Origin of the sequence: Leucothrix pacifica (assembly GCF_003172875.1) — a bacterium.
GTDB lineage: Bacteria > Pseudomonadota > Gammaproteobacteria > Thiotrichales > Thiotrichaceae > Leucothrix > Leucothrix pacifica.
On the sequence record NZ_QGKM01000069.1, the window covers coordinates 1 to 57036 of the forward strand.

Sequence of the window (57036 nt, forward strand, 5' to 3'; positions counted from 1 at the left end):
CCCAACTGAGGATTTTAGGTTCATGCCTGATATGTCGGCTTTCAGAATTAAGTCTGCCATCATTGGTGTGTTGATGAGCACCTCTACGGCTGGGAAGCGGCCTTTGCCATCTTTCTTGCGGGTTAAGCGCTGAGAGATTATGGATTTCAGATTCAGCGATAAATCCATTAACAGCTGTTCACGACGCTCTTCAGGGAAGAAGTTGATAATACGGTCAATAGCTTGGTTGGTGCTGTTAGCGTGTAGCGTGGTCATACAAAGATGACCGGTTTCAGCATAGGCAATTGCATATTCCATGGATTCACGATCACGAATCTCACCCAGGAGAATCACGTCAGGCGCCTGACGTAGGGTATTCTTCATGGCGATTTCGTAGTTTTCGGTATCCAGACCAACCTCACGCTGAGTGATCAGGCAGTTTTTGTGATCGTGAGTAAATTCAATCGGATCTTCAATGGTGATGATGTGGCCATAGGTTGCCTCATTACGCAGATCAATCATCGATGCTAGTGTTGTGGATTTACCTGAACCTGTCGCACCAACCATAATCACTAAGCCACGGGTGGTCATGGAAATATCCTTAAGCACCGGTGGCATATGTAGAGATTTCAGACTTGGGATATCACTGGGAATATGTCGCAGCACCATCCCGGAGCAACCACGCTGTGTAAAGGCGTTGACACGGAAGCGATCAGAGCCGGGTAGGGAGATAGAAAAGTTTCCTTCCAAATGCTCTTCGAAGTTACGCATTTGTTTGTCGTTCATAATAGAACGAACCAACATACGAGACTGGTCTTCGGTGAGTGGCTGGTTGGATAATGGTTTCATCTGGCCATTCACTTTTACGCTCGGAGAGGCCCCCGCTGTTACGAAGAGATCAGATCCCTTTTGCTTAAGCACACTACGAAGTAGGTTGTGCACATAAGCCATAGCACTTTCTTTATCCATATTCTTGCCCCTTGAGGGTATTTATTCTTGTTGTTCGCTGATGTTTGAGTGATTAAGCAATAGAAGCGGCGCTGTCTGCTTTAGAAGCGGCAACCTCGCGTGAGATCAAACCCTGTGACATCAGTTTTTGTAATGACTGATCCAGCGTCTGCATACCTTCCCCGGAACTGGTTTGCAGGGTGGACTTCATTTGTGCGATCTTGTTTTCACGGATCATCGAGCGAATCGCACGAGTACCAATCAGGATTTCATGGGCTGCCACACGTCCGCCGCCAGTCTTCTTCAAAAGCGTTTGTGAAATGATTGCCTGCAATGATTCTGAAATCATCGAGCGAACCATGTCTTTTTCAGCCGCCGGGAATACATCAACAATACGGTCAATGGTCTTGGGTGCGCTGGTGGTGTGTAGTGTGCCGAATACCAAGTGGCCGGTTTCTGCTGCAGTCAGCGCAAGGCGAATAGTTTCCAGATCACGCAATTCTCCAACCAGGATGGTATCGGGATCTTCACGAAGCGCGGAGCGCAGAGAGGCCTCAAAACTTTTTGTGTCGCGATGCACTTCTCGCTGATTCACCAGACATTTTTTACTCTCGTGAACAAATTCAATCGGATCTTCAAGCGTCAGAATATGCCCGTAATCATTCTTGTTCTTATAATCAATCATGGCAGCAAGGGTGGTTGATTTTCCAGAACCCGTAGGGCCGGTAACCAGTACCAAACCGCGCGGTTTATCAGTAATCTTTTTAAAAATCGCCGGTGCGTTCAGGTCTTCCAGGCTGAGTATCTTGCTGGGAATGGTTCGAAATACCGCTGCTGCACCACGGTTTTGGTTGAAGGCATTCACACGAAAGCGAGCGACACCGGGGATTTCGAAAGAAAAGTCAGTCTCCCACTTTTCCTCAAAGTCCTTGCGTTGTTTGTCATTCATGATGTCATACACCATGCTATGAACATCTTTGTGCTCCAGCGATGGTAGGTTGACGCGACGCATGTCACCATCCACACGAATAATCGGTGGCTGCCCTGCGGAAATATGCAGGTCAGAGGCGTTATTCTTTACCGAAAAGGCCAGCAGTTGTGTAATATCCATGATTAGATTTTTATTATTATTTAAATACAAAATTGACCGTATCATAAATGTCCAAAATTCAGCATAACCTTCAGACAATTGGCACGGAGATCGCCGGAGATTGTCAACGCTTTGGCCGAGACGCAGCCAGCGTGACATTGTTGGCTGTCAGCAAGCGCCATCCAGCCAGCGCAATTCGTGAGGCCTATGACTGTGATCAACGAGCCTTTGGTGAAAACTATGTTCAGGAAATGCTGGAAAAAGCTGAGCAGCTGGGAGCGCTGGATATAGCGTGGCATTTTATCGGTCCACTACAGTCTAATAAAACCAAAGACGTTGCCAAGGTAGCAAGCTGGGTACACACCGTGGACCGTTTGAAAATAGCACGACGACTCAGCGAACAGCGCCCACAAACGTTAGCGCCACTGAATGTTTGCTTGCAAGTAAACGTCAATAACGAAACCAGTAAATCCGGGGTGAGTCTGGATGAACTTGGTGAGCTGCTTGAGTCTGTCTCTGACCTACCCAATATAACAGTACGGGGCTTGATGGCGATACCAGAGGCGACCAACGATACTACACGACAACGGCAAAACTTCCGCCTGCTGGCAGGCGCTATGGCTCGTCTCAACGCGACGGGTTATCAGTTGGACACCTTATCGATGGGGATGAGTGGCGATATGGATGCTGCGATTGCAGAGGGGGCAACCATTGTGAGAATTGGTACGGCCATTTTTGGCGAGCGCCCCACCGCGTAATCTTAAGATATTTAGTTAAGGGATATCATGACGACAGAAAACAGAACAAACATTACCTTTATCGGTGCTGGCAATATGGCGCGTAGCTTAATTGCGGGTCTGATTGACGACGGAGCTTCGGTTGATATTACCGTTGCTGATCCGAGTGAAGAGCAGTTAGATATCATTCGTGGCCAGTGGCCAGCTTGTATCACCACGACTGATAATGCGCAGGCAGTCAGCCAGGCTGATTTGGTCGTACTGGCCGTGAAACCACAAATCATGCAGATGGTTTGTGAAGCGTTAGCGTCAGACATTCAGGAGCGTAAACCGCTGATTATGTCTATCGCTGCGGGCGTCAGCGAGTCGAGTTTAAACACCTGGTTGGGTGGACTGCTACCGATAGTGCGTTGCATGCCGAATACACCGGCACTTGTCCAATCCGGTATGAGTGGCTTATATGCCAACACTCGGGTTGACGAGGAGCAACGCAGCTTAGCTGAGAGTGTGATGCGTGCTGTCGGTATGGTGTTATGGTTTGATGATGAAGACATGCTGCATGCGGTGACGGCAGTATCTGGCTCAGGTCCGGCTTATTTCTTCTTAGTAATGGAAGCCATGCAACGTTCAGCCGAAGGTTTCGGTCTGAGTGAGGAAGAGGCAAGATTGCTGGTGGTGCAAACGGCATTCGGCGCTGCTAAATTAGCGCTGGAGAGTAACGATTCCTCTGCTGAACTCCGGAAAAAAGTCACTTCAAAGGGTGGCACAACGGAGGCTGCGATTAATCAGCTTCAGGCGTCAGGATTAGAGAATACGTTTGATCTGGCATTGAAAGCAGCGGCACAGCGCTCAATAGTACTCAGTGGCAACAAGCCCGCAATCGAAAAATCATAAGGATAATTTACTATGTCGGTCATTCAACAAATCGGATTATTTTTGGTAGAGACGCTGCTGTCTCTGTATATCTCCGCAGTCGTCATCCGGTTTTTGCTGGGCTATGCGCGCGCTGATTTTTACAATCCGTTGTCACAGTTTTTGGTGAAAATCACTAATCCTGTGCTGGTTCCGGTCAGACGTTTTGTGCCATCGATTGGTAAGCTGGATACGTCAGCGGTGGCGGTTGCATTTGTACTTATCATCATCAAAGTATTGTTGATTGCCGCTATTGTCGGTGTCAGTGCAAACATTGTGTCTCTGATTTGGTTAGCGGTCGGCGAACTGATTCGCTCAGTGATTTGGGTTTACATTATTGCGTTAATCCTGATGGCGGTGATCAGCTGGATTGGCAGCTCGCACGGTAATCCGGTAGCACCATTGGTCAACAGTCTGGTGAGTCCGTTAGTGACGCCGGTACGTCGTCGTATGCCACCGGTTGGTATGCTGGATTTATCGCCCATGGTCGTGATGATTGGTCTGTATATATTATTGATTATTGTGAATGGCGTATTCCCGCGATTGTTCTAATTGATTGATTAAGCAGAGCTTCCTGATGACTTGGAAGCCAATAAAAAGCCCCGTCACAGTTAAACCGGACGGGGCTTTTTACATTGGAGTATGCGCAACGGCCTGAACCGAAGCCTATATCAAAACAATTATGGCTTGGCTGTTGAAAGACCTAAGATTTCCCAAGTCTGCATACCGCCACGGAAGTACTTAATCTTCTCAGCAGGGTAGCCGTACTTCAGCAGTGTTTTGATACTTGCCGGAGATTGTCCACACCACATGCCATTACAGAACAGTACCAGTGTTTTAGCGCCGGAATAATCAAATACTTTGCTGGTATCACCATCTGTAATGGCTTCATCAACATCCATTGCATCCGTCTCGCCCATCAGTTTTACACCGAAGTTCTTAGCCATCACGTCAATGATGCCTTCAGTAGTCGCGCCTTTAGCAGGTACCAGACTTGTCCATGACACATTGACTGCGCCAGGGATCGTGCCTTTCGCTACCCAGTCAGGAGTACGTGAGTCACCTAAGAAGATTGAGCTATCGCCAGCACTCATCTTGGCGATGTAATCGATCACTTCCGCTTCACCGATGGTTTCAACACCTGGTGCAACAACCATAGGCTGGATACAGAATGGTGGACATGGGCGTGAGGTCTTAGCAAAGGCAGGAATCACCACTGCATCGTTGTCTTGGTTACGCTTAATCTCTACCTCTTTACCATTATGGTTGACCGTAACGCTCATTAGATCAGGTGTGATACCAACTGGCTTTCCACCGTGGCTGTCGGCATAAGCCGCTGTGCCAAGGCCTAAAGTAAGAGTCAGTGCTATTAGTGATTTTATTAGTCTCATTGATGTCCTCCAGACATTTCATTAGAAATGGGCTAGCGCCCGGTACTACGGTTGTAATGGGTTAATCGCAGCTATCTTCGTTTGGCTCTTCTTCCTCATCATAATTGATTTCTTCAGAAGGCTCTTCCTCTGCTGGCTTTTCATCGTCCATTGCAGCTTTATCGTGGCCTTCCATCTTATGGTCTTCAGAGCTTTCAGCGGTGTCAGATGGGGTGTCTTCTGTATCTTCGGGTTTATCTGATGCTTCAGGCGCTTCTTGCGCTTTCTTTGGAAGAAGCTTAGCGGCCTCATCAACTACTTCAGAAATGGCGGCTTCGGTGCTAGTCGCTGCTGCTGTGGCTTCAGTGGTTGCTTTTGTTTCAGAAGAGGCTGTGGTGGTCTCTGCGTAAGCATTGCCTGTCAGAAGCACAGTCAATGAGAACAGCAAGGTGCCAGTGAATATTTTCATGAATTGGCCTATGCAATGTTTGTAAGAGAATTAGTTTTAATTGGATTTCCTTCGCCCGTCATTATTTCCATAAATAATGAGATACCGTCAATATCACTTTAGTGGGGGTTACCGCGTTATCAGTGAGAGTGATTGGATTTTAAAGGGGACGAAGGTAAAGTACAATTTATCTTAGCTATTTTTTGATTAATAGTTTAGATGTATATCTATAAATTCGAAAGGAGTATCTATTTTGAGTATAAAACATATGACTGCAGGTGTGTTTGCATTGGCGCTGGCTTTTCTGATTCACTCGATCAGTGTCGCGGATTCACATGCTAAAGATGACTCAGACGCTGAGGAAGTCAGACACCGTTTAGTAATTCAGGTCAGCACAGATGACCCACGCACTCAAACCATTGCCCTGAACAATGCAGTGAACCTGCAAAAGCACTATGGCATTGATAATATTGATATAGAAATCGTGGCTTATGGTCCCGGTTTGGGAATGCTGACAGAGAAAAGTTCTGTCATGGATCGTGTAAGCAGTTTGTCTTTGCAGGAAGTAGCATTCAGTGCTTGTGGCAACACCATGCAAACTATTGAGAAAAAAACGGGTGTGGCACCTAAGCTAATCGAGGGCGTTGGCACGGTTCAGGCAGGTGTCGCACGCATTATGGAACTACAAGAGCAAGGTTATTCTTATATCCGTCCTTAAACCCGTTTAATACCCGAAGTGTTATGGGCTTCGGGCTATTTCATTGGTTTAGACTTCTAGCCAAAATGTCACAGGCCCATCATTGATGAGACTGACCTGCATATCAGCTCCAAACTCACCAGTTTGAACGGGCTTGACTAGCTTATGTCCTGCCTGTGCAACAAAATAGTCATACATCGATTGACCCAGTTCCGGCGGTGCGGCTGAGGCAAAGCTAGGCCGCAAACCTTTCTTTGTATTAGCGGGCAGTGTGAATTGTGACACCACTAAAAGCTCGCCCTCGATATCCAGCAGGGAATTATTCATCTTCCCGTCATCATCTTCGAAAATCCGGTAATTGATGACTTTGTGCAGCAACTTATCGCTAAGTGCTTCGTTGTCTTTTTTTTGCACCCCAAGTAGTAACACAATGCCCTGACTGATTTTTCCTACCAACTCACCATCAATTTCAACTTGCGCTGCTTGTACGCGCTGGATTAATCCAATCATGCTAGTTTCCTCAACATGTCATTACCTGCCTTGATTAAGGCGCTGATAATACCGGGCTCCATGGCGGTGTGACCGGCAGCTTGTACCACGAAGTAATCCGCATTGGGCCACGCCTTGTGTAAGTCATAAGCATGTTGTAACTGACAAATCATGTCATAGCGACCGTGAACGATATAGCCCGGAATATTCTTTAAAATATCCGCATTGTTGAGGATTTGGTTATCCTCCATGAAGCAGTTATTCACAAAATAATGCGATTCGATACAGGCAACACTCAGTGCCGTGTGTGGGTCAGAAAATTGCTCCAACATGGTCGGTGAAGGCTGTAGGCTTAGCGTTCGGCCTTCCCATGTTGACCATGCCTTCGCAGCACCCATGCGCGCGATTTCGTTATCGCCGTTCAGACGTCGATGATACGCCGTCAGCATATCACTGCGCTCTGCCATTGGAATAGGAGTGAGGTAATCTTCCCAATACTCCGGAAAGAAACGATTAGCGCCTTCCTGATAAAACCAGTTAATCTCTGCTTTTGTGCCCAGAAAAATACCCCGGACAATCAGGCCGGAGACCCGTTCAGGGTGTGCCTGTGCATAAGCCAATGCAAGTGTAGAACCCCAAGAGCCACCGCTAACTACCCAATTCTTGATATTCAGTGCTTCGCGCACTTTTTCCATGTCGGCAATCAGGTCTTGCGTGGTGTTATTACGAATATCCGCATGAGGTGTGGAGCGACCTGCACCGCGTTGATCAAACAGAATAATGCGGTATTTTTCAGGGTCAAAAAAACGTCGTTGGTAGGCAGAGCTACCTGTGCCGGGGCCACCATGCAGATACACAACCGGAACGCCATCAATGCTCCCGCTTTCCTCTACATACAGGTCATGAATGTCATCGACCTTAAGCATGAAGTGATGATTTTCAAGAATAGCGGGATAGAGGTCTGACATAAGGCTGCTCTCTGTTTAAATGACAGCCTATGATAATAGCTTATTTCTTCCAGATGGGTATCACAGTTTGTGATAAGGCGGAGCTGTTTGGCGGGATTTCTGTGTCAAACAGGGTATCGCCATCGCTAACTGGCTTGTCAGTAGTACGAATGGCCGCAAAATCATAGCGCTCACGATCCAGAAGATGTGATGGGCTGGTGTTGCCTAATGCAGTCATCATGCTGGCTAAGCGCCCCGGATAATCACGATCCCATTTGCTCAGCAAAGCTTTCATGGCCTGGCGTTGTAAATTGGGTTGAGAGCCACACAAGTTACAAGGAATAATCGGGAATTCCATCGCCTCAGAATACGCTTTGATATCCGCTTCTTTGCAGTAGGCTAGCGGACGAATCACGATGTTTTTACCATCATCTGACACTAGTTTGGGCGGCATCGTCTTCAAGCTGCCGGCATAAAACATATTCAGCAGCAGCGTTTCCAGAATATCTTCACGGTGATGGCCGAGGGCGATTTTTGTTGCGCCCAAGTCCTGAGCCGCTTTGTATAAAATTCCCCGCCGTAAACGCGAGCATAAAGCGCAGGTCGTTTTGCCTTCCGGAACCTTATCTATCACGATACTGTAGGTATCTTCTTCTAAAATCTTATACTCGACACCGATTTTGTCCAGATACTCCGGCAATACATGCTCTGGAAAGCCCGGTTGTTTCTGGTCCAGATTAACCGCAATCAATGAGAAGTTGATAGGGGCGACTTTTTGTAAATACAGCAATACATCCAACATGGTGTAGCTGTCCGCACCACCAGACAGGCACACCATTATCCGGTCGCCATCTTCAATCATGCTGAAGTCAACAGAGGCCTCGCCTGCGGCTTTGCGCAAACGTTTCTGTAACTTCACAAACTCTCCGGATGATTTATCCAGTTTGACTGTGGCGTTACTGTTTAATTCTACGGCTTGGATCTCTGCATTCATGGTGTAATTCGCTTAATCTGGCTCGACATCCTGCGCGAGCGACTGACATATAAAACTGCGGGGCACGTCTAATTTATCCGCAATATCATTCATGACATCACGCTCTGGCTCGGTCGTGCGACCGCTGGAGCGCGACATAGTACACAGATCTCGCAATACCTGCATCCGTTGTGGCACTGAAGCCATTTCTTTTGCGGTTTTGATGCGATCGTCCAGCGTTGCGCTCAACTGCTCAACGTTGAGGTTTTTATCAAACTCGCCTTTACCAAAGAACTCCTCAAAGGTTTTGATTTCCTCAGCTGAAATCCCGTCACTGGCATTGGCCACGCAAATGCTGGCAGCGAATAATAAGCGGCGCATATGGATTGCGGTCTTGGTTTTTCCTTCCAGATAGCTGGGTTCCATCAGGCTCATTACGCCCTGAACCGCGACTTCCAAATCATCTTTAGAAGTATCGCCATTCGCCATCACGGACTGATCGAATAGCTCCAGTGCTTTGACACGCATCGGGCTAAACGGGTGAGTCGAGAACCAATCTTGCTTGGGTGCACCTTGTCCTGGTTCTGCGTCTACTATTTGCATTTCACTGACTTGCTTGAGGAAGTCATCTAAGTCGAATTGGACAAAGTCACTGGTGAGACCGGAGGCAAGTTTGAACAGGGCACGAGCCACCGCATCCAGATTCTGCGCGCAATGTGCTCCGGCGCGATCCGCAGAAATCTCAGCATATCGTGACCATGCAAATAGCTCTAACGCCAAACGCGGACTTGCTGGTCGCTGACCCTTTAGCAGGTAGCCAATGGGAATGTCGTGGTGTTTATAAACATGATGCCCCAGCTCATGACCGATCACGAATTTCAGTTCGTCATCTTTAAAACCTTCCAGCAGACTGGAGGAAAACATCACATGCAGACGACCTTCTTCAGGCTTAAAGCACATCGCGTTAAACTGTGGGCTAGGGAAAACATATAGCTCCAGCGGAATATCCATTTCCAGTGTTTCGATACACTCATCCGCCATTTTGTGTACGCTGGGTGCCATGCCTTTGCTGAGGCTAACCGAGGTGGCCAATAAATGACGACGCAGACCGGTTGGGCCTTTCTCTTCCTGACGCGCGATCATCTCGTTGACTTTGATGACATCGCGGTGCTTTAGAAGTGTGTTATAGAGTTGTAAATCGTTCTGACAGCGTATTTCTTCTGGTTTCATGATTTCCTCTTTGGTGCCGGCCTTTGGTGTTTGCCTTGCTCGCACAAGCTGCGCTTGAAACGACTCTCGGCGGTAAACACCAATGACCTGCTTTGGGTGTTTGCCGCGATGGTGTTACTTGTACAGGCTATGTTTGATTATTGTTTTTAAAGCTAAATGATACAGAGCTTCGCTGAGGTAAACTCCAAAAACCTGCCTTATGTGTTGGCTGCAATATATTTTTAAATTAACGAACGGGTGGTAGCTTTGTACGTTCTTCAGTTATCCATGCTTCTACTTCGGCATTGACTTGTTCTGCGGTTTTACCGGTGACTTCGATGCGCGGACCAATGCTGACGGTAATAGTGCCGGGTGTTTTGATGAGTCCGTTACGTGGCCAGCATTCACCGGCGTTGTGTGCAACAGGTAGTACTGGATAACCACTGTGTACTGCTAACTTAGCACCGCCGAGTTTGAAACGCACTTTTTTGTCTGGACTAACGCGCGTGCCTTCCGGAAAGATGCACACCCAGTTGCCTTCATCTAAACGTATTTTACCGTTGGTTTGGATCTGCTTCATGGCAGAGCTGCCGGCTTTACGGTCGATGGCGATGGGGCTGGATTGCTGCATACCCCAGCCAAATAAAGGCAGGTTTAGCAGTTCTTGTTTAATCACCCATGACATTGCAGGCATTTTGGCTAACAGGTACATGGTTTCCCATGTGGACTGGTGATTGGATAGCACGATGGTTGGTGTACTAAGATCCAGATTCTCTTTACCGCGCACCTGACCTTTAATGCCGCAAGTGACCCGCAACCAGAATAAATTGATATTACCCCACTGTTGCAGGAATTTATACGTCATGCGCGGTTTACCCAGCAGGCTGAGTAGGGGAGCTATAATGCCTATGACACCTGTTACGACAAAAAAACCGGCCATAAATACTACGGAGCGAAGCCCCAGCCATAAGGTCATTAAAGGAGATCGTTTCATGATAAGCGTTCCAGTAAAGCGTTGAGTGCCTGTCCACGGTGGCTGATTTTGTTTTTCTCAGCAGAATCCATTTCTGCAGCGGCCATATTATGCGTTGGTACAAAGAATAAAGGGTCATAACCGAAGCCTTCGCTGCCGGTTAATTGCTCCAGAATGCGACCTTCCCAAGCACCTTCAGCAATAATAGGCGATGGGTCATCCGCGTGCTGCATCATCACGATACAGCAGCGGAAACGTGCCGTGCGCTTAGCTTCCGGAACGCCTTCCAGTGCTTTGAGTAGTTTCTCATTACATGCTGCAGCCCCTGCGCCGATGCCAGCGTAGCGAGCCGAGTAAATGCCCGGCTGGCCTTGCAGTGCATCCACTTCGATGCCTGAATCATCCGCAATCGCAGGTAATCCGGTAATCTTAGCCGCATTACGCGCTTTTAAAATGGCATTCTCAACAAAAGTCAGGCCAGTTTCATCAGCATCCGGCACATCAAATTCTGACTGCGGGCGAACATCCATGCCAACGCTTGATAGCAGTTGCATAAATTCCCGAACTTTTCCGGCATTGCCGCTGGCGAGTACCACTTTCATTGCTAAACCCTTGTTAAACGTTAGTCTAAATTTAATACAGCTGATTGGGCGGCGATTAACTCACGAATGCCTTTTTCAGCCAAATCCAACATGCTGTTCATTTCGGTGCGTGTAAAGGCGTGTCCTTCTGCCGTGCCCTGAACTTCGATGAAATGATCACCGGAATTCATCACCACATTCATATCCGTCTCGGCATTAGAATCTTCCGGATAATCCAGATCCAATACTGGTTCACCATTATAAATACCGACTGACACAGACGCCAACTGACCGTGAATAGGATTACGCTTGAGGCCACGCTTTTTCATCAGCTTCTGAACCGCATCGTACATCGCTACATAAGCACCGGTAATTGACGCTGTGCGTGTGCCACCATCTGCCTGAATCACATCGCAATCGATCATGATTTGGCGCTCACCTAAGGCTTCCATGTCTACTACTGCACGAAGTGAGCGACCGATCAGACGTTGGATTTCCTGTGTGCGGCCTGATTGCTTACCACCAGAGGCTTCACGGCGCATGCGTGAATGCGTAGAGCGAGGCAGCATGCCGTATTCTGCGGTCACCCAGCCTTTGCCTTTGCCGCGCATCCAGCCCGGAACATTCTCCTCGATGCTGGCGGTGCAGATTACTTTGGTGTTGCCGAACTCGACCAGAACCGAGCCCTCGGCGTGGCAAGTGAAATCTCGTGTGAAAGTAACCTGACGCATTTCGTCATTGGCGCGACCGCTGGGTCTCATAGGTGAATCCTTGTGTGAAATTTTGATGGGGGAATTATACGGGGTTGAGTGGGGTGTGGGGGATTAATTTTGCATATTCGCTGAATCTTACAGCTACAAGTTAGTACATATTACTCGAAACTATCCAATGAAGTTTCCATCTAAAAACAGTATTATCAAAGTATGAAATCTCAAACTAACTTAGTGTAGCTAAAGATGGCCACAGCATATGCCAACGTCAATCACGATATTCTTAATTGGGCACGTCAACGGGCTCAGTTAAGTGCGGCTGTGCTTGCAAAAAAATTACAAGTCACGGAAGCGAAAATTCGTGATTGGGAGTCTGGGGACTTGTCCCCCACTTTTAATCAAGCTAAGAAGTTTGCTAAGCAAACAAGAATCCCATTTGGTTATCTATTTCTTGCGGCTCCTCCACGCGAGCAATCTTTACCATTACCGGATTTGAGAACGGTTGATAATGAGCATAGAGGGCAGGCGAGTGCTGAGCTTAGAGATATTATTAATATTGCTCAGCAGCGGCAAGAATGGTTTTTAGAATACGCTAAAGATAATGGTTTTGATGAGTTACCTTTTGCGGGTAAATATACGATTCAATCTTCCGTTGAGGAAATTGTGGGCGATATGCGTTCTGTCCTAGGGCTTCCCGCTCATCCAAGCCGCGGAAGTTGGCAAGATTATTTTCGTGATTTAGTAAATGGCTTGGAGGCTGTAGGCATCTTAGTCATGCGTCAATCTAACTTAGGCCACCATACACGTACTTTCTCTGTGAGTGAGTTTAGAGGATTCGTGCTATTTGATACTACCGCTCCAGTTATTTTTATTAATCAGGCGGATGCTCCAAGTGCAAGGCTTTTTACATTGATCCATGAGGCATCTCACATATGGATTGGCGAAAGTGGCATTTCTGATGCAAGTCCAGCGACGCAGTATAAGCAAGAGGTGTTATGCAATGCCGTTGCAGCTGAATTTCTGGTGCCACAAGAAGAGTTCGAAGAGTACTGGGTTGAGCATGAAGATTGGCAGCAGAATATCCCTACCTTAAAGTCTCACTTTCATGTCAGTCGTTGGGTTATTGCTCGACGCGCCCAGTCTTTAGGAAAAATTTCTCTAAATCAGTATCGGCGTTATATTGCTGTGCTTAAGGCTGAATATCAGCAGCGAGAAACAGGTGGTAGTGATGGCCCTTCTTACTATCGATATAAACCTGGGCAAATTAGCAAGCGCTTCGCCAGATCTATTATTAGTGAAGCAATGAGTGGTCGTGTTTTATATCGTGATGCAGGCAGATTGCTGGGTGTTAAACCCGGAAATATAACTAAGCTTGCGAAGGAACTTGGCCTGTAATGTATCTTTTGGATGCGAATACCTACATACAGGCTAAGAATAGTTATTACAACATGGCATTTTGCCCCGCATATTGGGATTGGTTAGATCAACAAGCTGAGTTACGTCAAGTAGGTAGCATTTCTGAAGTATATGACGAGTTAGTCTGCGGCTCGGATGAGCTTGCAGAATGGGTTAAGGGGAGAAGAGATCATTTTATACCAACAGTTTCTGATGATATACAAGGTGCAATGGGAGATGTAGCGAACTATGTTATGTCATTACCAAGTAAGACTCAGTCCAATATCGACATCTTTTTGGCGAAGGCCGATCCGTGGCTTATTGCGTCTGCAGTCGTGGAAGGCCACATTTTGGTTACTCATGAAGTCTGGCAAGACCCAAATAGTAAGAAGGTTAAAATCCCAATATTTGTGATCATTTCGGAGTCAGGTATATAAACACCTTTGAGCTTTTGTCGGAGTTGGGAGCTAATTTCAGAATTGAATAATTGTCTAAATTATTCTCAAGGCGGGCATTTCAGCTATCTTCACAATAGGCATAACCAGCAGCTCAGCGGCCTTTGATTCACCAATAATACCTTCACCGAGTGCCCGATAGACTAACTGCTTAAACAATAATGTGGTTTCCTTAGGATAGGCTGTACCGGGCTCTTGCTTGCGCCAGCCTTTTTTAGAAAAGTTAATTATTAAGCTTTTTCGTACTGTTGCATTAATGATGTTTAAGTTGGCTGCGTGATGAAAACAGCCTTGCATACTTAAGCCATACTCGTGTTTCAACAAGTAAAGCTCTTGCGGCTCTAATTTATGCCGTTTCGTTCCTAGCTGCTTAAACATACTTGAAGCAGGGAGCAAAAATGCCGAGGCAAAACGATTACACGCACTTTCCTCTTCTAAGCTATCAGAAAGGCGGTCATGTAAAAGTAAGTGCCCAAGCTCATGCGCAAGCGTAAAACGCTGACGATCCCCCGGCCAATTAGCAGAGACAACTATCACAGGTTTGCCTGAAATCGAGGTTTGTAAACCATCAAACTTTGCATCTTCATCAACAGCGGTGACGATTACCAAAATACCGTTCAACTCAAGCGTATCAATCAGGTCAGTAATTGGGTTTAGTCCAAGCTGCCACTCCTGACGAATCAAATCTGCGATGCCATCAATCTCTTCTAATGTGTTTACTTGTGCTGGTAGCGAATCGGGTGCAGCAAAATCTGGCACAGGAAAGTTAGGCCATAGGTTGCTTAACTCTTCCCAACGCTCAGCCTGATCTAATACATCCGCTTCTATGCGCTTAAGTACGCCTTTCGGAGTGTTTGCACGTTTACGGTATTCAACAGCCGAAAGCTTTACTTTTGATGGACGAAAGAAGTACTCACTGCGTACCTGCAATGCTTTTGATAATTTAATTAAAACGCCTGAGCTAGGCATGCTGATGTCATGCTCATACTTTTTGATCATATTGGCACTAACGCCAGCTGCTTCGCCTAAAGCTTTCATTGATAGACCAGATGCTGCACGAGCACGTATTAGTCGCTCTCCAATCATATCGAACACTCCTGAAAATGGTTTATAAATTTATTTTTATGGTAATTATTGTAAACCGTTTTTGATTACAAGTCGTGTACGTTTTTTTGACTCAGACAAAGCAAATACCCCCGCAATCGTTTATTATGCCCACACCCAACGAACGCACCTTTCAAGGATAAGAATGAATACCCAAGACCTAAAAAAACTAGAAAATGATCTATGGGCAGCCGCTGATAGCCTGCGTGCTAACTCTGGCTTAAAAGCATCAGAATACGCTGCGCCTATCCTAGGGCTTATCTTTCTACGTTTCGTTGACAACAAATACAGCCAGTTTGAAGCTGAAATCAATGAGGAATACGAGCGCAACAAAGGCGGGAGAAACGAAAAATCGCTGAAAAGTATCGCTGTTGAAAAGTGCCGCTTTTACCTGCCCGATTCAGCACGCTACCAAACATTACTTGATCTCAGTGATTCAGATGACATCGCGCTGCACATCAAACACGCCATGCAAGCGGTTGAAGACGGGATTGATGATGAGCAGTTTAAAGACGTGCTCCCTAAAGACGAGTATGCAGGTCTAAGCGGTGACAAAACCGAAGAAATTAAAAAGACACTCAACGAACTACTGCGTATTTTTAAAGACATACCCGTCGATGCAGGCGGTGATGTGTTTGGTAAAATCTACGAATACTTCCTCGGTAAATTTGCCCTTGCCGAAGGTCAGGGTGGTGGTGAGTTCTTTACCCCTGAGTCTGTGGTTAAATTTATGGTCGCCATGATCGAGCCGAGCAGTGGGACGATTTACGACCCTGCCTGTGGTTCAGGCGGTATGTTCGTGCAATCCGCTCATTTTATTGACCAACACCGCAGTCATGGCGAAGCGCGAGAATTTACGGTTTGTGGTCAGGAAAAAACACCGCAAACCGCCAAACTTGCCCGTATGAACTTGTTCTTGAATGATCTGAAAGGTGAGATCAGCACACTGAATAGTTACTACGAAAACCCGTTTGATAGCGTTGGGCAGTTTGACTACGTGATGGCAAATCCACCGTTTAATGTCGATGACGTTAACCTCACCAAAGTCAAAGACCAGCCGCGTTTTAATACCTACGGCATCCCGCAGAAAAAGACCAAAACCAAGAAAGCGGATGAAGGCAAAGAAACGGTTCCCAATGCCAATTACCTTTGGATTAACCTGTTCGCCACCTCACTAAAATCAAATGGTCGTGCGGGCTTGGTGATGGCTAACTCTGCCAGTGATGCGCGTCACTCAGAAGCAGAGATACGCCAAAAGCTGATCGAAGAAAACCTTATCTACAGCATGGTGACGCTACCGTCGAATATGTTTTATACCGTGACCTTGCCCGCAACCTTATGGTTTTTTGATAAGGCCAAAACGGATGAAAACATCCTGTTTATTGATGCGCGTAATGTCTTTACCCAGATTGACCGTGCACACCGAGAGTTTAGCGATGATCAAGTGCGTAACTTAGCCTTAATCGGCAAACTGCACCGAGACGATCGCGAAGAATTTACCAGCACGGTGAGCGACTACTTCAAGCAAGGTATCGACTTACTCAAAGCACAGCAGCGAAAGTTGGCCTCATTGCGCTGTCAGATAAAAGCAGCTTTGCCAGAAACCATACAAAAAACCTTGTGTGAGGAAATTAATACGATCGCAAGTGGCTTCAAAACATTGTGGCTGGCGCAGCAAGCGTACCTACAGCAATCGCTAGACAAGGACTTATCAACCGATGATCTCAATACGAAACAGCACGCATGGTTAGCTCAGTGCGAGCCGTATTTAGAGACGTTAAAGCAAGGTTTGAAACAGCTGGATACGTCACTTCGCAAGCACGAAAAAGACTTACAAACCGCGCATGAGATCGAACAGGCGAACGAAGACAAACCCAAGCGTTTTTCACTGGATAAAGCCAATAAGCAACTGCGCAAAGATGCCGAAGCGCTGCATGAGGTATTAAAGCAATGTCGTTTGCCATTCACACACATTCGCTGGTTGCAGGATCGTTTCCCTGATGCGAAATATGAGGACGTGACCGGCTTGTGTAAATTAGCGAGTCTGGAAGATGTGAAAGAACAAGACTACTCACTTAATGCGGGGCGTTATGTGGGCGTGGTGATTGAGGAGGATGGTAAGACGGAAGAGGAGTTTTTGGCTGATTTGCAGGAGATGAATGCACGTTTGAATGAGTTAAACACCTTGGCTGGCAAACTGAGCAAGTCTATTGGTCAAAATGTCCTATCATTAGTGGATGCTCAATGAAAACAATAAATATCTCTGAACTGATAGACAGTGGTGAAGCAAGTATTCAAACAGGCCCTTTTGGAACACAGTTAAAAGCGAAAGACTATGTTGAGTCAGGAACACCAGTCATCAATGTTAAAAATGTAGGGTTTGGAACGATTAGGCATGCAGGGTTGGAGTATGTTAATGACAAAATGAGGGAAAAACTCTCTGCTCATATTTTGCAGAAAGGGGATATTGTATTTGGTAGAAAAGGCGCAGTTGAACGGCATGCTTTAATTTATGATCATGGGGATGGCTGGATTCAGGGCTCGGATTGTCTAAGACTCAGAATAAACAGCAATCGCGTCAATAATCGTTTCGTTTCTTATTACTTAAGAACCCAAGCTCATCAAGATTGGATGCAGGCTTTATGCTCTTTTGGGGCAACGATGGCTTCTTTAAATCAGGGAATTGTCAAACGTATTAGCCTTCCGCTACCTTCGACTCAAACACAAGATAAAGTCGCTGCTATCTTAACCTCTTACGATGACCTAATCGAAACCAACAACCAACGCATCCAGCTATTAGAAAAAATGGCGGAGGAAATTTACAAAGAATGGTTTGTTCGTTTGCGGTTTCCGGGTCACGAAACAGTGAAAGTGGTGAAGGGTGTACCATCTGGATGGAGTACTAGTACTATTAAGTCTCTTATTTCTAGAAAGCCAACTCCTAAAAAATATAAAGAAAAGGAGGTTTTAGGTGAAGGAAGAGTTCCTGTTTTGGATCAATCGACAAAAGACACCTTGGGTTTTCATAATGGTGATGTAGATTTTAAAGCTACGAATGATGACCCCATAATCGTATTTGGTGATCATTCATGCAAAATGCTTCTGATGGAAAGTGACTTTTCACTGGCTGAAAACATGATTCCATTTACTCCAAAGACTAAGGATGTTCTTGCTCACTATTTGTTCTATACAGTCAAAGGTTTAGCAAAAACAACTGAGTATAAGAGGCACTGGGGAGATTTGGTTATTAAGGAGGTGTTTGTCGCGCCGCGAAATTTACAAATAGAGTTTGGTGATTTAGTTAAAACAAATTTAAAAGAAATAAATTTGTTAAAAGAAGTTAATCAAAACCTATCAGACACCCGCGATAAATTACTCCCCAGACTTATTTCAGGTAAACTATCCGTAGAAAATTTAGACATCAATTTTCCGCCTAGTATGGAAGATGCTTTAGCATAAAGGATAAGCTATGCCTGCACCGATCAGTGAAGACGATATAGAACGCGCCTTATTAGCCAAGTTATTGGCGGATTACAATATTGAGCAGTTAAACTGTTTCACGGCAAATTCGGATGATCTTAATGACGGTTCAGGTCGAGCAAAAAAGACCGATGTGCTATTGGTTCAGCAGCTAAGAGCGGCACTCCCCGCCCTGAATCAACACATTCCAGAAGATCAACGCCGTGATGTTATTGATCGGGCGATTGATAAGCTGATGGCTCCCGCAGAAGGCTCGCCGATTGACATTAACCGTCAAATGGACGGCTGGATGCGCGATGGTATCCCAGACTTAAGTTTTAATAATGCACAGAACAAAACTGAGTCCTGTTCGGTGTATTTGATCGACTTCAAACAGCCTGCAAATAATTCGTTTTTGGCGGTATCGCAGCTTTGGATTAAAAGTCAGGGCGCACAGGCAAAAGCAAATTATCGTCGTCCTGATGTGATTTTGTACGTCAACGGCTTGCCGCTGGTGTTTATCGAGTTGAAAAACTCGAATGTGAAGCTGAAAACCGCTTATTCGGTTAATTTGGCGGAGTATAAAAATGACATCCCGCAGCTATTCTATTTCAATGCTTTTTGCATCTTATCCAATGCGCTGAATACCAAGGTCGGGGCGTATGCGTCTGATTGGGATTACTTCTTTGATTGGTTACGTGTCAGTAGTGAAAAAGAAAAGATAGACCGTAAGAAGATAGAGTCGGCTGGCACGAGTTTGGAGTATGCGATTGAGGGTTTGCTAGAGCCTAGCAAGTTGTTGGATTACGTTGAAAACTTCATTGTTTATCAAAATGAATCCACCAAGATCATTGCGCAAAGCCATCAACTCCTCGGTGTTAATCGTGCCTTCGATCGCTTTAAAAACCGTGATGATTATCCCGAAGATGAGCGTAGTAAGCTCGGTGTCTTTTGGCACACACAAGGTTCGGGAAAGAGTTATTCGATGGTTTTCTATATGCGGAAAATCAATCGTAAGTTACAGGGTAACTACCGCTTCCTTGTGGTGACGGATCGTAAAGATTTGGATACGCAGATTTATAAAAACTTTTTAGCGACTGCAACCATCAACGCCAAAGATGCCGTAATGCCGAAAAATGGTGAGCAGCTGAAGGAGTTTCTGACTCAAAATAAGCGGATTGTCTTCACGCTTATTCATAAGTTTCATAGCCCTAAGGGTAAGACGTTCCCAACATTGAGCGAAGCGGATGATTGGGTGGTGATGGTCGATGAAGCACATCGCACGCAGTACAAAAGCTTAGCAGAGAATATGCGCAAAGCCTTGCCCAATGCCAATTACATCGCGTTTACAGGAACGCCCTTATTGGGAAAGCAGCGTAAGACGCATAAGTGGTTTGGTGACTATGTGTCGGAATATAGTTTTCAGCAGGCGATGGATGATGGCGCGACTTTGCCGCTGTTTTATCAGAAGCGCGTACCATCTGTATTGATTGAAAACGATGACTTGGATGAGGAGTTTTTAGAATTATTAGAAGATGATGATCTCACGACGGCACAGCGGGAAAAACTCGAAAAGAAATACGCCACAGAGCTGAGTGTGATTAAAGGCGATGACCGCCTTGAGGTGATTGCCAAAGACCTTGTATACCACTTTCCACGGCGCGGCTACCGTGGCAAGGCGATGATGATTTGCGTGGATAAGTTCACCGCCGTCAAGATGTACAACAAGGTGCAGTACCACTGGAAAGAAGCGAAGAAGGATTTACAAAAGCGCATTAAGCGAACGTCTGATGAGTTAGAAAAACGTCGTTTGGATCATATTCTCAGTTACATGAAAGGCGTGGATATGGCCGTGGTGGTCAGCCATGATGCTAACGACGTTGAGCGTTTTCAAAAGAAAGATTTAGACATCAAGCCGCACGCCAAGCGAATGGAATCAACTGATGCTAACGGTTGGGATATCGAAGATCAGTTTAAAGCGCCAGAGCATGAGCTTCAGTTGGTGTTTGTGTGTGCGATGTGGCTGACGGGCTTTGATGCGCCGTCTGTTTCAACCTTGTACCTCGACAAACCGATGAAAGATCATACGCTGATGCAGGCAATCGCCCGTGCAAATCGTGTGTCTTCGTACATGGTAAAAGGCGTGACAGGTAAATTGGTTGAGAAGAAGAATGGTGAGGTAATTGACTATTACAATGTCTTCCGCAATATGAAGAAGGCGTTGCGTGATTATGGGGTGGGTGATGATGGTGAGGAGTCACCGATCCAGGATAAGTCTCGGTTGTTTGTGTTACTTGAGGAGGCGATTGAAGCGACGCACAGTTATTGTTTGGCGCATGATATTGATCTGAGTTTGGTACTAAGTGAACACGCTGAAACGGCCTTTAAAAAGGTGGCGTTGTTTCAGGAGTTTGCTAATAATTTGCTTGGGGCTGGTGACCATTATCGAGCCTTTTATGTCTTTCAAAATACGGTTGCCGCTTTATATGAGGCTTGCCGTCCAGAGATAAACGAGTCCAATTACTACGCGTTGCGTCAACAGGTTGCGGTTATCCAGTACTTGCGAAAAATCATATCGGATACGGTTGAAGAGGTGGATGTCGAGAAATACGAGCCAGCGATAGAGGACTTGTTGGATGATAGTATTGTTGTTGATGACGATGCTAAAGAGAAGATGGCAGCTGAAAAAGCGGGACTTTATACACATAGCATCATTAAAAGTGGTAATAAAATTAGCTTACAAAACATTGATTTTGAAAAGCTAAAAGATGAGATCAAAAAGGCTGAGTATAAGAATATTGAAATCAGTGACCTGAGAGCATTTTTGGAACGAAAATTAGCACAGATGCTAAAGGAAAACTCGGAGAGAAAAGGGTTTGCTGATCGTCTGAGAGCAATTATTGATCGCTATAATAGTGGTGCTACCTCTACTGATGATTATATGGATGAACTGCTTAGTATGGGTAAGGAGTTGAGTGTAGAGGAAGAGCGCCATATCCGTCTTGGGCTAACGGAAGATGAGCTAGAGTTATTTGACTTGCTCATGAAAGATAAGCTGACTAAGGCAGAGGAAGAAGAGGTCAAGCTTGCGGCTAAGAGTTTGATACCAAGTCTCAAAGAAGCTGCGCCAAAAGTGTTATTGGATCGTTGGTATCAAGATCGTCAAAATACTGAGCGAGTCCGAAACAGAATTTCAGATTGCCTGAACGAAAGTTTGCCGCAGAGCTATGATACTGAGGTGTTTCGCCAGAAATGTGATGCGACACTCAATTTAGTGACTGACTTGGCTAAGCAGGGGCGTAAGTGGGCTGCTTAATCTGGTGTAGTCATTTTCAATTTAATCTCATCCAAACTAAACCGAGCCGCTTTAAGCCCTAAAATCTCCTTAATCCGGTCGACCTGAGCAATTGAGTATAGGTAGTAGCCTTTGTCGGTTTGGTCAGCAACCTCCAGCAAGCCCTTATCCGTCCAGTGTCTCAGCGTTGATACTGACTGGCTGCTCAGTTTGGCCAGCTGGCCAATTTTCAGAAGGTTATCCCGATTAGCCACTTGCGGTGCATCTTCACCTTTGGCAGCTTTCAAAAAGATATTCAGAGACTTATCCACAGTTCCGGCAATCAGCTTGTCAAAGTCTGTACGACTACCGCCCAGTTGAGCTTGTTCCAAAGTGCGAATATAACGTTCTCGCTGTCGTTTACTAATAATGGCGGGAGGGTAACCATTTTGCATCAGAATCAAATTCATCAGTAAGCGTGCGGTACGCCCGTTTCCATCAGCAAAAGGGTGAATGGTGACCAGTTCATAGTGTGCCCACGTTGCCAGTTCGACGGGGTGGATTTTGCTGGACTGTGCGTTTAGCGTCGTAACAAATTCACCAACTAAACGTGGCACTTTGACATGGTTTGGCAGCACGACTAAAGAGCCGGATATGCGTACGGGAAAGCTGCGGTACACTCCGGCATTGTCATTATCAATGCTTTGCAGAATGATACGATGAATATTGAGAATGTGAGACTCGGTTAGTTCTGTAGTCGGCATATCCACAAGGCTGTGAACGTAATCAAGCGCTTTGGCGTGGTTATGCGCTTCGACGTGTTCGTGCAAGCTTTTTCCACGAACCGTAAGGCCTTTTTCAACCACAAGTGCCGTTTCCTTGCGCGTGAGTGTATTGCCCTCAATAGCATTGGAGGTGTATGTCAGCTCCACACGAAACCAGTCATCCAGATTGGTGACTAGTCCTGGGGGGAGTGGTCGGTAGCCGTCCAGTTCCTGTTTTCTTTGTGTTAGTGATTTGTACATTGCTAAAACCATAAAGTGTAAGGTTATAGTTTATGTTGTTTATATGGTGGTATCAAATTGTCTGTGGTTGAGGTATCTATGGTTCTAAGTCCGTTTGACTCGATAGTATGGGTAGTCGTTGGGTGATTAAGTCCATGATAGAAGTCAACACCGATTTATGTGCTACACTGATTTATGTGTTTAATTAGGGTCGAGCATCATGAAACCAGCTACTGTTAACTTTACCGCCTCCATAGAGCGTGATTTGTTGCGCCGTGTAAAAGTGATTGCCGCGAAGCACGATACCTCGGTTAATGCCTTATTCAACAGTGAGTTGCGGTACTTAGTCGAAACCTTCGAGGCAGCGGAATATCAAGGCATCAATAACTATCAGGCCTTGCTGAATTTCTCTTTGGGCAAAGCTGATGACACCGAAACCATGGAGGTTTTGGGAGTCGAGAGTGAGGAAGATTTGTTTTTGCTTATGGCAAAAGCGCATTTACCGATGCCACGGTTATCGCCTGAACGTACGGCTAAAATGGTTGATGATCTTAATGATTTATTAAACTGAGGCTGGTGCATGAATGTCATTTTAATTGCGGATGCAGGGCCGCTGATCACATTGGCCTATGCTGACTCACTGGATATTCTGTTTAAGCCGGGCTGGTCGGTGCAGTTGGTTGATATGGTTGTGCATGAAGTTACCCGAAACGATACGCCCACAAGCCAGAAAATTTCCAGATGGATTCAAGATAACCACATCGACATTAAAGAATCAGAAACCTACAGACGTTACTCGGCGGCTTTGGAAGCTGGTGAAGCTCCCCGTAAGGCAAATCTGGGAGAACTAGCGATTCAGGAGGTGATGCAGCAGTTTGTACTGAGGCAGCCGCCGGAGGTGGGTGTTTTCCTGTTTGAAGATCATAAAATTGCACGAACTAGCTTTGTATTACCAGAGAGTTGTAGGAAGATTAGCACACGTGCTTTTCTTGATTTTCTGGAGCAGCACGAATGGATTGAATCCGCCCATTCTATTGAACGAAAAGCGATCTTAGCGGCTCGTGCTTTTTCTCAACTCAGACATCCTTAGCAGGTAAAAACAATGTACAGAATAATGTGCTTCGGCGACTCAAACACGTGGGGCTTCAAGCCAGAAGATTACTCACGCTACGACAGCAACACACGCTGGCCTTGTGTCATGCGCAGCGCTTTGGGTGAAGGCTTCGAGCTGGTGGAAGAGGGCATGAATGGCCGCACCACGGTGTGGGATGATCCGGTCGATGGTCTCATGAGTGGTTTGTCTTACTTAAAGCCTTGTCTGCTGTCGCACAAGCCACTGGATTTGGTATTGATCATGCTGGGAACGAATGATCTGAAGGATCGTTTTAACGTCAGCGCTCCGGAAATCGCAAAGTCAGCAGGGCGGTTAGTGACGCTTATTCAGCAAAGCGATTGTGGCCCACAAGGGTCAGCTCCTCAAGTGGTATTGATTGCGCCTCCGCCAGTGGTTGAAGGGCCGGATGGCTGGGGGCTTCGTCAGCTCGGGCTGGCAAAGTCACAACAGTTCGCAGCCAGTTTTGCTGAGGTTGCTTCAGAGTTGGGTTGTCAGTTTGTGGATGCAGGCAGTTTTATCGAGACGAGTCCGGTTGATGGCGTGCATTTTAGTGCGCAGTCACATCAGGTTTTTGGGGCGGCGATAGCAAAAGTTGTGGCTGAGCTAGCAAAGTCTTAAATGTACAGGGATTGATTACCTCAATCAGGTTTTAGTGTTTATATTGATCATATAGGCCTATCATTGAGTGAAGTTGGTAAACAAGCTGACTCCGTCATTACTCATAAATACAAGTATATTCTATGACTGATCATGTAAATCCCTATGAAGCACCCAAAGCTGATTTAAAGTCCGATTTAGAGGTATCAGCCGAACAGGCTTATTTTTTCACGGCGTCACCGGTGAAATTGGTAGTCATGTCGCTGTGCACGTTCGGTTTTTATGAGCTGTACTGGTTTTATAAAAACTGGGTGATCATAAAGCACCGGGCAGCTAGTAACATCATGCCGGTCTGGCGTGCAGTGTTTGCGCCTTTTTGGGGATTTGCAGCGTTTGATGAGGTCAATAAAGCGGCAGTAGAGCATGGTGTGCCGACGTCATTGTCAGCGGGTTGGCTAGGCTTGGCCTATCTGCTGTTGTCTATTACGTCGAACGGCCCTGATCCGTACTGGCTGCTGTCCATTTTTAGTTTTGCTCCTATGCTTGGCTTCAATGCCTTAGCAATCGAAGTGAATCAGAAGGTAGAGCCGGAATTCAGGCGCAACAGTGACTTCACGCCTTGGAATGTGTTGGCAATTGTCGTCGGTGGTAGTTTGCTGGTTCTGACGCTTATCGGCACGTTCTTTGTTGATGTATTGGACGATATTCCATTCTAGGCCTGGCAAATTCATCAGTGGGTGGGCCGGAATTAAACTCGCGCCACCCACTAATGAATCATTTCTAACAATGTTATTCAGCATGCTCCTGAAACAGCACCGCTGGCGCAACATTGAGTAGAGGACGAAGGTTTAAATATCCTGCGATTCCGACCAATACAGCGCCCGCCACAGTGCCAATCAAGATCAACATCAGGTTGATACTAGGCTCCAGATCAAATAACGCATAGGCGGCAATATTGCTGGCGAGTACGGCAAATAATCCGGCTAAAAACCCTGACACGGCACCCACCACTACAAATTCGGTGAGAATGCTCTGACGCAATTGCTTACGGCTGGCGCCAATGGTTTTGAGGATTGCCAGTTCTTTGCGTCGTTCCGCTTTTTGTGATTGCAAAGCTGCGAACAAAACCACGATACCGGCGATCAGCGTGAAGGCAAAAATGGCCTGTACCGCGAAGGCGGCTTTACCGATCAGGTCTTTAATCTGCGTCATAATGGCGCTGATATTAATGGCGCTCACACTGGGGTGTTGTTTGATGAGATCAGGGACTAAGCTGCGGTTCTCCGGTGGCGCATAAATACTGGTAATCCAGGTTTGCGGAAGGTTTTCCATAGAGCCGGGTGCGCCCAGAACAAAGAAGTTGGGTGTGAGGTTGTCCCAGTTTACACGCCGTACACTGGTAATCGTTTGTGTAAATTGCACACCACCAATATCAAAGGTCATGGTGTCGCCGAGTACCAGCGAGAAGCGTTCCATGACGCCTTCTTCAACGGAGAAGCCTTGATTATCTTCCGGCTTGAACCATTCGCCTTCCAGCAGGATATTCGCTTCAGGAAATGCTTCAACCGATGACAGGTTGAATTCACGCTGGAGTAGTCGACGTGCCCGAGGTGACTCGAAGTCATCGATGACCACAGGCTTATCATTCATCGCCACTAATCGCCCGCGAATCATGGGGTAGAGGTCAGGATCGATTTTGTTTTCGTTGAGGTAAGCTCTGAGTTTGCTGACCTCATCGGGTTGGATATTGATCAGGAAGTTATTGGGTGCATCGTCCGGAATGCTGTTTTGCCAGCGATCCAGCAGGTCACCCCGTAGGGCAGTCAGTAGTAATAAGCTAAATAGACCTATTCCAAACACTACCACCAAAAGCACCAAACGATTGCCAGCACTACTCAGGGCGCGTGCGGAGTATTTGCGATTACGGCTGAGCTTTTTCAGTTGTGACAGGAGGAGTGTTGAAACGGCCCAAAACACCAAGATGGCACCGAGTGTTCCCAGAAATAGGAAGGCACTGAGTTTTAGGTCTTGGGTTTGCATCCACATCAGCGCAAAAATTCCCGACATAATGGTCAGGAGTAATAGCTTCCAGCGATTGCTGCGTGGTTGCGGTTGGTTCTGGAAAATCTGCACGGGCGCGGTATTCACCAGCTGTAGTAGTTGAGGTGAAGAGAAGCTGAAAACCATAATCCATGCGGTTAACAGACCAGTGATTAGAGGTACTAAACTTGGTGCAGGTAAGTCAGTGCCGATGACGTCGCGCAGCATGTAGGCAATACCGTTTTGGATGAAGTATCCTAATATCGCCCCCAGAATCGCTGCAGCGGTTGATGTCAAAAGTAATTGGCTAAGGTAGCGAACCAGAATGCGCCTGCGCGACGCCCCCATGGTTTTTAGTACTGCAACCGAGTGTGTCTCGTGACGGCTAAAGCTGTAGCTGGTTAGTGCAATGGCTGCGCCTGCTAAAATCACACTTAGTAGGGCAGCGGTGTTTAAGAAACGCTGTGCCCGTTGTAGCGCAGTGCCGACAGACGGTAAGCCATCATCCAGTGTTTCTAAGCGTTCTCCGGTTTTTAATTGAGGCTTTAACCAATCAGTCATGTTTTTTACTTGAGCATCAGTTCCGGAGAACAGGTAGCTAAAGCGCGCACGACTTCCCGGTGTCAGCAGCCCAGTTGCCGGAAGGTCGGCTAATGGCATCAACACTTCAGGGGAGAACTGAAAAACATTAGCCCCTTGATTGGGTGATTTTACCAGTACTTTGTTGAGGTTAAACAAGCTACGCCCAATGCGGACTTCGGTATTCGGTGGGATTTCCAAACTGCTGAATAAAGTGGGTGCAGCCCAGACCTGACCTGACTTTAAATTGCTAAGGCTGTCGACTTCGCTGCGCCCGTCTAGCAGTGAGCTGGTCTCAACATTGCCTCGTAAAGGGAAAGTGTCGCTTACCGCTTTAACGTCTGATAGTTGCAGGCTGTCGCCGACGGATACCACGCTGCGAAAGCTAATGATTTCAGCTTGTTGCAGGCCAAGTTGTTTAGCCTGTGAAAGGTAGTCTTCACTTAAGGGGCGTGATGAACGCACGATTAGATCTGCACCGAGTAATTTGGTGGCTTGCTGCGTCATTGAACGTTCGGTGCGGTCAGTAAAGAAATTGACCGACGTTACCGCTGTGACTGAAACTAATAGCGCCAGAAACAGCAATCGCATTTCATCAATACGCCAAGCCTGCCGCCAGATTTTTAACAAATTCATGCCTCAGTCACCAGTTGCCCGTCAACGATACGGTAATGAATCTGGCATTGATCTGCCAAAGCATCATCATGCGTTACCAGTACCAAGGTGCTGTTGTTGTCTTTTTGCAACTTAAACAGCAGTTGCTCGATATCTGTACTGGTTGCCTGATCCAGATTACCCGTTGGCTCATCAGCAAATAGCACTTTGGGCTTATTCACAAACGCTCGCGCTAGTGCGACGCGTTGTTGTTCCCCACCGGATAATTGTGTTGGCAAGTGTGTGGCACGATTGCTCAGTCCGACTTGTTCCAATGCTTCCAGTGCGGCTTTGTGCGGATCACTCACGGATTGCTCCAGCTCTAAGGGAAGAAGAATATTTTCCAAGGCGCTGAGGTTGTTCATCAGATGGAATGATTGGAATACGAACCCCACCTGACCGAGGCGCAGAGCAGCACGTTGGTCTTCATCTAAGTCGACCATCGATTGTCCCAGTAGCTTCACATCACCGGTGCTGGCAGTATCTAAACCGGCTAACAAGCCGAGCAGGGTGGTCTTACCAGAGCCTGATGCACCAGTTATCGCGACGGAGCTGCCTTGTGGAATCTGTAGCGTGATATCATGAAGGATTGATAATGATTGATTGTTTTTAAGTTGGATCTTTTTACCAAGCGCCGTTGTCTCAAGGGCGTAATTAATCGTGTTATCTACCATCGGATTAGGACTTTTTATGAGAATAATGCAAGCAGTATACGCTTACCTTTCTATCGTTGCAGTGGCTCTATTATTAAATTCTGGTGAGGTTTACGCAGAGCAAACTAAAGTGGAATCAGGAGCTGAAAAACCAACCGTATTGGTGTGGGGTGATAGCCTCAGTGCAGCCTACGGGATTCCTGTCGAGAAGGGCTGGGTAAGCTTATTACAGGCTAAATATAAGGATCAGGTTGATGTGGTTAATGGCAGCATTAGCGGGGAAACCACGCAGGGTGGATTGAGTCGCTTACCTGATGCGCTTGAACTGCATAAGCCCCGGTTATTAGTGTTGGAATTGGGTGCTAACGACGGTCTGCGAGGGCTAAAGCCTGATGTAATGAAAGAAAATTTGCAGGCTATGATTGATCTGGCTAAGGAGGCGTCGGCTCAGGTTGCCTTGATTGGAATCCGGATTCCGTTGAACTATGGCTTTGTTTATACACAGAAGTTTGAGCAGGTGTATGTGGATATCGCTGAAGCGAATGATTTGCCATTCTTGCCGTTTTTATTGGAAGGCGTCGCTTTGGATTTTGATTTGATGCAGGCGGATGGTTTGCATCCAACGGCAGAGGCACAGCCAAAGGTGTTTGAGCATGTTTTAACTGTACTGGAGCCGGTAATGGCAGACTTGGTCGACGAAGAGTCAGAGAAAGAAGAAGCAGTTACGCTTGTTCCGGCAGGCGCTGCTGCAGAAGGTTAGTCAGCTGATCAGCGATCTCATTGAGTGTTTTGTTAATACCGAGGTCGCTGCATTGAACGATTTCCAGTCCCTTATAGCCGCAAGGGTTAATGCGGTTAAATGGGCTGAGGTCCATATCGATATTCAAACTTAAGCCGTGTGTGGTGCAGCCGCGCGACACACGTAGGCCCAGAGCCGCAATTTTCTTGCCGTCTACATAAACACCGGGTGCGTCTGGGTCACTATTTGCTTTGATATCATAGTCTGCCAGCAGATCGACGATGGTGTCTTCGATAAAGGTGACCAGCTTACGGATGCCTAATTTACGTCGGTGTAGGTTTAGCAGCAGGTAAATGACTAGCTGACCGGGGCCGTGATAGGTGACTTGGCCTCCCCGGTCAATATTCACCACAGGGATATTACCGGCATTCAGAATATGTTCCGGCTTTCCGTTGGTACCCAAGGTAAACACAGGGGGATGTTCAAGCACCCAAATTTCATCAGGTGTTTCGGCTTCACGGCTGCGGGTGAACTCCTGCATGGCTTGCCACGTGGTTTCGTAGTCACTTAAGCCAAGCTGCCGAACAATAATTTGACTGTTTATAGCGCCCACAAAACATGTTCGTTATCAAAAAGATCCTGATAGATCTTGTCCAAATGCGGCTTGCTTTCTGCATAGACAGTCACGCTCAGACTCGTATAAGTTCCGTTCTTACTTTCACGCGCAACAATGCGGGTGACGTCAAATTTCGGGTCATGACGGTGACCAATTTCAACCACGTTTTGATGAAAGTCGGAATCAGTTTTTCCCATTGCTTTGATCATAAAATCGCATGGGAAATCGATTAATGATTCTTGTTCTTCGCTCATATATTACTCCACAAATAACTTTTTGATACTGTCAGTAATATTGGTCCAGGTACCACCAGTATCAACACTGTCCATGGCAACCAGTGGTTTTTGTAGCACAACACGATCCACATCTTTAATAATCGCCATACCGACAACGTCTCCACGCTTCACCGGTGCATCGATGGATTTATTAATTTCCATTAAGCCTTTGAGTTGGGCGTAGTGTCCTTTGGGGATTGTAACGTAGAAATCTTCAAGTATACCGGTAGGGACTGTCGGTGAATTTCCTTTCCACACTCGTGCCTCGGTCAGCACAGAGTTTTTATCGTAGAGTTTATGTGTTTCGTAGAAGCGGAAACCGTATTCCAGTAGTTGTTGACTGTAGTTGCTGCGCTTTTTGTCAGACTCGGTGCCCAGTACCACAGAAATCAGGCGCATGGTGCCGCGTTGTGCCGAAGCGAGCAGGCAATAGCCAGCACTCTCTGTATGACCGGTTTTAACCCCATCGACAGTCTCGTCGTGCCATAACAATTTATTGCGATTGTACTGTTTGATTCCGTTGTAGCTGTATTCTTTCTCAGCGTACAGCTTGTAGTGTTCAGGGTACTCGGTGATGACTGCGCGGGTTAGGGTGACGATATCACGTGCGCTCATGTAATGACGAGGGTTTGGCCAACCAGTCACATTGACAAAATTAGTATTGGTCATGCCTAGACGTACAGCTTCTTCATTCATCTTTCGAACAAAGTTTTCTTCGCTACCTGAGGTGTGCTCTGCGAGTGCAATGGCTGAATCATTGCCAGACTGAACAATCAGGCCGCTAATCATTCTTTCCAGGGGGACTTTTTTACCCGCCTCAAGGAACATGCGGGAGCCTTCCATTTTCCAGGCTTTTTCACTGACCAGCACGCGATCTTCGATACTGATGTTGCCTTTTTCCAGCTCTTGGTACAGCACATAAGCTGTCATCAGTTTGGTAATACTGGCAGGTTCTATTCGTTTATCCGGGTCTTTCGCTGCGAGCTCGGTGCCACTTAAAAAGTCGACAAGTAAATACTGTGCAGCGTCAAGCTTGGGTAGCTCCGGCACATTACTGGCGGCATGAGACGTGGGTAGCAGGCCTAAGAATAGGCAAAAAATTAACGGAATTATTCGGACAAACATACTTGTTTAGGGCCTCGACGATCGGGTTAAGGTTAGCTCCTGCTATATTTTTTACGCAGATGTTTTTAATTATAAACTGCGTGTCCAAACCTTACAGCCTATGAACCCTTATTTCCAGCGTTTTCGAGGTCTATAAGGCCTGTGCGCAGTGACTATTTTTGCATCATGCTCACAGGCCGCCCAGCTGTCAAATTAACTTTCGACAACCTTAAATTGTGACAGGCCATCGCTGACCAGACTGTCTTTTACTTTGTCGATCTGCTCTTGTCGTTTAAATGGGCCAAGGCGAACCATGTGTAGGCTCTTGCCTGTTTTAGTGGCACGAGATTCCATGGTTGCGTTTGGTAGGCCGATTGATGAGAGTCTGACAAACATATCCATCGCCTGCTCAGAGTCAGGGTAGGTACCGACAACCACATAATAGTTTTTGTTACTGCTTAATGCTTGTTGCTGCTGTTGTCGTTGTTGGGTTGCTTGTTGGATTTGCTGAGTTCGCTGAACGTCGGCAGGGAGTGCCAGACTAGGCGGAACCACTAAATCAGCGGTTTCACCGTCAGAGTAAGAGTCATCACTTTGGCTACCCAGTTTCGTGACACTTTGGATGGACTGACTGACTTGACTAAGTGGGTTGATATCTGCGATTTGGCTACAACCAGTAAGTACACCAACTGCCAGACACAGTGTGAGAGTGTTTCGAATTATCATTATTATTTTCCCCTGATCTCAGGATTTATTATTATCATTATGACGCCAAGCCCAGGCGACTACTTTTTATACTAGCATAAGTCTATTAGAGGTTTCGAGCTTCTGGATTATCGGGGTTTTGGTCTTATGAATCGTCATAGCCTATTTTACGCTTCTTTAGCCCCATTAATAAGCCAAATGCGGCCATTAATGTAACCATCGATGTACCACCGTAACTGATGAGCGGTAGGGGAACGCCGACAACCGGAAGTATGCCACTCACCATTCCCGTGTTAACGAGTAGGTAGATGAATAAGGTCATACTTAGACTGCCACCCAGTAAGCGAGAGAAGGTGTCTCCGCCACAGCTTGCAAGATAGAGTCCTCGCCAAATAATAAAGATGTAGATGCCAAGGAGTATCAGGTTACCCAGTAATCCAAACTCTTCACCAAAAATAGCAAAGATAAAGTCAGTATGGCGCTCCGGAAGAAAGTCTAAACGAGATTGGTCCCCATTAAGCCAACCTTTGCCGTAGACACCACCTGTGCCAATAGCAATGGTTGATTGTGTGATCTGGTAGCCTGTACCTAGCTTGTCACTGCCAGGGTCTAGTAATGTCATGACGCGCTGACGTTGGTAATCTTCCATCCCAAAAAAGAACAGTAGCGGGGCCGCAGCAGCGAGTGCAATAAATATGGTGATTAACCATTTCCATGCGATTCCTGCAAAGTAGATCACAAAGAAGCCCGCACTACCCACCAGTAGAGCGGTTCCTAAATCAGGTTGCTTGGCAATCAGTAGCATCGGCACCAGCACCAGACAGGCCGCAATTAGGTTGTGCCTGAATTTAGTGGGCAGTGTTTTGTTGGAGAAATAACTGGCTACCATCATCGGCACAGCTAGTTTCATCACTTCAGAGGGCTGAAAGCGGAACGCACCGATTTCTAACCAGCGTTGCGCACCACCTCCCATTGAGCCTTGAAAAATAACCAGGATTAGCAGGATGATTCCACCGCAATATACCCAGAGCGACCACTGACTCAGAATATGACTGGGAAATTGAGCTGCGATCAGCATGACAATTGAGGCAATGGCCAGATGGATGAAGTGTCGCTCCATCATCGCCGCATTTTCACCGCTTGCACTGTGCAGCGTGATGCCCCCGAGTGTCAGCAATATAACTAGTGCAATTAGTAGCACCAAGTCTATTTTTGAGACAATCGCCCAAGCGGGTCTTAATATGCCGAGTGAATTGTCCATAGTTATGTGCGCTCCTGTTTAGGCATTATTATTTTTCTTATTTGGTTTTTGCCCAACCTTCTTTTCGTCGGTGTCATCTTCTTTGTTTGCTTCGATTGGCTCTTCTTTAGGAAGTAAATAAGCATCCAGCAACTTTCTGGCAAGCGGGGCTGCAACGGCACTACCACCACCGCCATTTTCAACAATCACTGAAATGGCAATGGTTGGATTTTCCAGCGGTGCAAACGCTACAAACAGAGAGTGATCATGCAAGCGTTTAGCTAATTTAGACGCGTTGTAAGTTTTGTTTTGTGCAATACCAAATACTTGCGCCGTACCTGTTTTTCCGGCAAAACGATATTTTGCTCCCTCGCCCGAGCGTCGTGCGGTTCCCATTGGTCCATGCACGGTATTAACCATGCCTTGGATAACGGCATCCCAATGCGCTTTGTCTGCGATGACGCTGGGAAGTGGCTGTGGGTTTACCTCTTTCTCCGGTAGATTTCTGGAGATTCTTATCGCCTTCAATACATGTGGCATCATACGTTTGCCACGCATGGCAATGATCGCAGTGGAATGCGCCAGCTGAAGGGGAGAGGCTGTCCAGTAGCCTTGGCCAATACCAATATTTACAGTATCGCCCGGATACCAGCTGGTTTTATGACGCCGCTCTTTCCACGCAGGCGTCGGCATGAGTCCGGAGCGTTCATGAGGCAGGTCAATTCCTGTTTTACTGCCGAATCCAAATTGATTCATCGCTTTAGAGTATTTCTCTACGCCCATCCGATAAGCCAGATCATAAAAATAGACATCACAGGATTGATAAATGGCGCGGTTAAGCGAGATGTGGCCATGACCGGTTTTCTTCCAGCAACGGTAGCGATGCTTTGTGCCCGGAATTTGGAAAAAACCACGTCCAAACACAGACCGTTTTTGGGTCACGACGTCTTCGTTTAATCCAACAAGAGCAGCTGCGGGTTTAATGGTTGAGCCAGGTGGATAAGCGCCCTGAAGTGCACGGTTGAATAGTGGACGGTCGGGATTGTCCCGCAGGGCGTTATAGTTTTTATAAGAGATGCCGTTTACGAATAGGTTGGAGTCAAACATTGGTACGCTGACCATTGCCAGCACCTCACCGTTACGTGGGTCCATTGCGACGATTGCACCACGTTGACCTTGTAACAGATTCTCAGCCTTTGTCTGAAGTTCTAAATCGATACTTAGGAATAGATCTTCGCCCGAGATTGGTGATTCTTCTGCTAAGGTGCGTTGAGGCTCACTGTGTGCATCCATCTCGACTTTCTTAAAGCCTGCCTTGCCATGAAGTCGGGATTCGTAAAACCTCTCGATGCCGGTTTTGCCCACGTGGGTGGAGCCCTTGTATTCATTTTTGCCCAAACGCTCCAGATCACGGGTATCAATGCGTCCGACATAACCTATTACATGCGAGGCTACCGAACCAAAGGGGTAAACGCGTTCTGTCCTGATATTGACAGCAAAGCCGGGAAATCTGAATCGGTTCACCGAGAAGATGGCAATCTCTTCTTCTGTTAATGCAGAGCGCAGTATGACTGGTTGGAAGCGTGAGTTGAGACGGAGTTGTTGCTTGAATTTATTGATGTCTTTTGGCGTGATCGAGATCATTTCCTGCAGTGTGGCAATGTCCTCGTCCATGTTCTTTGCTTTGTCGCGCGTAACTTCTAGTACATATTCAATTTTGTTGTCCGCTAAGACGATACCGTTTCTGTCGTATATCTGGCCACGAACCGGCGGTGTTGGAATGCGTTTTTGATAGTTTTCCTGAGATAACTCAGTCAGGTGCTCATGGTTAGTAATCTGAAGATAAAACAGTCGAACACCGATGACAGAGAGTAATAGTGCAACAACTAAGGCAGCAACGATAGCCCGTGAACGAAACAGTAAGTGTTCCTGTTTTTCATCTTTTAGAATTTTTTTTTCAGACATTGCGATGCGGTATTTTTAGGATTCAGATACAAAAACGGACTGTACTAAATTAGCACAGTCCGTTTAGGATTGTTATTACTATTAGGCAATGCCTAACAGTACAACTTATGTCTTACTTGTTATAAGCGTCAACACTTTCCTGAATGGCTTTACGCGCTTCAGCCGCGTCAGCCCAATCGTCAATCTTCACCCATTTTCCTTTCTCTAGCTGCTTGTAGTGCTCGAAGAAGTGTTCGATTTGCTCAAGCAAAAGCTTTGGAAGGTCTGTGTAGTTTTCAACATCGTTATACTCGGTCGAAAGCTTACCAGCAGGAACTGCAACGATTTTTACATCACCGCCACCTTCATCAGACATGTTTAATACGCCAACAGGACGAGCTGGGATTACACAGCCGTGAACCAATGGCTCTGGTGTAACAACAAGTACGTCAATAGGATCGCCATCATCAGCAAGTGTGTGAGGAACGAAACCGTAGTTTGCAGGGTAAAACATTGGAGCAGTCATAAAACGGTCGACCATTAGTGCGCCGCTGTCTTTGTCTACTTCGTATTTTACTGGTGAAGCATTAGCAGGGATCTCGATAATAACATTTACGTTATTAGGGACGTCCTTGCCTACTGATAAATTATCAATATTCATTGTGTAATCCTAGAAGGGTTGTTACAAATTTTTGGGGCATTATAGCGGTAGAGCATGATAAATCCTATGCTTATTCAGGGAATGATGCATGATTTTGGGGCGAAATGAGAAAACTAATAATCTTTATTATAAGCTTGATTGCATTAAATCCGGACGATACTAAAACTTATTACGATTTGATTTGTTTTTATGTGACAAGGCCAGCTGTAGGCGATATCATCGCGCTGAGTATTCTGGGTTGTTATGTAGCTGCTGGATACTGATTGATTAATTTTAAAAAGAGTTATATCTAAAAATGAGTTCCTTACGCGATCAGTTGCTCAAGGCTGGTCTGGTCACAGAAGAGCAAGTTAAAAAAGCTGAGACTAAACCAAAGCCATCGGGTAAACCGAGAAAAAATAATAAAAACAAATCAAAACCTCAAACTGGTCAGACGCAATCAGCAGCTAAAGCAAAGAAACGAGAGTTGACCGATTTAGAGCGCTTTTATAAAGAGCGTGATAGCACTGAGAAGGCAGAGAAAGAAGAGCAGGATCGGCAGCGTAAAGAGGCCGCCAGAGTCCGTAAGCAAAATCGTGCAAAGATTGGCGCACTAATCCGCAATAATATGCAAAATGATGAAGCGGCTGAGTTGCGTTATAACTTTGTAGTAGGGAGTTCGGTGAAATACTTATTCGTGACCGAGGCCCAACAGGAACTACTTTCAGCGGGCAAACTTGCCATTGCTTTTCTGGGGGAAAAGCGTTGTCTGATTGCGCCTGAAGTAGCTGACCAGATTCTTGAGATAGAACCATCAAGAATTATCATTCGCTTTGAACCGGATTCTGAGTAGTCCCAACTAAGCGTCGTTCGTAAAAAACCCAAGGACTTGTTAGATGTTTTCGTTCCATTCCGGGGTGAGGCCATTGCTCGTTCCACCAATTATATAAATAAAGGAAATAACTAGAAATGGGAATGATCTCAGAGTTTAAAGAATTCGCAATGAAAGGTAATCTAATCGATATGGCGGCCGGTATTATTATCGGTGCGGCAATTGGTAAGGTTGTGTCATCACTGGTAGCAGATGTCATCATGCCGCCAATTGGTGTACTGATGGGCGGAGTCGACTTTACAGATCTGGCTTACACGATTCAGGAGGCAGCAGGTGATGTTCCGGCTGTTGTCATTAAGTATGGTGCATTTGCACAAACACTCATTGATTTCCTAATCGTTGCGTTTGCTATTTTCATCATCATCAAAATTATGAATAAAGCACAGCGTAAGAAAGAAGAAGAGCCTGAAGAAACTGGTCCATCTCAGGAAGAGCTTTTGATAGAGATTCGTGACTTGCTGAAAAAGTAAATAAAAAGGCACGGGCTTCACTGTGAAGTCCGTTCTCATTATTTCTCAGTGTATGTAATGAGGCCTGAGACTCAAGTCTGATTCAATAATGCACTAAAAAAAGCTGGGTTACGTAGCTGTACTTTATCCAGATTTGTTCGTTGGCTTTTAAATACACTGCGTAAATTGTCTAAAGCAATATCAAAGTCATCATTAATAATGACATGGTCATAGTCCACAAAGTGAGTGACGTCCTCTTTTGCCTGTGCCACACGACGACTAATGACCTCATCACTATCCTGATTTCGTTTCTGTAGTCGTTTCTCCAGTTCTTCTACCGAAGGGGGAAGGATAAAAATACTACGCACTGATGGTTCAAGCTGACGAATCTGTTGTGCGCCTTGCCAATCGATTTCTAAGATAACATCAACACCTGCTTCTAACCGCTGATAAATGCTGGCTCGGGATGTTCCATAATAATTGCCGAAGACATTGGCGTGCTCAAGAAACAGGCCATCTGTAATGCCAAGCTCGAACTCATCTGCCGTAACAAAATGATAGTGTTTGCCGTCCACTTCGCCTTCACGCATGTCGCGTGTGGTATGTGAAACAGAGACTTCCAGGCCTTCTACACTAGTAAGTAGTTCAGTAATTAAGCTTGTTTTACCTGCCCCTGAAGGTGCAGAGATAATATATAGGGTTCCGATAGCCATAGGAGTTCCGGTCGATTAATCAGTATGGCGCAGAAGTATAGCGCGATGTTAGGTAAAAAACTTATCGTCTGGATTAATTTGCCCGCAGTTATTTACTTAAACGGTTTCGCTTCGCCATTCGCCATTTTTAAGCCCGTCAAATGTCCATGAACCAATACGGTAGCGAATTAATCGCAACGTAGGCATGCCTACCGCGGCAGTCATGCGACGTACTTGTCGGTTTTTTCCTTCGCGAATGGTGAGTTCAATCCAGTGATCGGGCACTGTCTTTCTGACTCTCACTGGCGGCGTGCGATCCCAAAGCTCGGGGACAGGTTCTAACAAGCGTGCTTTTGCAGGCTTGGTTAAGCCATCTTTGAGTAACACGCCATCACGCAACTGCTGTAATGCTTGTTCATTGGGTTCGCCTTCCACTTGTACCCAGTAGCATTTAGACATTTTCTTGGCTGGGTTAGCGATTCGGTGCTGTAGCTTACCGTCATCGGTCAGCAGTATTAACCCCTCACTGTCTTTATCAAGGCGGCCGGCCGGATAGCAGCCAGGTGACTGAATATAATCCGCCAGTGTCTTGATGCCTGGTTCTGCAGTGAATTGCGATAACACACCGTAGGGTTTATTAAATAGAATCAGCTTGGACATAGTTACAATGAGGTTTTCAGAATGGCATCATTTAAAAAATCATATTCAGGATAGGTGTTAACAACTTTGGTTTTTGCTTTTTTCGCTTGATCACGAGTTGGGAAAGGGCCAACCTGAACCTGATAATAAGTTTGATTAGCTTGTTTGGGGTTGTTTACAAATACAAATGCCGGATAGCCCTGAAGTTGTAATGTGTTTTTCATCCCTTCAGCTTTGGTCGCATTAGTACTGGAAAAGAACTGAATGAAGTGTGTTTGCGTTGGTTTTGAGGGGGTATAAGGAGAGCTGCCAGGTTTGAGCGGTGCGCGGTAGGCTTGGAGTGCACTGGTCGCGACAATAAGTGAAAGTATTACGAGCGTTTTACTGTAGTTCATAGGGGTGTACCTCGTCTTGGCACTGTTTTAAGTGCTTGCTGTTGGGCTTCTTTGGCCCACTCTTTTTAAATAGTATTTGAAATACCAAAAAAGGCCGGACAATATTAGGTATATGCCCGGCCCTAAATCAGGCGCATCAGTTTTCTACTCAAGTTGACCTAGTTTGAACATCAGCGCCAATCCCCGAGATTACATCTCGAGGGTGATAATAGTCTCATGTTAAGCTTACAGTAAGTTAGGTATGTATTTTACTAGTAATATGGACAGAAATATTTTACGAATTAGATGCTTATGCTTATAAAACACACATGTCAGGTTTGTACAATTGCAAAGCCGTGAAGTAGTATGTCGCTCATAAACTTAGGGCTTGAGAGATATTAAAGATTTTGTTCCATGTTTGGCCGGTTTTCTATCTACCAATGCTTCGTAACGGACAGCGATAGCTGAATACATATTAATGACATTAAGCAGTTACGAACTAACAAAAGAGATTGACTATTTATTTGCTTCTCACTTTTTTTGTAATAAGCCTCAGATGAGGCGATTGTTGTCATATTTGGTTCGTCACTGTGAGGATGATAGTGAAGTGGCGTTCGATCAAAGAGCGATTGCCATAGAGTGTCTGGGGAGGAGTGATGACTTTGACCCTGCCGAAAATCCTGTTGTCAGAATTGAGATAGGACGTCTGCGTCGTATCTTAAATCGATTCTATGAAGAGGAGGTTTCACGAAGCATCCGTATTAGCATCCCCCTTGGTCAATATCGCCCGGTCATCGAAGAACAATTTATAGATTCAGATCGGGGCTACTTACCCGAGCTTGCGGCAAACGATGCAAAGCCAGAGTGTTTATCACTTTTAGTACAGTTTGCTACGCAGGGTGAGGAAAGTGCAGCACTTTATTTGCTTCGTCACCAAATGAGAATTGGTCTGACGATAGATATCGGTAAAATACATGGTGTAAGACTACTGGTCGCATTGCCTAATGAGGAAGGTAAGGTAGGAGATTCAATTGACTTTGTAATGCGTGTTGTTGTGTCGGCGACAGGCAATGGTTTTCAGGTTAGCTCCAGTATTTTGCAAGGGGATGCAGAGCAGGTACTGTTTGAGCATAGTGAAGCCTTGGCCGTTGATTATGATCATCAGGTAATCGGCCGGCTCTTACATCATTGGGTATCTGATTACTTTGATCCGCAAGTCGGTCAGCTCTGGTCGTTATGGCTTGAGTTAAGACGGGGGAGTGATTCAGGGGAAAATATCCCGCTGCATGCTATGTTTCAATATCACCAGTTTCAGGCTCAGGCTAATAAGCAAAACTTTGAAAAGGCGATGTTCACAGTGGCTGATGCCGTTAAAAGACATCCTGGTGACCGACTTCTGGGCTTTGCTTTAGCGGACCTTTACTACAGAGAAATGATTCATGGTTTTGACGTTTCTCAGGAGCCACTAAGAGATGGTATTCGCCATGTGCGAGAAGCGCTTCGCTTCGATCCCGGGAATGCAAGTTTGCACACTTTACTGGCCTCTATGACATTCTTTTCTAAAGAGTACGATATCGCCAGAATGGAGCTTGAAGCGATTAAGGACTGTGATGATACTGGTTACTCGTTTTCATTTCAGCGGGCAGTGCTCCAATGTCTGATGGGGGAGTGGCAGGCTGGCATTAAGCGCATCGCTTTGATTGTTGATCAGTTTGGGCGATTTCCGGCGATTTACCCTGCGCTGGAATACATTTACGTTTTATTGGTAAATGATCAGTCTGCAATTGATAGATGCAGGGAAAAGGTTCGGCAACATCATTGTGAATCAGTTGTTCATCAATGCCTTCATTTTATGGAGTTCTCACGCTTTAAATCAGATATTGCTATGGTAGCCGTTGATAAAGAGGCTTTCTCAGCGCGTGTCAGACAGCACCTGGAGCAGTGATGGAGCTTGATGAACAGGTAGCCACTACCGAAGCCCTGATTCTGAGCAGTCACTTGTTTCGGTCAAAGCCCCAAATGCAGCGGTTACTGAAGTATTTGGTTAAGCATACTTATCTCAATGACAGTGCTGGCCTGCAGCAGCGATCTATTGCTGTTAATTGCTTGGGTCGCGATGAGTCATTTGATTCTAGCAAGGACCCCATTGTTCGCATCGAAGCCGCACGTTTACGCAAGTTGCTAGATAGTTTCTATGAGCAAGATAACTTCATTCCACCTCCATATCGAATTAGTTTGCCCAAAGGCTCATATCAGCTGAGCTTTTCCCGTAGCTTGGAAAACAAGCTTAGCAAAGGGTTGGGGCTGTTACTGGTTTGTCAGAGTCCTCTTATCGCAACCGAGAAGGCGATGCAGTTAATGCTGCGTGTCAGGCGTGATTTGTCGATTAAGCTAGCCGACTTCAGGCACATGGATCTGACGGTGGATTTTTCGGCGGAGGGACAAGTGGCCGAACGAGGTGCAATTCATTTTTTGGCAGAGGAGCAGCATGACTATGTATTACGGATTGAGGTGGTTGAAAACTCTAGAGATGGCGTTTATTTACTAAGTAGCGTGGCTATTCACCGTGTCACTCAGGAGATTCTCTGGAGTCAGTCCTCTGTGTTACCGGAGTCTTACCAAGTCACTGATCTGGAGTTGTTTTATAAGCGCTTGATAAGTCCGTTGATCGCAGATGCTTATGGGTTGTTGGGTAAACATTGGTCGCAATCGTACCTAAAGAAAGGTGTTGAGTTTATACCGGATCATCAGGCTGCCTATGTTTACTATATCTCGATATGCAATGAACCAACTTTAGATGGGGCACGTCAGTATCTTGATTTCCTGGAAGGTAGGTTGGAGCGTTTCCCTGCAGATTATGTGGCTAAAGCGGGTTATATCTCACTAGGGTTCTTCGATTTTTTCCTCAACTATAATCTAATTCAGGACACTTACGAAATACGCCTCCGGCATTGTTATGAGTTAGCAAAGTATTACCCGAATGATGCTGGAGTCGCGTTGTTAACAGGGTTTTGCTATTTTCTTCTGGATGACTATGTTCAGGCGAAGCGTTATCTGGATACGGCTAAAAAATTAAACAGAGAAAATACGCTGTGGGATTTCATTGGAGGAAGTGTGCTGTACTTCATGGGAGAGACAGAGCAGGGTATCAAGCAAATCCGACAGTTGAGAAAGTATAACCCTTCACCGCCGGGTTATTATTTTATACCCGAATTTTTTTATTATCTGGAAAGAGGCGATACTGAAAATGCCTTTATCAAAGGGTCTCGGGTGTCGGTCGCAGACAGTCTGGAACACCTAATCAAAACGCTGACCTATTTTGAAGTCGGTGCTAAGTCTCAAGCACTGGATGAATTGAAGCGATTAGATCAAGTGGTTGATGAGACAGGAAGTTGGCCGGAGTGTAAGGTACTTGCTAACTTTCCTGAACTTGTCACTAAAATTAATCGAACACTCAAGCACCTGAGAAGACTGGAAATCAACTCAGGTACCGGTGCTTAATATTGTCTAGATTACAAACGGATGGCGATATGTATTACACCGCACTGTCCAGCCGCGCAGCCAACGAGCTTCATTTCGCTTAGGATCTGAGTTTCTGACTCGACGAGTGAGTACATCGATGGCAGAGTCGGCAAAGTTATTCAACGCCATCTGCCCCGGTTGGCTTGGTCTCATGTTTTCAAGAACCTGCAGTAAGCCCCAGTTTTGACCACGGTAGCCACCCTTACGATTTAAGCCTTCACCTTTAAAGTTTACATAATCGATTAAGGCGTACCAGCCACCGCGTGTGTTCGCCACAGCATTCAGGTTTTGAGCAACATGTGCCTGCAGATGTCTTGGGGTTGCTTTGACTAAACGAGGCATTGCTCGTTTTGCCCGATCGAAGATATAGCTAGCTTGTATATATCGGGTTTGGTACAGCAGGTTTTGGAGCTCTTGAACCTGAGCGCTTCGCTTGGCCCGGTTTAACTCACCTTTAGTTCTCCAGGGTGCGCCAGTATAACGAGCTTTTTGCACCCAGACAGGCAGCCTCACGCCATTAGATTGTAGGTGGTCGAGTAACCCCGGGAAGGTATTACCATAACGATTTCGGCGTCCTGCCGGGTACCAAGTGAAATGACCAATACCCATAGATGCGAAGTTCTCACCCACGTTCCAGTGCACTAGTTTGTCTATATCACCTCCACTTTCATTTCTGAAAATCTTATCACCAATCGCTCTGATCTCACTATCAGAAAGACTGGCAATACCACTACCTTGAGTTGGTTGGCGAGGTTGCTGCATCATCTGGCGGTTTTGTTGCAGCATGGCGTACTGTTGAGCCATTTGCTGTTGCTGTTGGGCTTTTTGCTGTGCCGCGAGCTGCGCTTGCATCTGACGTTGTTGCGCGATTCTTTGTTGCTGGGCTTTTTGCTGTGCAATCTGTCGTTGTGCTGCCAGTTGATTTGCTTTGTCGCGGGCTTGTTGCTGTTGCCAAACATTGCGCGCATGAGCCTGTGCTGCTTGAGTAGCGCGCTCATTAGCTTGCTGTTGAGCTAGTTGTCTTTGTTGGTTCTGCCAATTACGGTTATAGGCTAGTCTTTTTTGTTCTTGCTGTGCCTGAAGCGCCTTTTGTTTTGCAGCCCATTGTTGTTGGTAGTAATTCTGTTGTTGAGTACGTGAATTATTTTGAACAGCTTTGCTGGAGGCTACATTTTGAGGTGTTGTGTAGTTCGAATTGCTCTGTACTTTTGCAGCAGTATTGACCTTCATTGATGATGCTTTGCGTGAGTTATTGCTGCACGCAGTCAGTCCAAAAATTACAATAAGTGAGACGCTAATCAGGGCGGTATTATTCATGTGATATTGCCGTTTTGTTGTTATTGTTATTAGCGCTGATAAACTTTCTGAAACCCTAAGCCCCGGACTTTTCTCCCCGTTTGAATCGCCACAACCGCTCCGTTAACAAAATAAATGTCAGGAGGGCGTAAATGAGCGGTTCTGTAGTGTCAGCTTTTACCAGCCACCAAAAGTGTACCACGCCGAATATGACTGCAGGATAAACGAGCATGTGAAGCACTTTCCAGCGCCTTCCCAGTTGTCTCATTTTGTTGCGGGTAGACGTGATGGCAAGCGGGATAAGAAACAAAAACGCAGTCATACCAAACAAGATAAACGGGCGATCCCAGACGTCTGAATAAACACTGGATAGGTTAAATCCTTGTTCAAACCACAGATAACACAGTAGGTGTAGTGAGGCATAATAAAACGTAAACAGCCCCATCATCCGTCGCAGCTGAACCAGTTGAATCCAGTTTAAGAGTCGCCTTAGTGGGGATAGCAGTAGTGTTAACAGTAATATTCTGAGTGCCCAATCCCCGAGAGTATGAAGAATATATTCAATTGGGTTTGCCCCTAGGGTGTTTAACCATAGACCTGCGATTAGCCATATCGTAGGAGCAAGCAGTAATAGAAACAGTATTGGCTTGAGGATGTTATTAAAAGTGGTCGCCTTAAGCTGCATTATAATAAGCTCAGAAGTATCGTTTCAGGTCCATGCCAGCGTATAGCTCAGCGACTTCCTCAGCATAACCGTTAAACATCAAGGTGTCTCGTTTCATAAACTCACCAATCCGGCGCTCTTTACTTTGGCTCCAGCGGGGGTGGGGTACTTCGGGGTTTACATTGGAGTAAAAGCCATATTCTTCCGGACTAAATTGTTGCCAGGAATTGAACGGTTGGGTCTCGGTAAAGCTAATGCGCGCGATGCTTTTGATGCTTTTGAAGCCGTACTTCCAGGGAATCACTAAGCGAAGTGGTGCGCCATTCTGGTTCAGGAGATCCTTTCCATACAATCCGGTCGACAGGATTGTCAGTGGATGCATGGCTTCATCCATCCTAAGCCCTTCAACATATGGCCATTCCAACATGTCGCTTCTTTGGCCACGCATCGCATCCGGATCATAGACCGTTTCAAAACGCACATACTTCGCATTACTGTTAGGTTGTACGCGTTTGATCAGGTCGGCAAGTGTGAATCCCATCCATGGAATAACCATGGACCAGCCTTCAACACAGCGTAAACGGTAGATTCGCTCTTCGATGGTGACTGGTTTTAGCAGATCTTCCAGTGCGTAGGTGCCCGGCTTGTCACATTCCCCATCAATGTCTACTGTCCACGGCGTTGTTTGCAGCTCGTGCGCGTATTCTGATGGGTCAGTCTTCTTGGTGCCGAATTCATAGAAGTTGCAATAGCTGGTGATATCTTTGAACGAGGTTGGCTTTTCGTCGGTGGAAAAAGATTTCTTAGTGGATTGGCTAAATAATGGTTGGATTGCCATGCCTGTTGTGGCGATAATTCCCAAACCAGCTGCCGTTTTCATGAACTGACGCCTGTTCTTATAGATATTGTAGTCAGTAATGTCGTTTTCTGTAATGTCGGGCTTCTTAAAGAGTGGCATTTGTTTCTCCCGAGTATAGTAGAACCGGCGTCTGATAGTGACGTCCCCCCAGTAAGCAGACTATACTGTGATGTTAATTTACTCAGGCTTAAGTAGTTCTGATTATTATTCTTAAACTAGAGTTATTCTATGTCTTCTAAATTCGTTAGAACCATAACCTCAATCCTTCCTGTACATAAAAACCGTACAGGCAGTTGTAGTGGTTGTGGTGCTTGTTGCAAGCTGCCAGTGCGTTGCGTGTTTCTGACAACTGATAATGATGGCTTGTTCCGTTGTTCTATTTATAAATACCGACCACCTAACTGTCGAAAGTTTCCCCGAACACCTTCGCAGCTAAAGTTGGTTGAAGGTGAATGCACCTACACATTCACCTCAATCAGTCCGGATAGGATAGGAAAAGCCATCCCGCGGGGTTAGTTTGTGGTGCTAGCTTCTTCTTTTTCCGGGAAGAAGCTGATCACGACTAATAATATAGCACCTATAGTAATCGCTATATCCGCAATATTAAATATTGCAAAGTGGCCGTTATTCAGGAAAAAGAGATCAAAATTGACGTAAAAATCAATAAAATCAGTCACTCTTCCGCTTAACAGACGATCAATGCCGTTACCAAAGGCGCCGCCGAGGACTAAAGATAAGGCGATAGCAGTCCAGCGTTCACTGCGGTCTAGCTTCTTCAGCCAATAAAGGATATAGACACTAACGGCAAAGGAAAGCACAACGAAAAACCAGCGTTGCCACCCCCCCTGATCACCTAAGAAGCTAAAAGCGGCACCATAGTTGTAGGCTAGTGTCATGTTGAGGTGAGGTATAACAGCATTTGGCACCCCCTCCTCAAGATTGGCGACGGCCATCCATTTGCTGAGTTGATCCAGAATAACTATAACGATGGATACCCATACCCACTTAAGCATAATGGCGAACCTCGCCATCACCGCTTACGTTGCTGACACAACGACCGCATAACTCGGGGTGGTTGCTGTCAACGCCAACGTCGGGTTGATGGTGCCAGCAGCGCGTGCATTTATCATCGCTGGATGCTTCCGAATGAATCCATGTTGATGCCAGCTCTGCAACGGGGGTAGTTCCTTCAGGTGCGGTATCCGCTTCTATGATGGTTGCGCCTGAAGTAATCAGTACAAAGCGAAGCTCAGTGCCCAGTTTTTTGATGGTAGCTAAGGTTTCGCCACTGCTATAAACAGTAACGCTGGCATCCAACGAGGAGCCAATCAATTTTTCGCTACGCAAGGTTTCCAGCTGCTTACTGACGGCTTCGCGTACCTTAAAGATAGTCGCCCACTCATCGTTGTTGAGTAGATCATTATGACTCATGGCAAACAGTTTATCAGACCAAACACTAAACTGCGCGTAGGGTAGTGCTTTATCGTCAGCATCCTTCGGCATCTCTTTCCAGATCTCCTCCGCCGTGAACGTGAGGATTGGCGTCATCCAACGTACCAGTGCGTGAAGGATTAAATAAGCTGCGGACTGTGCTGAACGGCGAGCGGTTGAGTCTGCTTGCATGGTGTACTGGCGGTCCTTAGTGATGTCCAGGAACAAACTACCCATTTCAATGGAACAGAAGTGGAGCATTTCCTGGTAAACCAAATGAAACTGCATGTCTGCATAGGCTTTGGTGATACGCGTCTGTACGTCATTTGCCTTGGCAACCGCCCAGCGGTCAAGTGGCAACATATCATCTGCGGCTAACAAGTCTGTCTCTGGATTGAAATCATTCAGATTTGATAGCAAGTAACGCGATGTATTGCGGATGCGTCGGTAAGCATCAGCCGTTCGGTTAATGATTTCATTAGAAACAGTAATTTCACGGCTGTAATCAGAAGAGGATACCCACAAGCGCAGGATGTCCGCTCCAAGCTTGTTGATTACATTTTGTGGTGCAATGGTGTTACCGATCGACTTGGACATTTTCTTGCCCTTCGCATCCACCGTAAAGCCATGTGTTAACACATTTTTGTATGGTGGTGTTTCGTTCATTGCCATCGAAGTCAATAATGATGACTGGAACCATCCACGGTGTTGGTCTGACCCTTCCAGATACATATCCGCGGGGAAAGATAACTCCACACGGGTGCGCAATACTGATTCATGCGTAGTGCCTGAGTCAAACCAAACATCCAGAGTGTCCATGGCTTTGACATAGTCATCTGCATCATCACCAATCAGTTCTTTTGCATCAACACTGTGCCAGTACTCGATGCCTTCTTTTTCCATACCCAGAGCAACCTTCTCCATAATCTCTAAGGTGTCAGGGTGAAGTTCTTGAGTGTCTTTATGTGTAAACAAAGAAATTGGCACACCCCAGAAACGCTGACGGGAAATACACCAGTCGGGACGGGTTTCGATCATATTGTAGATTCGGTCAATCCCCCAGGCAGGAATCCACTCTACTTCTTTGATCGCTTTGAGGGTTGCCTGACGCAGACCTTGCTTTTCCATGCTGATAAACCACTGAGGCGTAGCACGGAAAATGATCGGTGTCTTATGACGCCAGCAATGTGGGTAACTGTGACGGATTTTCTGGGTATTGAGTAGTTGCCCGTTATCAGTTAACAACTCGATGATAGCTTTGTTTGCCTGATAAACATCGAGTCCTGCAAAGAGCGGCGTGTCTGGCAGGAATTTACCGTCATTTCCAACCGGATTGTAGACCTCGATACCGTACTTTTGGCCGACGATATAGTCGTCTGTACCGTGAGCGGGTGCGGTATGAACAGCACCTGTGCCACCTTCTGTCGTCACGTGATCACCACAAATGATGGGTAATTCACGTTCATAGAAAGGGTGCTGCAGCAGAACATTCTCCAGATCTTTACCAGTACATTCTCCAACAACTTCGGTGTTCTCCAGCTCATAACGCTCAAGCGCACTTTGCTGTAAGGTAGGTTCAAGAATCAGGTAGCCACGCTCAGTCTTCACCAGATTGTAAGTGAAATCAGGGTGTACCGTGACTGCCACACTGGCAGGCAGTGTCCATGGGGTCGTTGTCCAGATTACGGCAGAGATCTCATCCGGCGTCTCGATGCCAAACGTTGCGGCTACTGCTGCGGTATCAATCACGCGATACTTAACGTCAACCGTTGGTGAGGTCTTATCTTCATACTCCACCTCAGCCTCAGCCAATGATGAGCCACAATCTAAGCACCAATTAACTGGTTTCTCTCCTTTAAGAAGATGCCCTTTTTTGATGATTTTAGCGAGAGAGCGAACGATGTTGGCTTCAGTATGAAAGTTCATCGTTAGGTATGGGTTTTCCCAGTCACCTAAAACGCCCATACGTTTGAAGTCTTCACGCTGCCCATCGATCTGGCCTTGTGCGAATTCACGGCATAGTTGGCGGAATTTTTTAGCATCAACGTTGACACCTACTTTTCCAACTTTCTGCTCCACTTTCTGTTCAATAGGTAAACCATGACAATCCCAGCCAGGAACATAGGCTGCATCAAAGCCCGCCAGGTTCTTGCTTTTGGTAATCATGTCTTTCAGGATTTTATTCACCGCATGACCAATGTGCAGGTCACCGTTAGCATAAGGAGGGCCATCGTGCAGAACGTATTTAGGGCGTCCGGCAGCATGTGCCCGCATTGCTTGGTAGAGACCATCGTCTGCCCAGCCTTTAAGCATATCGGGCTCACGCTTCGCCAGATTGCCGCGCATCGGAAAATCCGTGCTAGGTAGGTTTAGCGTCGCTTTATAGTCGATTGTATTGTCTGTCACCGTGTTTTACCTGAATGAGCTTTTTATGAACGGTGGAGAATATCAAGTTTTTCATTAAAAACCGATAGCTATTGCATCATTGGGGTAGTACGAGGCGATTTTTTTCGCAATTACTTGTTAATGGTCGTTTTTTTTGGATAGAAGGGCTAATTGCTGTGTGTCATCAGGGGGTAGACATTGTCAGAATATAGGTAGAGAAATGGATGTCAGGACGATATTCAAACTCATAGAGACTAGATCTTTAATAATTAACAAGACTAGTGAGAAATAATCAAAATAAAAAGGAATTTGTTATGTCTATTTCGCAATATAAAAAAGCAATGTTCATGACTACACTCATGTCAGCGACGTTTGTATTTAATGTGGCTTGCGTACGTGCTGCCAGTTCGACCAGTAACGCAAATCACGTTGAAACCATGTCATCGCAGCCAAAGCCAATCGCTGGGAGAAATCGTCGTCGTAGTGATGTTCACCAGCCTTCTATGTCTTATCCCAGAGCAAAAACAGACTATCTGAATGTGTCGATTGGCACTAGTAAGCTTCGTATAAATGTATTGGCTAATGATAGTGGCCTGAACCTGCGGTTAAGTGGTGTGAATAATCGTTCGGCCAAAGGAGGGAGGGTGTATGTCAAAAATAATAAAATCTTATATATCCCACCAAAAGGTTACGAGGGACGCGATAGTTTTTGGTACACAGTTATCGACCGGAGTGGACGACGTCATTCAGCTAAAGTCATAGTCTGTATTTGCTCGTAAGGATGAACGTATGAAATGAACGGTAGTGATATGGTGATGATCCGATATGCGTAGTGTAAAAAGCCGATAAGTGGAAGTAATCGATCGTCGGTCAGTTGAGATAATAGGACTATTAGTGCGTGTAACTAATAATCGTGGTCCCGACAAAGGATCGTCAGGATATTAACCAATGGTGGGTGTCTGGCTCACCAGGTTGTAATAGGAAAAACAATATGACCTCCCCAATAAGAATCAAGTCACACTCCCGCTTCAAACGTCCTCTTATCGCATGCTCGTTGATGGTGCTTTCTGCTCAGGCCACTGCTGCTCCAACAGCGAACCCTGATGCTTACTCGGTCGCTCCCGGCCAGAGTATCACCATTACGCCATTAGATAACGATTTAGGTAATGGGTTGTTTATCGAAGCGGTAGATCAGCCAGCTCCTTTTGGTACGGGTACAACGACTTTTACTTCTAACTCAATCACTTACACCGCACCAGCTGGTTTTACCAGTACGGAATTCTGGTACGGTATTAAAGACGCTAACGGCGACATCACCAGTGCGCCCATCACCGTCACAGCTGCTGGTTCACTTGAGGTGCCTCAGGCATATGCTGATTCTGCAAGTACCACAAAAGGTCAGCCAGTAACTGTAGATGTTCTCGCAAATGATACCGGTACAGGTCTTTTCATCGAAGTGGTTGATCAGCCCGCACCATATGGTACCGGTTCTTCTGCCATTGTGAACAATAAAGTTGTTTACACGCCGCCTGCAGGCTTTGTTGGTACGACTAGTTTTTACTACGGTATCAAAAATGCTGATGGTCTAATTACCAGTGCTGAGCTTACGATTACCGTCTCTGAGCCAACCGTATCATCACCATGGCCAACTGCTGGCCAGGACAGAGCAAGCACAAGTCCGGGTGAGTTCATTGTTATTGATCCATTATGGAACGATACCGGAGATGATTTACGGGTAACAGACGTTAATGCAATAACGACTCAAGGTAGCTCAGTAAAAATCCAGAACAATAAACTAACGTATACGCCTGCTAGCTGGGCTAAGGGCGAGGATGAGTTCTGGTATGTTATCACTGACAGTCAGGGCCGTACTAATGCAGCGCGCGTTATTGTCACGGTTGCACATGCTGTTGATATCGGAGCGTGGCCTACTGCGGGGGCTGATAATTATGATATCGTCAAAAACTCAAGCGATAATGTACTGAATATTTTCAGTAACGATACTGGTTCAGGTCTTGAGTTTGAGAAGTTATATGACTGGACTCAAAAAGGTGGAAGAACCTACGATAATGGTGGCTCAGTAAGATATACGCCTCCTGCTGGTTTCACCGGTGTTGATGAGTTCTGGTATGCCATGAAGGATGTTCATGGTCGTACCAACGCTGCAAAAGTTACTTTGAATGTTACAGCACCTACCAGCGGCCCAAATAATGAGCCAGATGCAGTTGAAGATGCTTTGTCTGCCTTTATCAATGGCTCTGAAATGACATTGGATATTGTTTCAAATGATACTGATCCTGATGGCGATAGCTTGACAGTGATTGATGTACAGACCGCCCGCTACGGTTCGGTTCGTCTGACTGCAGGTGGCGTTGTTCGTTATACACCACCAAGTACGCCTCAAAGTGATGCTTTCGAATACACCATTTCCGATGGAAATGGTGGAACTGCTTCTGCGGTTGCAACGATTAGTGTGACAGACCCTGATGATGATAATGATAGTTTTCCATCCATTACGGGTGAAGCGATTACAGTATCTCCGGGTGAAACGGTCGTAATCAGAGTGCTTGAGAATGACTTTGATGCCGATGGTGACACGTTGGTATTGGATCAGGTCACCAGTGGCTCACAAGGTTCAACGACGAAAGTTGCCGACAATAACGGTGTTCTGACGTGGGTAGAATACACTGCCTTGCCTGATGCTTCTGGCACGGATGAGTTCTACTATGGTGTCCATGATGGTCGTGGTAAGAATGGTTCTGGTAAGGTGTCAATTACCTTCCGTTAATCACTCGAATCATTGCTAAGCAGAAGGCCGCCAAGCTATCCGGATTCATTCGGGTAGAGGCGGCCTTTTTGCGTGCTACGAATTAATCTAACTATGTTATTATTTGCCAGATACATAAGGCTTGTTCGAAGGTTAATTTGGGGAATGAATGTAAATGAGTGGATCAGTAAGAAAAAAACGTAAACGTAGCTGGTTGCGATTGTTCACTGAATTATTAGTTATTGTCGGTATTGTCTTTGCCGCTCGCTTCTGGATGCAGCGAGACTTGCCATCGGGGCAAGCGCCTAATTTCCAGGCGGTACTGATGGACGGCAAGGTTGTGAATCTTGAGGATTACAGGGGAGAACCGGTATTGCTGCACTTCTGGGCCAGCTGGTGCAAATTCTGCAAAATGACTGAAGGGTCTATTACGGGCGTACAGAAGGATTGGAATGTATTGAGTGTTGCATTTAAGTCCGGAGATAAAAAAGAAGTCGCTGAATACATAAAAGAAAGAGACCTCGACTCATGGAATGTCATTCCTGACAGCGACGGACGACTGGCTGAGTTGTTTGGTGTGCAGGCTGTACCGGCAAGTTACATCATCGATGGTAAAGGGGCGATCCGTGTCAAAGAGGTTGGTTTGACAACGGGGTGGGGGTTGAGAGTCAGACTCTGGTATGCAAAAAACGTGTCTAGTTTGTCGGCTCTGGTTGGTTTGAAATCTGCTGAAGCTGCTTCCGGTGGTTAATACGCTCAAAGACTTCACATCTATGCACTACAAACTAAATGCAAACAGATTAAGTCAAGGTTGCCAGCAACCTTGGGCGGATATTCGTGTATTCGATACGGTTGACTCCACGAGTAACTGGGTAAAGTCTCAGCAACAGTCTCCGTTGGTCTGTTTGGCGGATCAACAAACAGCCGGACGTGGTCGTCATGGCCAGCTGTGGGATTCAAGCAGTGATGAGAATATTTATCTCTCATTTGGTTGGGAATTTGACGAGCCGCCTGCACATCTTGGCTTGTTGGGTTTGTGGATTGGGGTAGTGGTTGCTGAGGTGCTTGAAAAGCAGGGTATGCAAGGGCACGGGGTAAAGTGGCCAAATGATATTTATTGGCAGCAACAGAAAATGGGTGGCATCCTCATTGAGGCAAGTAATTTGTCCTCCCGTTTGGTTGTTGGAATTGGCTTAAACGTCAATATGGCTGAGGCATCTGATATTGATCAGCCCTGGACAAGCGTGAGTGAGGCAATGGGTCGGTCTGTTGACCGTGAACAGTTGCTGATTGCTTTGTTAGATGCGCTTTTTACATCAATGGTGGAGTTCCCACATGTGGCTGTCAAAGAATTTAAGCATCGTTGGAATCTTTGGGATATCGTCCGTGGTCAACAGGTCACATTTTTTGAGGGTGATGAGCAAGTCAGCGGTATACCGTCAGGTATTGATGACTCAGGTCATTTATTGGTGAAGCTGGAAAGTGGAGCGATCAACGCATTTAACACCAGTATACGAAAGGTGCGTTGGTGATGGAGCTAGTAGTCGATATGGGTAATAGTCGTCTGAAAGCGGCAGTATATTCCGACAGCGAATTATCCGATTTTAAATCAATCCCCTACAACAATGAGCCTGCTATAGAGTGCTTAAAAAAACAGTTGTTGGCTTTCCCTGATCTCACAAAACTGATATTGGTGTCTGTGCTGGGGCAAGGCTTCGAAAGCAGCGTCAGAGGCTATTGTGAGCAGCAAGGTATCAACTTAATTTGGGCAGCCTCATCTGAGAATGCTCAAGGTGTTCAAAATAACTATGCTAAGCCGTTAAGTTTAGGTAGTGATCGATTTGTCGCTTTGGTCGGAGCTAAAAAGCTTTTTCCGAATCAGTATTGTATTGTTGTCGACTGTGGTACCGCAGTAACAGTTGATGCTTTAACATCGGATGGTGTATTTTGCGGTGGGGTTATTATTCCCGGATTGCAATTATGGGGTGATAGCCTGACCAGTAGGGCAAAGCAGTTGGATGCGCATGAGCTGGATCGGCCTTCAGTGCTTGCAAAAGATACGGCACAGGCAATTGGTAGCGGTAGTTTGTATGGTTTGGTAGGTGCAGTTGAAGGCTTATGTCAAAGAATTGAGTCTCAACTCAGGACTACTTATGGTGGTGATATTAGTGTTGTCAGATTGCTATGTGGCGGCGACGCGCACGTCATAGCTAAGCATTCAAGGCTTACTTTTGAGTTAGAGCCACACCTTGTTTTGCTGGGTTTAACGGAATTTTCTGGAACATAATGCGTATTTTGATCATTGCACTGATTACTTTGAATATACTCTACTTTGTGGGTGTGTATTTATTTAGTGTGGCTTTTGATCGTCCGCCGCCATTGAAAGAACCTGGTATTCCGACGATTAAACTTCTCAGTATGAATGCCTCTGGTGGTGCCGGAAGTCCTTCTGCTAATCAATCAGCCATTTGTTTTACGGTTGGTCCCTACAGCGTTGAAAAGACCGCACGCTTAGTGGCGAATAGAATCGCAGATGAAGGTTTTGCTGTTAAAATCTCACGCCAGCAGACTGACAGAATACAGAAATACTTAGTTTTCTTGCCACAGCTTGCCAGTCGTGAAGCGGCTGAGCAGGTAGTTGCTGATATCAAACAGAACCAGATACAGCAAAAGCAGATTAAGCAGTACGAGATTATTGACTCCGGGCCGTATAAAAATGCTATCGCATTAGGCACATTTGATGATCTTGACCGGGCTCGCCGCCATGCTGAGTATGTGCGCTTCTTAGGATATGATGCACGCTATACTGAGCAAAGGCAGAGAGCTTATGTGTACTGGATTGGGTATGACGAGCCGTTTGGTGAATCCATACCCGTAGAGGCATGGAGTAAGCAAGTAGATCCAAAAGTCAGTGTGCAGAAACTTCCCGAAGCCTGCGAGTTTTAAGTATGAAATCCCTTCTATTGGTTGCGCATGGTAGCCGTCTGGTATCGTCAAATGATGCCATCAAGCAATTAACCTCTAAGCTCAGGAGTCGGCTGAATACGTCGGGTTTTGACGGAGTTGAATATGCGTTTCTTGAGCTTACGGAGCCGTCCATACCTGATGGTATCTCATCATTGGTTAAAGAGGGTGCTACTGAAGTCGTGATATTGCCGTACTTTCTGGCGCCCGGTACACACGTGGTCGACGATGTTCCGGAGTTGATAGCGCAGGCTGAAAAAGATTATCCGAATGTTCAGTTCAGAGTAATGACTCACTTGGGGGCGGTAGATGGAATAATTGATTTGATTCTGAGTACTGCGGATGCTACAGCCTGAAATTGTCATGCTGTAGGATTTAACAATAAGGATGAAAACCAAACCGCCGTTGTAGACATTGACCTTGAACCAGCGGTTCAAGTGGGAACCACGAGAAAGGTATTAGGCGTACCGACAAGCGGTCATGCACACAGCCTTTCCACGCCTGTTCCCGGGTAAAGTAATTAGGCTCAAGGGATACCCGAATACTGACAAACAGCCCAGTAATCATCCGTTGGTATAATATAGTCCAATTGATAGGGTTTGTTAAGTGTTGACCGATAGAAACTAATATTTGCCTAAATCGTGTTCAGTTAATGAGAAGAGCTTGAAAGTTTCCATTTTGTTCGATATAAGAGAGTAGGGGCAACTAAAAGGAAACAGGAATGCTGACGAATAAACAAAATATGGTGCTAGGCGTGATTCGCGAGTTTATTCGCGAAAATCAACGTCAGCCAACATTAGAAGAAATTGGATATAAGTTAGGAATTGGTCGTAGTACGGTTCATAAGCATGTTCAGGCCTTGATCCGGGCTGGAAACTTATTTGAGTCGTCAGGTAAGTTCGCCTATGAATATGTGGATGAAGATGATGAGTTAGGCAGTTTGCCATATCTGGGAAGAATTGCTGCGGGTAAGCCAATCGAAGCCATTATCGACCAGAAGCAGATTAATCTTGCACGCTTCTTTTGTGGTGCTGGTCGCTACGTGTTGAAGATCAGTGGTGACTCTATGATTGGTGCCGGTATCTTTGATGAAGACTATGTTGTGATCCGAAAACAAGAGACCGCCAGGCCGGGTACGATTGTAGTGGCATTGGTTGAGGGGCGAGAGGCAACACTCAAATATTATCACCCGCACTCGACAGGTGTTGTCGAGCTCAAACCTGCAAATAATCAGCTCAAAACGATGTATTACCCTGCTGATCAGGTTGAGATTCAAGGCGTCTTAATCGGTGTGTTTAGAGACTATCAGGCTGTTGCTTAGCTATTAGGGCATTAATTTTTCTGTTAATGAATATTTAATGTCCTATTAATGTTCATATGAGATAGAACTATACACATCACCGCCCGATTTGGGCTACACTATTGCATTCGATATTACAGTTTGGGGACTGAAGATGTTGTCGCGATATTTCAGTTTTACGCCTTCAGCGAAGTTAGCATCGCTGTCAATAGTCGTAGTCATCGGGCTCCTGCCTGTGGCAAATGCTAATAGCAATGTATTGTTAGATTCAACGGGTAAGCCTTTACCGAGTGACTTTGGTGCTTTACTCGAGCAGCTTGGGCAATCTTCGGATAGCAATAAGAGAAAAATTTTAGGGCTCGATCCAGCTCCTGCGGCTGTGTCTGCACCTCCCTCGGTTCAAACGTTGCCAACACCATCTCCAAGTACAAAAGCACCTGAGGCTGCAGCTGATGAGGAGTCCGTGGTTGCCGAGGAAGAGAAGCCTGTCGAAAAGCCAAAGAACCCTGCCTTCTATAACCCAGAGTTAGCTCGCCGTCTCTACAATGCGTTGGATGTTGGTGATGCTGCACGCACTAAGTGGTTACTTAAGTCGGGTGCTGGCAATGTCTATGTCACGGATACAAAAGATACAAGTCTGCGCTTGGCAATCAGAAAGCGCTGGGCATCGGTTGTTCGCGTACTTTTGGAACGAGACCCTGATCTTGAGCAAAAGCTGCCGGGGAATGTTAACTTGCTTCATGATGCAAGTGTACAGGGAGCGTATGATATCGCGAAAATGCTCATCGAGGCTGGCTTAGACCCTGAGGAAAAAACTGCAAAGAACTGGACTAATCTACACCTGGCTGCACGCTATGGTCATGTAGACATGGTTCGATATTATCTTTCTCTGGGCTTAGATCCGGATGCACGTAATTCAGAAGGAAATACGGCTCACTGGCTGGCTAGTCATCTAAAGCACTATCAAGTGGCAGGATATTTGTCGAGTCGCACGAATGTGACATCTCACCAAATTTTCGATAACGGCAAGTCCAAAAGTAGTAAAAAAAGTAAGCGCAAGAAAAAGAGTATTAGTCAGGCTTTTTCACCAGCTCAACTCGAAGCGCTGAAGAATCTATAAAGTTCTATATATAACGCATTGAATACGC

Annotated in this window: 57 protein-coding genes, 1 other RNA gene and 1 pseudogene; 28 read left to right on the top strand and 31 right to left on the bottom strand. The window is 46.0% G+C overall.

All coding sequences use genetic code 11. The features are described from left to right. Window positions 1-948: PilT/PilU family type 4a pilus ATPase (locus tag DKW60_RS18160; protein ID WP_181389780.1), on the bottom strand; the 948-nt coding region annotated here is incomplete at its 3' end. 52 nt (window positions 949-1000) lie between these two features. Beyond that, entirely contained in the window at window positions 1001-2038 is a 1038-nt protein-coding gene (locus DKW60_RS18165) for a type IV pilus twitching motility protein PilT (protein WP_109839150.1), read from the bottom strand. 47 nt (window positions 2039-2085) lie between these two features. Here DKW60_RS18165 and DKW60_RS18170 point away from each other — a divergent pair, with 47 nt between their 5' ends. From DKW60_RS18170 to DKW60_RS18180, 3 genes are read left to right on the top strand one after another with little or no spacing between them, the layout of a single operon-like run. Beyond that, window positions 2086-2775 carry a YggS family pyridoxal phosphate-dependent enzyme gene (locus DKW60_RS18170; RefSeq protein WP_109839086.1) on the top strand — a complete coding sequence of 230 codons (690 nt, stop codon included), beginning with the start codon at window positions 2086-2088 and terminating at the stop codon, window positions 2773-2775. A 27-nt stretch (window positions 2776-2802) separates the two neighbouring features. Continuing rightward, a complete protein-coding gene (proC, locus tag DKW60_RS18175) occupies window positions 2803-3648 on the top strand; it encodes a pyrroline-5-carboxylate reductase (RefSeq protein ID WP_109839087.1) in 846 nt (281 codons plus the stop codon). A gap of 12 nt (window positions 3649-3660) precedes the next feature. Next, on the top strand, window positions 3661-4218 hold the full coding sequence (locus DKW60_RS18180) for a YggT family protein (RefSeq protein WP_109839088.1): 558 nt from the start codon (window positions 3661-3663) through the stop codon (window positions 4216-4218). A gap of 128 nt (window positions 4219-4346) precedes the next feature. On the opposite strand, the gene DKW60_RS18185 is transcribed toward DKW60_RS18180, so the two are convergent. Together DKW60_RS18185 and DKW60_RS18190 are read right to left on the bottom strand one after the other, a co-directional pair. Next, window positions 4347-5057 carry a rhodanese-like domain-containing protein gene (locus DKW60_RS18185; RefSeq protein WP_109839089.1) on the bottom strand — a complete coding sequence of 237 codons (711 nt, stop codon included), beginning with the start codon at window positions 5055-5057 and terminating at the stop codon, window positions 4347-4349. A gap of 61 nt (window positions 5058-5118) precedes the next feature. Then, a complete protein-coding gene (locus DKW60_RS18190; protein WP_109839090.1) occupies window positions 5119-5505 on the bottom strand; it encodes a hypothetical protein in 387 nt (128 codons plus the stop codon). 232 nt (window positions 5506-5737) lie between these two features. Between DKW60_RS18190 and DKW60_RS18195 the strand changes: the two genes are divergently transcribed. Next, the gene (locus DKW60_RS18195) at window positions 5738-6202 is read left to right on the top strand and encodes a DsrE family protein (RefSeq protein ID WP_245929733.1); all 465 of its coding nucleotides are present in this window, start codon (window positions 5738-5740) and stop codon (window positions 6200-6202) included. A 48-nt stretch (window positions 6203-6250) separates the two neighbouring features. On the opposite strand, the gene dtd is transcribed toward DKW60_RS18195, so the two are convergent. The 7 genes from dtd to rph all read right to left on the bottom strand — a co-directional run bounded on the left by dtd (window position 6251) and on the right by rph (window position 12114). Beyond that, the gene (gene dtd, locus DKW60_RS18200) at window positions 6251-6691 is read right to left on the bottom strand and encodes a D-aminoacyl-tRNA deacylase (protein WP_109839092.1); all 441 of its coding nucleotides are present in this window, start codon (window positions 6689-6691) and stop codon (window positions 6251-6253) included. Continuing rightward, window positions 6688-7638, bottom strand: a complete 951-nt coding sequence (gene pip, locus DKW60_RS18205) for a prolyl aminopeptidase (RefSeq protein ID WP_109839093.1) — start codon at window positions 7636-7638, stop codon at window positions 6688-6690. The genes dtd and pip overlap by 4 nt, the downstream gene beginning before the upstream one ends. A 40-nt stretch (window positions 7639-7678) precedes the next feature. Then, entirely contained in the window at window positions 7679-8611 is a 933-nt protein-coding gene (gene ttcA / locus DKW60_RS18210; RefSeq protein ID WP_109839094.1) for a tRNA 2-thiocytidine(32) synthetase TtcA, read from the bottom strand. Between the two features lie 12 nt (window positions 8612-8623). After that, the gene (locus DKW60_RS18215; RefSeq protein WP_109839095.1) at window positions 8624-9820 is read right to left on the bottom strand and encodes a M48 family metallopeptidase; all 1197 of its coding nucleotides are present in this window, start codon (window positions 9818-9820) and stop codon (window positions 8624-8626) included. Window positions 9821-10046: 226 nt separating this feature from the next. Next, entirely contained in the window at window positions 10047-10793 is a 747-nt protein-coding gene (locus DKW60_RS18220; protein WP_245929734.1) for a lysophospholipid acyltransferase family protein, read from the bottom strand. Then, window positions 10790-11374 carry an RdgB/HAM1 family non-canonical purine NTP pyrophosphatase gene (gene rdgB, locus DKW60_RS18225; protein WP_109839096.1) on the bottom strand — a complete coding sequence of 195 codons (585 nt, stop codon included), beginning with the start codon at window positions 11372-11374 and terminating at the stop codon, window positions 10790-10792. The genes DKW60_RS18220 and rdgB overlap by 4 nt, the downstream gene beginning before the upstream one ends. A gap of 20 nt (window positions 11375-11394) precedes the next feature. Continuing rightward, entirely contained in the window at window positions 11395-12114 is a 720-nt protein-coding gene (gene rph, locus DKW60_RS18230) for a ribonuclease PH (protein WP_109839097.1), read from the bottom strand. A 195-nt stretch (window positions 12115-12309) separates the two neighbouring features. On the opposite strand from rph, the gene DKW60_RS18235 reads away from it, so the two are divergent. Further along, window positions 12310-13458 carry an ImmA/IrrE family metallo-endopeptidase gene (locus DKW60_RS18235; protein WP_109839098.1) on the top strand — a complete coding sequence of 383 codons (1149 nt, stop codon included), beginning with the start codon at window positions 12310-12312 and terminating at the stop codon, window positions 13456-13458. 53 nt (window positions 13459-13511) lie between these two features. After that, window positions 13512-13945, top strand: a pseudogene (locus DKW60_RS18240) (DUF4411 family protein). A gap of 4 nt (window positions 13946-13949) precedes the next feature. Here DKW60_RS18240 and DKW60_RS18245 read toward each other — a convergent pair. Further along, window positions 13950-14999, bottom strand: a complete 1050-nt coding sequence (locus DKW60_RS18245) for a helix-turn-helix domain-containing protein (protein ID WP_109839099.1) — start codon at window positions 14997-14999, stop codon at window positions 13950-13952. A gap of 163 nt (window positions 15000-15162) precedes the next feature. Between DKW60_RS18245 and DKW60_RS18250 the strand changes: the two genes are divergently transcribed. The 3 genes from DKW60_RS18250 to DKW60_RS18260 are packed head-to-tail and all read left to right on the top strand — an operon-like array spanning window position 15163 to window position 21792. Beyond that, entirely contained in the window at window positions 15163-17265 is a 2103-nt protein-coding gene (locus DKW60_RS18250) for a type I restriction-modification system subunit M (protein ID WP_109839100.1), read from the top strand. Further along, window positions 17262-18476, top strand: coding sequence for a restriction endonuclease subunit S (locus DKW60_RS18255; RefSeq protein ID WP_109839101.1), 1215 nt, complete (start codon window positions 17262-17264; stop codon window positions 18474-18476). The genes DKW60_RS18250 and DKW60_RS18255 overlap by 4 nt, the downstream gene beginning before the upstream one ends. A 10-nt stretch (window positions 18477-18486) precedes the next feature. Beyond that, entirely contained in the window at window positions 18487-21792 is a 3306-nt protein-coding gene (locus DKW60_RS18260) for a type I restriction endonuclease subunit R (RefSeq protein WP_109839102.1), read from the top strand. Here DKW60_RS18260 and DKW60_RS18265 read toward each other — a convergent pair. Further along, entirely contained in the window at window positions 21789-22775 is a 987-nt protein-coding gene (locus DKW60_RS18265) for a Fic family protein (RefSeq protein ID WP_109839103.1), read from the bottom strand. The two genes, DKW60_RS18260 and DKW60_RS18265, sit on opposite strands and share 4 nt — an antisense overlap. A gap of 199 nt (window positions 22776-22974) precedes the next feature. Between DKW60_RS18265 and DKW60_RS18270 the strand changes: the two genes are divergently transcribed. From DKW60_RS18270 to DKW60_RS18285, 4 genes are all read left to right on the top strand, one after another. Further along, window positions 22975-23325, top strand: coding sequence for a hypothetical protein (locus tag DKW60_RS18270; protein ID WP_109839104.1), 351 nt, complete (start codon window positions 22975-22977; stop codon window positions 23323-23325). 9 nt (window positions 23326-23334) lie between these two features. Then, the gene (locus DKW60_RS18275; protein WP_109839105.1) at window positions 23335-23844 is read left to right on the top strand and encodes a PIN domain-containing protein; all 510 of its coding nucleotides are present in this window, start codon (window positions 23335-23337) and stop codon (window positions 23842-23844) included. Window positions 23845-23856: 12 nt separating this feature from the next. After that, on the top strand, window positions 23857-24486 hold the full coding sequence (locus tag DKW60_RS18280; protein ID WP_109839106.1) for an SGNH/GDSL hydrolase family protein: 630 nt from the start codon (window positions 23857-23859) through the stop codon (window positions 24484-24486). A 122-nt stretch (window positions 24487-24608) separates the two neighbouring features. Continuing rightward, a complete protein-coding gene (locus DKW60_RS18285) occupies window positions 24609-25181 on the top strand; it encodes a hypothetical protein (protein WP_109839107.1) in 573 nt (190 codons plus the stop codon). 73 nt (window positions 25182-25254) lie between these two features. Here DKW60_RS18285 and DKW60_RS18290 read toward each other — a convergent pair whose 3' ends face one another. Together DKW60_RS18290 and DKW60_RS18295 are read right to left on the bottom strand one after the other, a co-directional pair. Continuing rightward, complete coding sequence (locus DKW60_RS18290; protein WP_109839108.1) at window positions 25255-27720, bottom strand: ABC transporter permease; 2466 nt, start codon at window positions 27718-27720, stop codon at window positions 25255-25257. Beyond that, the gene (locus DKW60_RS18295; RefSeq protein ID WP_109839109.1) at window positions 27717-28412 is read right to left on the bottom strand and encodes an ABC transporter ATP-binding protein; all 696 of its coding nucleotides are present in this window, start codon (window positions 28410-28412) and stop codon (window positions 27717-27719) included. Before DKW60_RS18295 ends, DKW60_RS18290 begins: the two co-directional genes overlap by 4 nt. Before the next feature lie 16 nt (window positions 28413-28428). Between DKW60_RS18295 and DKW60_RS18300 the strand changes: the two genes are divergently transcribed. After that, complete coding sequence (locus tag DKW60_RS18300; RefSeq protein WP_245929735.1) at window positions 28429-29151, top strand: arylesterase; 723 nt, start codon at window positions 28429-28431, stop codon at window positions 29149-29151. On the opposite strand, the gene lipB is transcribed toward DKW60_RS18300, so the two are convergent. From lipB to ppa, 7 genes are all read right to left on the bottom strand, one after another. Further along, window positions 29114-29743 (bottom strand): lipoyl(octanoyl) transferase LipB, encoded by a 630-nt coding sequence (lipB, locus tag DKW60_RS18305; protein ID WP_109839111.1) that lies wholly within the window; start codon window positions 29741-29743, stop codon window positions 29114-29116. The genes DKW60_RS18300 and lipB overlap by 38 nt on opposite strands. Then, on the bottom strand, window positions 29731-30000 hold the full coding sequence (locus DKW60_RS18310) for a YbeD family protein (protein ID WP_109839112.1): 270 nt from the start codon (window positions 29998-30000) through the stop codon (window positions 29731-29733). The genes lipB and DKW60_RS18310 overlap by 13 nt, the downstream gene beginning before the upstream one ends. Window positions 30001-30003: 3 nt before the next feature. Further along, a complete protein-coding gene (locus tag DKW60_RS18315) occupies window positions 30004-31146 on the bottom strand; it encodes a D-alanyl-D-alanine carboxypeptidase family protein (protein WP_109839113.1) in 1143 nt (380 codons plus the stop codon). Window positions 31147-31338: 192 nt separating this feature from the next. Beyond that, entirely contained in the window at window positions 31339-31851 is a 513-nt protein-coding gene (locus DKW60_RS18320) for an SPOR domain-containing protein (RefSeq protein ID WP_109839114.1), read from the bottom strand. A 124-nt stretch (window positions 31852-31975) separates the two neighbouring features. Next, a complete protein-coding gene (gene rodA / locus DKW60_RS18325) occupies window positions 31976-33091 on the bottom strand; it encodes a rod shape-determining protein RodA (RefSeq protein ID WP_109839115.1) in 1116 nt (371 codons plus the stop codon). Between the two features lie 18 nt (window positions 33092-33109). Beyond that, entirely contained in the window at window positions 33110-35035 is a 1926-nt protein-coding gene (gene mrdA / locus DKW60_RS18330) for a penicillin-binding protein 2 (protein WP_109839116.1), read from the bottom strand. A 112-nt stretch (window positions 35036-35147) separates the two neighbouring features. Then, window positions 35148-35675 carry an inorganic diphosphatase gene (ppa, locus tag DKW60_RS18335; RefSeq protein WP_109839117.1) on the bottom strand — a complete coding sequence of 176 codons (528 nt, stop codon included), beginning with the start codon at window positions 35673-35675 and terminating at the stop codon, window positions 35148-35150. A 295-nt stretch (window positions 35676-35970) separates the two neighbouring features. Here ppa and DKW60_RS18340 point away from each other — a divergent pair, with 295 nt between their 5' ends. Next, complete coding sequence (locus tag DKW60_RS18340) at window positions 35971-36507, top strand: DUF2058 family protein (RefSeq protein WP_109839118.1); 537 nt, start codon at window positions 35971-35973, stop codon at window positions 36505-36507. A gap of 116 nt (window positions 36508-36623) precedes the next feature. Continuing rightward, on the top strand, window positions 36624-37016 hold the full coding sequence (gene mscL / locus DKW60_RS18345; protein WP_109839119.1) for a large-conductance mechanosensitive channel protein MscL: 393 nt from the start codon (window positions 36624-36626) through the stop codon (window positions 37014-37016). Between the two features lie 71 nt (window positions 37017-37087). Here mscL and gmk read toward each other — a convergent pair whose 3' ends face one another. The 3 genes from gmk to DKW60_RS18360 all read right to left on the bottom strand — a co-directional run bounded on the left by gmk (window position 37088) and on the right by DKW60_RS18360 (window position 38721). Next, window positions 37088-37708 (bottom strand): guanylate kinase, encoded by a 621-nt coding sequence (gene gmk, locus DKW60_RS18350; protein ID WP_109839120.1) that lies wholly within the window; start codon window positions 37706-37708, stop codon window positions 37088-37090. Between the two features lie 96 nt (window positions 37709-37804). After that, window positions 37805-38347: a pseudouridine synthase gene (locus DKW60_RS18355; RefSeq protein WP_109839121.1), complete on the bottom strand. Its 543-nt coding sequence runs from the start codon at window positions 38345-38347 to the stop codon at window positions 37805-37807. A 2-nt stretch (window positions 38348-38349) separates the two neighbouring features. Further along, complete coding sequence (locus DKW60_RS18360) at window positions 38350-38721, bottom strand: SPOR domain-containing protein (RefSeq protein WP_109839122.1); 372 nt, start codon at window positions 38719-38721, stop codon at window positions 38350-38352. Window positions 38722-39307: 586 nt separating this feature from the next. On the opposite strand from DKW60_RS18360, the gene DKW60_RS18365 reads away from it, so the two are divergent. Both DKW60_RS18365 and DKW60_RS18370 read left to right on the top strand, forming a co-directional pair. Beyond that, window positions 39308-40645 carry a tetratricopeptide repeat protein gene (locus DKW60_RS18365; protein ID WP_146203521.1) on the top strand — a complete coding sequence of 446 codons (1338 nt, stop codon included), beginning with the start codon at window positions 39308-39310 and terminating at the stop codon, window positions 40643-40645. After that, window positions 40645-42201, top strand: coding sequence for a tetratricopeptide repeat protein (locus DKW60_RS18370; RefSeq protein WP_109839124.1), 1557 nt, complete (start codon window positions 40645-40647; stop codon window positions 42199-42201). Before DKW60_RS18365 ends, DKW60_RS18370 begins: the two co-directional genes overlap by 1 nt. Before the next feature lie 6 nt (window positions 42202-42207). On the opposite strand, the gene DKW60_RS23790 is transcribed toward DKW60_RS18370, so the two are convergent. The 3 genes from DKW60_RS23790 to msrP are packed head-to-tail and all read right to left on the bottom strand — an operon-like array spanning window position 42208 to window position 45140. After that, window positions 42208-43539 (bottom strand): hypothetical protein, encoded by a 1332-nt coding sequence (locus DKW60_RS23790; protein ID WP_181389781.1) that lies wholly within the window; start codon window positions 43537-43539, stop codon window positions 42208-42210. A 55-nt stretch (window positions 43540-43594) separates the two neighbouring features. Further along, a complete protein-coding gene (locus tag DKW60_RS18380) occupies window positions 43595-44203 on the bottom strand; it encodes a protein-methionine-sulfoxide reductase heme-binding subunit MsrQ (RefSeq protein ID WP_109839125.1) in 609 nt (202 codons plus the stop codon). Window positions 44204-44213: 10 nt separating this feature from the next. Beyond that, complete coding sequence (gene msrP, locus DKW60_RS18385; protein WP_109839126.1) at window positions 44214-45140, bottom strand: protein-methionine-sulfoxide reductase catalytic subunit MsrP; 927 nt, start codon at window positions 45138-45140, stop codon at window positions 44214-44216. Window positions 45141-45269: 129 nt separating this feature from the next. Here msrP and DKW60_RS24735 point away from each other — a divergent pair, with 129 nt between their 5' ends. Then, window positions 45270-45557 carry a YkgJ family cysteine cluster protein gene (locus DKW60_RS24735; protein WP_109839127.1) on the top strand — a complete coding sequence of 96 codons (288 nt, stop codon included), beginning with the start codon at window positions 45270-45272 and terminating at the stop codon, window positions 45555-45557. Here the strand turns inward: DKW60_RS24735 and lspA are convergent. Together lspA and ileS are read right to left on the bottom strand one after the other, a co-directional pair. Continuing rightward, window positions 45554-46054: a signal peptidase II gene (gene lspA, locus DKW60_RS18395; protein ID WP_109839128.1), complete on the bottom strand. Its 501-nt coding sequence runs from the start codon at window positions 46052-46054 to the stop codon at window positions 45554-45556. The two genes, DKW60_RS24735 and lspA, sit on opposite strands and share 4 nt — an antisense overlap. Then, window positions 46047-48818, bottom strand: coding sequence for an isoleucine--tRNA ligase (ileS, locus tag DKW60_RS18400; protein ID WP_219988829.1), 2772 nt, complete (start codon window positions 48816-48818; stop codon window positions 46047-46049). The genes lspA and ileS overlap by 8 nt, the downstream gene beginning before the upstream one ends. Before the next feature lie 353 nt (window positions 48819-49171). On the opposite strand from ileS, the gene DKW60_RS18405 reads away from it, so the two are divergent. The 7 genes from DKW60_RS18405 to DKW60_RS18435 all read left to right on the top strand — a co-directional run bounded on the left by DKW60_RS18405 (window position 49172) and on the right by DKW60_RS18435 (window position 54944). Then, window positions 49172-49636, top strand: coding sequence for an Ig-like domain-containing protein (locus tag DKW60_RS18405; RefSeq protein WP_109839129.1), 465 nt, complete (start codon window positions 49172-49174; stop codon window positions 49634-49636). Window positions 49637-49848: 212 nt separating this feature from the next. Next, window positions 49849-51645: an Ig-like domain-containing protein gene (locus DKW60_RS18410; RefSeq protein ID WP_109839130.1), complete on the top strand. Its 1797-nt coding sequence runs from the start codon at window positions 49849-49851 to the stop codon at window positions 51643-51645. Window positions 51646-51799: 154 nt separating this feature from the next. Further along, entirely contained in the window at window positions 51800-52375 is a 576-nt protein-coding gene (locus DKW60_RS18415) for a redoxin domain-containing protein (protein ID WP_109839131.1), read from the top strand. A 22-nt stretch (window positions 52376-52397) separates the two neighbouring features. Continuing rightward, window positions 52398-53156, top strand: a complete 759-nt coding sequence (locus DKW60_RS18420; RefSeq protein ID WP_109839132.1) for a biotin--[acetyl-CoA-carboxylase] ligase — start codon at window positions 52398-52400, stop codon at window positions 53154-53156. Next, complete coding sequence (locus tag DKW60_RS18425; protein WP_109839133.1) at window positions 53156-53911, top strand: type III pantothenate kinase; 756 nt, start codon at window positions 53156-53158, stop codon at window positions 53909-53911. The genes DKW60_RS18420 and DKW60_RS18425 overlap by 1 nt, the downstream gene beginning before the upstream one ends. Then, window positions 53911-54570, top strand: a complete 660-nt coding sequence (locus DKW60_RS18430; RefSeq protein WP_109839134.1) for an SPOR domain-containing protein — start codon at window positions 53911-53913, stop codon at window positions 54568-54570. Before DKW60_RS18425 ends, DKW60_RS18430 begins: the two co-directional genes overlap by 1 nt. Window positions 54571-54572: 2 nt before the next feature. After that, window positions 54573-54944, top strand: a complete 372-nt coding sequence (locus tag DKW60_RS18435) for a sirohydrochlorin chelatase (protein ID WP_109839135.1) — start codon at window positions 54573-54575, stop codon at window positions 54942-54944. 31 nt (window positions 54945-54975) lie between these two features. On the opposite strand, the gene ssrS is transcribed toward DKW60_RS18435, so the two are convergent. Then, a non-coding RNA gene (gene ssrS / locus DKW60_RS18440) (6S RNA) lies at window positions 54976-55154 on the bottom strand. A gap of 155 nt (window positions 55155-55309) precedes the next feature. On the opposite strand from ssrS, the gene lexA reads away from it, so the two are divergent. Both lexA and DKW60_RS18450 read left to right on the top strand, forming a co-directional pair. Further along, a complete protein-coding gene (lexA, locus tag DKW60_RS18445) occupies window positions 55310-55909 on the top strand; it encodes a transcriptional repressor LexA (protein ID WP_109839136.1) in 600 nt (199 codons plus the stop codon). A gap of 214 nt (window positions 55910-56123) precedes the next feature. Continuing rightward, a complete protein-coding gene (locus DKW60_RS18450) occupies window positions 56124-57008 on the top strand; it encodes an ankyrin repeat domain-containing protein (RefSeq protein WP_181389783.1) in 885 nt (294 codons plus the stop codon). Window positions 57009-57036: the final 28 nt, after the last annotated feature.

Coding starts and splice junctions, on each gene's coding strand:
- DKW60_RS18420 (WP_109839132.1), top strand. CDS start 52,398: ATGCACTACAAACTAAATGCAAACAGATTAAGTCAAGGTTGCCAGCAA.
- msrP (WP_109839126.1), bottom strand. CDS start 45,140: ATGCCACTCTTTAAGAAGCCCGACATTACAGAAAACGACATTACTGAC.
- DKW60_RS18180 (WP_109839088.1), top strand. CDS start 3,661: ATGTCGGTCATTCAACAAATCGGATTATTTTTGGTAGAGACGCTGCTG.
- DKW60_RS18235 (WP_109839098.1), top strand. CDS start 12,310: ATGGCCACAGCATATGCCAACGTCAATCACGATATTCTTAATTGGGCA.
- DKW60_RS18405 (WP_109839129.1), top strand. CDS start 49,172: ATGTCTATTTCGCAATATAAAAAAGCAATGTTCATGACTACACTCATG.
- DKW60_RS18425 (WP_109839133.1), top strand. CDS start 53,156: ATGGAGCTAGTAGTCGATATGGGTAATAGTCGTCTGAAAGCGGCAGTA.
- DKW60_RS18415 (WP_109839131.1), top strand. CDS start 51,800: ATGAGTGGATCAGTAAGAAAAAAACGTAAACGTAGCTGGTTGCGATTG.
- DKW60_RS18315 (WP_109839113.1), bottom strand. CDS start 31,146: ATGTTTGTCCGAATAATTCCGTTAATTTTTTGCCTATTCTTAGGCCTG.
- DKW60_RS18250 (WP_109839100.1), top strand. CDS start 15,163: ATGAATACCCAAGACCTAAAAAAACTAGAAAATGATCTATGGGCAGCC.
- DKW60_RS18360 (WP_109839122.1), bottom strand. CDS start 38,721: ATGAACTACAGTAAAACGCTCGTAATACTTTCACTTATTGTCGCGACC.
- lspA (WP_109839128.1), bottom strand. CDS start 46,054: ATGCTTAAGTGGGTATGGGTATCCATCGTTATAGTTATTCTGGATCAA.
- DKW60_RS23790 (WP_181389781.1), bottom strand. CDS start 43,539: ATGAATAATACCGCCCTGATTAGCGTCTCACTTATTGTAATTTTTGGA.
- dtd (WP_109839092.1), bottom strand. CDS start 6,691: ATGATTGGATTAATCCAGCGCGTACAAGCAGCGCAAGTTGAAATTGAT.
- DKW60_RS18165 (WP_109839150.1), bottom strand. CDS start 2,038: ATGGATATTACACAACTGCTGGCCTTTTCGGTAAAGAATAACGCCTCT.
- DKW60_RS18255 (WP_109839101.1), top strand. CDS start 17,262: ATGAAAACAATAAATATCTCTGAACTGATAGACAGTGGTGAAGCAAGT.
- DKW60_RS18285 (WP_109839107.1), top strand. CDS start 24,609: ATGACTGATCATGTAAATCCCTATGAAGCACCCAAAGCTGATTTAAAG.
- mrdA (WP_109839116.1), bottom strand. CDS start 35,035: ATGTCTGAAAAAAAAATTCTAAAAGATGAAAAACAGGAACACTTACTG.
- lexA (WP_109839136.1), top strand. CDS start 55,310: ATGCTGACGAATAAACAAAATATGGTGCTAGGCGTGATTCGCGAGTTT.
- DKW60_RS18190 (WP_109839090.1), bottom strand. CDS start 5,505: ATGAAAATATTCACTGGCACCTTGCTGTTCTCATTGACTGTGCTTCTG.
- DKW60_RS18320 (WP_109839114.1), bottom strand. CDS start 31,851: ATGATAATTCGAAACACTCTCACACTGTGTCTGGCAGTTGGTGTACTT.
- DKW60_RS18220 (WP_245929734.1), bottom strand. CDS start 10,793: ATGAAACGATCTCCTTTAATGACCTTATGGCTGGGGCTTCGCTCCGTA.
- DKW60_RS18430 (WP_109839134.1), top strand. CDS start 53,911: ATGCGTATTTTGATCATTGCACTGATTACTTTGAATATACTCTACTTT.
- DKW60_RS18260 (WP_109839102.1), top strand. CDS start 18,487: ATGCCTGCACCGATCAGTGAAGACGATATAGAACGCGCCTTATTAGCC.
- DKW60_RS18185 (WP_109839089.1), bottom strand. CDS start 5,057: ATGAGACTAATAAAATCACTAATAGCACTGACTCTTACTTTAGGCCTT.
- DKW60_RS18265 (WP_109839103.1), bottom strand. CDS start 22,775: ATGTACAAATCACTAACACAAAGAAAACAGGAACTGGACGGCTACCGA.
- DKW60_RS18410 (WP_109839130.1), top strand. CDS start 49,849: ATGACCTCCCCAATAAGAATCAAGTCACACTCCCGCTTCAAACGTCCT.
- gmk (WP_109839120.1), bottom strand. CDS start 37,708: ATGGCTATCGGAACCCTATATATTATCTCTGCACCTTCAGGGGCAGGT.
- DKW60_RS18275 (WP_109839105.1), top strand. CDS start 23,335: ATGAATGTCATTTTAATTGCGGATGCAGGGCCGCTGATCACATTGGCC.
- DKW60_RS24735 (WP_109839127.1), top strand. CDS start 45,270: ATGTCTTCTAAATTCGTTAGAACCATAACCTCAATCCTTCCTGTACAT.
- rodA (WP_109839115.1), bottom strand. CDS start 33,091: ATGGACAATTCACTCGGCATATTAAGACCCGCTTGGGCGATTGTCTCA.
- DKW60_RS18170 (WP_109839086.1), top strand. CDS start 2,086: ATGTCCAAAATTCAGCATAACCTTCAGACAATTGGCACGGAGATCGCC.
- DKW60_RS18355 (WP_109839121.1), bottom strand. CDS start 38,347: ATGTCCAAGCTGATTCTATTTAATAAACCCTACGGTGTGTTATCGCAA.
- DKW60_RS18370 (WP_109839124.1), top strand. CDS start 40,645: ATGGAGCTTGATGAACAGGTAGCCACTACCGAAGCCCTGATTCTGAGC.
- ttcA (WP_109839094.1), bottom strand. CDS start 8,611: ATGAATGCAGAGATCCAAGCCGTAGAATTAAACAGTAACGCCACAGTC.
- DKW60_RS18300 (WP_245929735.1), top strand. CDS start 28,429: ATGAGAATAATGCAAGCAGTATACGCTTACCTTTCTATCGTTGCAGTG.
- DKW60_RS18215 (WP_109839095.1), bottom strand. CDS start 9,820: ATGAAACCAGAAGAAATACGCTGTCAGAACGATTTACAACTCTATAAC.
- DKW60_RS18380 (WP_109839125.1), bottom strand. CDS start 44,203: ATGCAGCTTAAGGCGACCACTTTTAATAACATCCTCAAGCCAATACTG.
- DKW60_RS18435 (WP_109839135.1), top strand. CDS start 54,573: ATGAAATCCCTTCTATTGGTTGCGCATGGTAGCCGTCTGGTATCGTCA.
- proC (WP_109839087.1), top strand. CDS start 2,803: ATGACGACAGAAAACAGAACAAACATTACCTTTATCGGTGCTGGCAAT.
- DKW60_RS18290 (WP_109839108.1), bottom strand. CDS start 27,720: ATGAATTTGTTAAAAATCTGGCGGCAGGCTTGGCGTATTGATGAAATG.
- rdgB (WP_109839096.1), bottom strand. CDS start 11,374: ATGAAAGTGGTACTCGCCAGCGGCAATGCCGGAAAAGTTCGGGAATTT.
- pip (WP_109839093.1), bottom strand. CDS start 7,638: ATGTCAGACCTCTATCCCGCTATTCTTGAAAATCATCACTTCATGCTT.
- DKW60_RS18270 (WP_109839104.1), top strand. CDS start 22,975: ATGAAACCAGCTACTGTTAACTTTACCGCCTCCATAGAGCGTGATTTG.
- rph (WP_109839097.1), bottom strand. CDS start 12,114: ATGAGACCCAGCGGTCGCGCCAATGACGAAATGCGTCAGGTTACTTTC.
- mscL (WP_109839119.1), top strand. CDS start 36,624: ATGGGAATGATCTCAGAGTTTAAAGAATTCGCAATGAAAGGTAATCTA.
- DKW60_RS18245 (WP_109839099.1), bottom strand. CDS start 14,999: ATGATTGGAGAGCGACTAATACGTGCTCGTGCAGCATCTGGTCTATCA.
- DKW60_RS18340 (WP_109839118.1), top strand. CDS start 35,971: ATGAGTTCCTTACGCGATCAGTTGCTCAAGGCTGGTCTGGTCACAGAA.
- ppa (WP_109839117.1), bottom strand. CDS start 35,675: ATGAATATTGATAATTTATCAGTAGGCAAGGACGTCCCTAATAACGTA.
- DKW60_RS18295 (WP_109839109.1), bottom strand. CDS start 28,412: ATGGTAGATAACACGATTAATTACGCCCTTGAGACAACGGCGCTTGGT.
- DKW60_RS18310 (WP_109839112.1), bottom strand. CDS start 30,000: ATGAGCGAAGAACAAGAATCATTAATCGATTTCCCATGCGATTTTATG.
- DKW60_RS18280 (WP_109839106.1), top strand. CDS start 23,857: ATGTACAGAATAATGTGCTTCGGCGACTCAAACACGTGGGGCTTCAAG.
- ileS (WP_219988829.1), bottom strand. CDS start 48,818: ATGCGCGGCAATCTGGCGAAGCGTGAGCCCGATATGCTTAAAGGCTGG.